This window comes from Streptomyces sp. NPDC127129 (assembly GCF_042671585.1).
Lineage (GTDB): Bacteria > Actinomycetota > Actinomycetes > Streptomycetales > Streptomycetaceae > Streptomyces.
The window spans coordinates 1-57,671 of record NZ_JBHXTV010000023.1 but is presented as its reverse complement, the minus strand read 5'-3'; the positions used below and the strand labels follow the sequence as shown (position 1 = coordinate 57,671).

Annotated in this window: 40 protein-coding genes, 6 tRNA genes, 1 pseudogene and 1 riboswitch; of the genes and pseudogenes, 31 read left to right on the top strand and 16 right to left on the bottom strand. The window is 72.6% G+C overall.

Annotation, left to right across the window (positions count from 1 at the left end):
• The first annotated feature begins 147 nt into the window (after nt 1-147).
• Nucleotides 148-354 carry a developmental transcriptional regulator BldC gene (gene bldC / locus ACFVGW_RS33160; RefSeq protein WP_003949541.1) on the top strand — a complete coding sequence of 69 codons (207 nt, stop codon included), beginning with the start codon at nt 148-150 and terminating at the stop codon, nt 352-354.
• Nucleotides 355-687: 333 nt separating this feature from the next.
• Here bldC and ACFVGW_RS33155 read toward each other — a convergent pair.
• The 3 genes and pseudogenes from ACFVGW_RS33155 to hrpA all read right to left on the bottom strand — a co-directional run.
• Nucleotides 688-855, bottom strand: a pseudogene (locus ACFVGW_RS33155) (DUF6274 family protein); the annotation flags it as partial.
• A 137-nt stretch (nt 856-992) separates the two neighbouring features.
• Nucleotides 993-1,066, bottom strand: a tRNA-Asp gene (locus ACFVGW_RS33150).
• Nucleotides 1,067-1,152: 86 nt separating this feature from the next.
• Nucleotides 1,153-5,091, bottom strand: a complete 3,939-nt coding sequence (gene hrpA, locus ACFVGW_RS33145; protein WP_385854561.1) for an ATP-dependent RNA helicase HrpA — start codon at nt 5,089-5,091, stop codon at nt 1,153-1,155.
• Nucleotides 5,092-5,191: 100 nt separating this feature from the next.
• Here hrpA and ACFVGW_RS33140 point away from each other — a divergent pair, with 100 nt between their 5' ends.
• Genes ACFVGW_RS33140 through ACFVGW_RS33130 form a run of 3 tightly spaced genes read left to right on the top strand, consistent with a single transcriptional unit; the run spans nt 5,192 to nt 7,255 of the window.
• On the top strand, nt 5,192-5,629 hold the full coding sequence (locus ACFVGW_RS33140) for a hypothetical protein (RefSeq protein ID WP_385854560.1): 438 nt from the start codon (nt 5,192-5,194) through the stop codon (nt 5,627-5,629).
• A gap of 58 nt (nt 5,630-5,687) precedes the next feature.
• On the top strand, nt 5,688-6,428 hold the full coding sequence (locus tag ACFVGW_RS33135) for a DsbA family protein (RefSeq protein ID WP_385854559.1): 741 nt from the start codon (nt 5,688-5,690) through the stop codon (nt 6,426-6,428).
• On the top strand, nt 6,425-7,255 hold the full coding sequence (locus ACFVGW_RS33130; RefSeq protein ID WP_383226522.1) for a cytochrome c biogenesis CcdA family protein: 831 nt from the start codon (nt 6,425-6,427) through the stop codon (nt 7,253-7,255). Before ACFVGW_RS33135 ends, ACFVGW_RS33130 begins: the two co-directional genes overlap by 4 nt.
• 108 nt (nt 7,256-7,363) lie before the next feature.
• Here ACFVGW_RS33130 and ACFVGW_RS33125 read toward each other — a convergent pair.
• The 3 genes from ACFVGW_RS33125 to ACFVGW_RS33115 form a co-directional block, all read right to left on the bottom strand.
• Nucleotides 7,364-7,437, bottom strand: a tRNA-Phe gene (locus ACFVGW_RS33125).
• A 22-nt stretch (nt 7,438-7,459) separates the two neighbouring features.
• A tRNA-Asp gene (locus ACFVGW_RS33120) sits at nt 7,460-7,533 on the bottom strand.
• Between the two features lie 39 nt (nt 7,534-7,572).
• Nucleotides 7,573-7,645 (bottom strand) — tRNA-Glu (locus ACFVGW_RS33115).
• Between the two features lie 104 nt (nt 7,646-7,749).
• Here ACFVGW_RS33115 and ACFVGW_RS33110 point away from each other — a divergent pair.
• From ACFVGW_RS33110 to ACFVGW_RS33100, 3 genes are all read left to right on the top strand, one after another.
• Nucleotides 7,750-8,100, top strand: coding sequence for a metallopeptidase family protein (locus ACFVGW_RS33110; protein WP_352189716.1), 351 nt, complete (start codon nt 7,750-7,752; stop codon nt 8,098-8,100).
• A gap of 297 nt (nt 8,101-8,397) precedes the next feature.
• Nucleotides 8,398-8,931 carry a hypothetical protein gene (locus tag ACFVGW_RS33105; protein WP_383226524.1) on the top strand — a complete coding sequence of 178 codons (534 nt, stop codon included), beginning with the start codon at nt 8,398-8,400 and terminating at the stop codon, nt 8,929-8,931.
• Nucleotides 8,932-9,131: 200 nt separating this feature from the next.
• Nucleotides 9,132-11,363: a DEAD/DEAH box helicase gene (locus ACFVGW_RS33100; protein WP_385854558.1), complete on the top strand. Its 2,232-nt coding sequence runs from the start codon at nt 9,132-9,134 to the stop codon at nt 11,361-11,363.
• 122 nt (nt 11,364-11,485) lie between these two features.
• Here the strand turns inward: ACFVGW_RS33100 and ACFVGW_RS33095 are convergent, their stop codons facing one another.
• Nucleotides 11,486-13,384, bottom strand: coding sequence for a VWA domain-containing protein (locus tag ACFVGW_RS33095; protein WP_385854557.1), 1,899 nt, complete (start codon nt 13,382-13,384; stop codon nt 11,486-11,488).
• Nucleotides 13,385-13,971: 587 nt separating this feature from the next.
• On the opposite strand from ACFVGW_RS33095, the gene ACFVGW_RS33090 reads away from it, so the two are divergent.
• The 11 genes from ACFVGW_RS33090 (at nt 13,972) to ACFVGW_RS33040 (ending at nt 28,056) form a co-directional block, all read left to right on the top strand.
• Nucleotides 13,972-17,139, top strand: coding sequence for an FG-GAP-like repeat-containing protein (locus tag ACFVGW_RS33090; RefSeq protein WP_385854556.1), 3,168 nt, complete (start codon nt 13,972-13,974; stop codon nt 17,137-17,139).
• Nucleotides 17,140-17,254: 115 nt separating this feature from the next.
• Nucleotides 17,255-17,327 (top strand) — tRNA-Lys (locus tag ACFVGW_RS33085).
• Between the two features lie 720 nt (nt 17,328-18,047).
• On the top strand, nt 18,048-19,418 hold the full coding sequence (locus tag ACFVGW_RS33080; protein ID WP_385854555.1) for a nitroreductase family protein: 1,371 nt from the start codon (nt 18,048-18,050) through the stop codon (nt 19,416-19,418).
• A 5-nt stretch (nt 19,419-19,423) separates the two neighbouring features.
• On the top strand, nt 19,424-20,914 hold the full coding sequence (locus tag ACFVGW_RS33075) for a class I adenylate-forming enzyme family protein (RefSeq protein ID WP_385854554.1): 1,491 nt from the start codon (nt 19,424-19,426) through the stop codon (nt 20,912-20,914).
• 27 nt (nt 20,915-20,941) lie between these two features.
• Nucleotides 20,942-21,205: a phosphopantetheine-binding protein gene (locus ACFVGW_RS33070; protein WP_385854553.1), complete on the top strand. Its 264-nt coding sequence runs from the start codon at nt 20,942-20,944 to the stop codon at nt 21,203-21,205.
• Nucleotides 21,198-21,914, top strand: coding sequence for a dihydrodipicolinate reductase C-terminal domain-containing protein (locus ACFVGW_RS33065; protein WP_385854552.1), 717 nt, complete (start codon nt 21,198-21,200; stop codon nt 21,912-21,914). The genes ACFVGW_RS33070 and ACFVGW_RS33065 overlap by 8 nt, the downstream gene beginning before the upstream one ends.
• Complete coding sequence (locus tag ACFVGW_RS33060) at nt 21,911-22,660, top strand: class II aldolase/adducin family protein (protein WP_385854551.1); 750 nt, start codon at nt 21,911-21,913, stop codon at nt 22,658-22,660. The genes ACFVGW_RS33065 and ACFVGW_RS33060 overlap by 4 nt, the downstream gene beginning before the upstream one ends.
• A gap of 197 nt (nt 22,661-22,857) precedes the next feature.
• Nucleotides 22,858-23,997 carry an acyl-CoA dehydrogenase family protein gene (locus ACFVGW_RS33055; RefSeq protein ID WP_385854550.1) on the top strand — a complete coding sequence of 380 codons (1,140 nt, stop codon included), beginning with the start codon at nt 22,858-22,860 and terminating at the stop codon, nt 23,995-23,997.
• A gap of 70 nt (nt 23,998-24,067) precedes the next feature.
• Entirely contained in the window at nt 24,068-25,579 is a 1,512-nt protein-coding gene (locus ACFVGW_RS33050) for a condensation domain-containing protein (protein ID WP_385854549.1), read from the top strand.
• Nucleotides 25,576-26,631: a polysaccharide deacetylase family protein gene (locus tag ACFVGW_RS33045; protein WP_385854548.1), complete on the top strand. Its 1,056-nt coding sequence runs from the start codon at nt 25,576-25,578 to the stop codon at nt 26,629-26,631. The genes ACFVGW_RS33050 and ACFVGW_RS33045 overlap by 4 nt, the downstream gene beginning before the upstream one ends.
• A gap of 135 nt (nt 26,632-26,766) precedes the next feature.
• The gene (locus ACFVGW_RS33040; protein WP_383226544.1) at nt 26,767-28,056 is read left to right on the top strand and encodes an MFS transporter; all 1,290 of its coding nucleotides are present in this window, start codon (nt 26,767-26,769) and stop codon (nt 28,054-28,056) included.
• 98 nt (nt 28,057-28,154) lie between these two features.
• Here ACFVGW_RS33040 and ACFVGW_RS33035 read toward each other — a convergent pair whose 3' ends face one another.
• Nucleotides 28,155-28,820: a 4'-phosphopantetheinyl transferase gene (locus tag ACFVGW_RS33035; protein WP_385854547.1), complete on the bottom strand. Its 666-nt coding sequence runs from the start codon at nt 28,818-28,820 to the stop codon at nt 28,155-28,157.
• A 37-nt stretch (nt 28,821-28,857) separates the two neighbouring features.
• Nucleotides 28,858-29,748: an RNA polymerase sigma factor SigJ gene (gene sigJ / locus ACFVGW_RS33030; RefSeq protein WP_385854546.1), complete on the bottom strand. Its 891-nt coding sequence runs from the start codon at nt 29,746-29,748 to the stop codon at nt 28,858-28,860.
• Nucleotides 29,749-29,947: 199 nt separating this feature from the next.
• On the opposite strand from sigJ, the gene ACFVGW_RS33025 reads away from it, so the two are divergent.
• The 8 genes from ACFVGW_RS33025 to ACFVGW_RS32990 all read left to right on the top strand — a co-directional run bounded on the left by ACFVGW_RS33025 (nt 29,948) and on the right by ACFVGW_RS32990 (nt 37,348).
• A complete protein-coding gene (locus ACFVGW_RS33025; protein ID WP_385854545.1) occupies nt 29,948-30,427 on the top strand; it encodes a rhodanese-like domain-containing protein in 480 nt (159 codons plus the stop codon).
• Nucleotides 30,428-30,490: 63 nt separating this feature from the next.
• Nucleotides 30,491-30,564, top strand: a tRNA-Met gene (locus ACFVGW_RS33020).
• Between the two features lie 160 nt (nt 30,565-30,724).
• Nucleotides 30,725-31,465 carry a MerR family transcriptional regulator gene (locus ACFVGW_RS33015; RefSeq protein WP_383226551.1) on the top strand — a complete coding sequence of 247 codons (741 nt, stop codon included), beginning with the start codon at nt 30,725-30,727 and terminating at the stop codon, nt 31,463-31,465.
• 132 nt (nt 31,466-31,597) lie between these two features.
• Nucleotides 31,598-31,990 carry a hypothetical protein gene (locus ACFVGW_RS33010; protein WP_385854544.1) on the top strand — a complete coding sequence of 131 codons (393 nt, stop codon included), beginning with the start codon at nt 31,598-31,600 and terminating at the stop codon, nt 31,988-31,990.
• A 119-nt stretch (nt 31,991-32,109) separates the two neighbouring features.
• The gene (locus ACFVGW_RS33005; protein ID WP_385854615.1) at nt 32,110-33,204 is read left to right on the top strand and encodes a PLP-dependent cysteine synthase family protein; all 1,095 of its coding nucleotides are present in this window, start codon (nt 32,110-32,112) and stop codon (nt 33,202-33,204) included.
• Nucleotides 33,201-34,445, top strand: a complete 1,245-nt coding sequence (locus ACFVGW_RS33000) for an MFS transporter (RefSeq protein WP_385854543.1) — start codon at nt 33,201-33,203, stop codon at nt 34,443-34,445. The genes ACFVGW_RS33005 and ACFVGW_RS33000 overlap by 4 nt, the downstream gene beginning before the upstream one ends.
• A gap of 327 nt (nt 34,446-34,772) precedes the next feature.
• Nucleotides 34,773-35,891: a PP2C family protein-serine/threonine phosphatase gene (locus ACFVGW_RS32995; protein ID WP_385854614.1), complete on the top strand. Its 1,119-nt coding sequence runs from the start codon at nt 34,773-34,775 to the stop codon at nt 35,889-35,891.
• A gap of 212 nt (nt 35,892-36,103) precedes the next feature.
• A riboswitch (cyclic di-AMP (ydaO/yuaA leader) is annotated at nt 36,104-36,251 on the top strand.
• A gap of 11 nt (nt 36,252-36,262) precedes the next feature.
• Nucleotides 36,263-37,348: a M23 family metallopeptidase gene (locus ACFVGW_RS32990; protein WP_383226554.1), complete on the top strand. Its 1,086-nt coding sequence runs from the start codon at nt 36,263-36,265 to the stop codon at nt 37,346-37,348.
• A gap of 19 nt (nt 37,349-37,367) precedes the next feature.
• Here ACFVGW_RS32990 and ACFVGW_RS32985 read toward each other — a convergent pair whose 3' ends face one another.
• From ACFVGW_RS32985 to ACFVGW_RS32970, 4 genes are all read right to left on the bottom strand, one after another.
• Nucleotides 37,368-38,684, bottom strand: a complete 1,317-nt coding sequence (locus ACFVGW_RS32985) for a PrsW family intramembrane metalloprotease (RefSeq protein WP_385854542.1) — start codon at nt 38,682-38,684, stop codon at nt 37,368-37,370.
• A gap of 145 nt (nt 38,685-38,829) precedes the next feature.
• Nucleotides 38,830-39,612, bottom strand: a complete 783-nt coding sequence (gene trmB / locus ACFVGW_RS32980; RefSeq protein WP_385854541.1) for a tRNA (guanosine(46)-N7)-methyltransferase TrmB — start codon at nt 39,610-39,612, stop codon at nt 38,830-38,832.
• A 43-nt stretch (nt 39,613-39,655) separates the two neighbouring features.
• On the bottom strand, nt 39,656-40,852 hold the full coding sequence (lhgO, locus tag ACFVGW_RS32975; RefSeq protein WP_383226557.1) for an L-2-hydroxyglutarate oxidase: 1,197 nt from the start codon (nt 40,850-40,852) through the stop codon (nt 39,656-39,658).
• Nucleotides 40,853-40,921: 69 nt separating this feature from the next.
• Complete coding sequence (locus ACFVGW_RS32970; RefSeq protein ID WP_352192307.1) at nt 40,922-42,367, bottom strand: MFS transporter; 1,446 nt, start codon at nt 42,365-42,367, stop codon at nt 40,922-40,924.
• Between the two features lie 589 nt (nt 42,368-42,956).
• On the opposite strand from ACFVGW_RS32970, the gene ACFVGW_RS32965 reads away from it, so the two are divergent.
• Together ACFVGW_RS32965 and ACFVGW_RS32960 are read left to right on the top strand one after the other, a co-directional pair.
• Entirely contained in the window at nt 42,957-45,083 is a 2,127-nt protein-coding gene (locus ACFVGW_RS32965) for an asparagine synthase-related protein (RefSeq protein ID WP_385854540.1), read from the top strand.
• Between the two features lie 205 nt (nt 45,084-45,288).
• The gene (locus tag ACFVGW_RS32960) at nt 45,289-48,717 is read left to right on the top strand and encodes an ATP-binding protein (RefSeq protein WP_385854539.1); all 3,429 of its coding nucleotides are present in this window, start codon (nt 45,289-45,291) and stop codon (nt 48,715-48,717) included.
• Nucleotides 48,718-48,830: 113 nt separating this feature from the next.
• Here the strand turns inward: ACFVGW_RS32960 and ACFVGW_RS32955 are convergent, their stop codons facing one another.
• Nucleotides 48,831-50,861 (bottom strand): sigma-70 family RNA polymerase sigma factor, encoded by a 2,031-nt coding sequence (locus tag ACFVGW_RS32955; protein ID WP_385854538.1) that lies wholly within the window; start codon nt 50,859-50,861, stop codon nt 48,831-48,833.
• Nucleotides 50,862-51,087: 226 nt separating this feature from the next.
• Complete coding sequence (locus tag ACFVGW_RS32950; protein ID WP_385854613.1) at nt 51,088-51,891, bottom strand: TetR/AcrR family transcriptional regulator; 804 nt, start codon at nt 51,889-51,891, stop codon at nt 51,088-51,090.
• Between the two features lie 357 nt (nt 51,892-52,248).
• Here ACFVGW_RS32950 and ACFVGW_RS32945 point away from each other — a divergent pair, with 357 nt between their 5' ends.
• Nucleotides 52,249-53,613 (top strand): NAD(P)/FAD-dependent oxidoreductase, encoded by a 1,365-nt coding sequence (locus tag ACFVGW_RS32945; RefSeq protein WP_383291725.1) that lies wholly within the window; start codon nt 52,249-52,251, stop codon nt 53,611-53,613.
• 106 nt (nt 53,614-53,719) lie between these two features.
• Nucleotides 53,720-55,345 (top strand): SpoIIE family protein phosphatase, encoded by a 1,626-nt coding sequence (locus ACFVGW_RS32940; RefSeq protein WP_383226569.1) that lies wholly within the window; start codon nt 53,720-53,722, stop codon nt 55,343-55,345.
• Nucleotides 55,346-55,358: 13 nt separating this feature from the next.
• Here the strand turns inward: ACFVGW_RS32940 and ACFVGW_RS32935 are convergent, their stop codons facing one another.
• Nucleotides 55,359-56,636: an MFS transporter gene (locus ACFVGW_RS32935; RefSeq protein WP_385854612.1), complete on the bottom strand. Its 1,278-nt coding sequence runs from the start codon at nt 56,634-56,636 to the stop codon at nt 55,359-55,361.
• 150 nt (nt 56,637-56,786) lie between these two features.
• Between ACFVGW_RS32935 and ACFVGW_RS32930 the strand changes: the two genes are divergently transcribed.
• The gene (locus ACFVGW_RS32930) at nt 56,787-57,353 is read left to right on the top strand and encodes a MarR family winged helix-turn-helix transcriptional regulator (protein WP_385854537.1); all 567 of its coding nucleotides are present in this window, start codon (nt 56,787-56,789) and stop codon (nt 57,351-57,353) included.
• The last annotated feature ends 318 nt before the right edge of the window (nt 57,354-57,671 follow it).

Sequence of the window (57,671 nt, the reverse complement as noted above, 5' to 3'; positions counted from 1 at the left end):
GACGGATGGTGTAGTTGTAGTGCCGAGGACAAGCCGTTCGTCCTATAACCGACTCGGCCCGCTTCTGCCATTTCGGGCAACGCGGGTCAAGGTGCAGAATTTAGAGGAAAGAACCGAGAAGGTTCGGTTCTCCCGAGGAGGCCGCTCATGACCGCTCGCACCCCTGATGCCGAGCCGCTGCTGACCCCCGCCGAGGTTGCCACGATGTTCCGTGTCGACCCGAAGACGGTGACCCGTTGGGCGAAGGCAGGCAAGCTCACGTCCATCCGCACGCTGGGTGGACACCGCCGCTACCGCGAGGCTGAGGTCCGCGCCCTGCTCGCGGGCATTCCGCAGCAGCGCAGCGAGGCCTGAGGTACGCGCAACACCCAGTAACACCGGGCAATTCCGGGTCCCCCAACCTGGACCGCCCACCCAAGCTCTGCCGACGGGCGCCTGCCCCAACAGGCTCTTCGTCATCGATCGCGCTGGACTCCGCCGGGTCCAGCGCGATCTTTTTTGTGCCGGCTCACAGGCCTCGAAGAGTGGTGCAATTGCACATATTAAATGGGGCCGGTGTAGGGAGGGTGTAAAAGCGGGGAGTGATGAAACTCTTTCGGTGACTCCCGTCACACCGGCGAAGTCTTGCCAAGGAACAGCCTGCCACTCCCTCGGAAGCCCTCAACCCGCCGTTGGTCATGGGCCGGTGGGACTTTCGTCCTCCTCGCGCTCCAGCTCGATGGCGAGCGCCAGGAGGCGATGACAGACCGAACAGTGCCGGGTGAGGTGCCCGAAGCGCGACGCGGCCGCCAGATGGGCGCGCAGCAGGGCTCGTATCGCGTGTCTCGACTCACGTGCTGCGGATGCCGCGGCCATGCGCGACCACCTCCTGTGGGCCCCCGATTCCCTGATGTCTGGGGTACCGGCGGCCGGTGGGCGGCGTCAATACACCGGACCGCAACGACGGAGACACGCGAAAGGCCCGCACCGAGCGGTGCGGGCCTTTCTGAAAGCGATCCTGACGGGACTTGAACCCGCGACCTCCACCTTGACAGGGTGGCGAGCTAACCAACTGCTCCACAGGACCTTGCTGCAGCCGTTCGTGGGGCTGCGAGGAAGACTGTACAGCAGGTCAGACGGTCTGGTCGAACCGGCGCAAGGCGACACCCCCCGTCAGGGCGCGAGAGCGTCGATCGCCTTCACGATCCGCTTGTCCGAGACCGGGTACGCCGTGCCCAGCGCGTGCGCGAAGTAGCTGACCCGGAGCTCCTCGATCATCCAGCGGACGTCCGTGACCTCCTTCGGCACGGGCCGCCCCTTCGGGAGCTGTTCGAGCAGCCAGGCGTACTCGTCCTGCATCTCGTGGACCTTCTGCATACGGGTGGTGTCCCGCTGCACGCCCGTCGGCATCTGCTGGAGCCGGCGGTCCACGGCCACCAGGTAGCGCATCAGGTCCGGCAGTCGCCGCAGGCCCGTCCTGGTGACGAAGCCCGCCGGCATCAGCCACGCCAGCTGCTCGCGCACGTCCGTGAGGTTCTCGATGAGCGCCAGGCTGTTCGTGGCCTTCAGGCGGCGCTCACAGGCCTGCCAGGCGGCCAGGATCTGCTGGACCTGGCCCACCGTGCGGACGGTCGTGTCGACGAGGTCGGCGCGGACCTTGTCGTACAGCTTCCGGAAGGACTCCTCGTCCCAGACCGGCCCGCCGTGGTCGGCGATCAGCTTGTCCGCGGCGGCGGTCGCGCAGTCGTCGAAGAGGGCCTGGATCGATCCGTGCGGGTTACGGGAGAGGGCGAGCTTCTGCTGGTTGGTCAGCTTGTCCGAGGCGAACTTCGCCGGGTTCACCGGGATGTTCAGCAGGATCAGCTTCCGCGTTCCCTGCCACATCGCCTGCGCCTGCTCGGCCTCCGTGTCGAAGAGCCGTACGGAGACGGTGTCGCCCGCGTCCACGAGCGCCGGGTACGCCTTGACCGGCTGGCCCGCCCGCCGGGTCTCGAAGACCTTCGTGAGCGTGCCGATCGTCCACTGCGTGAGCCCCGCGCGCTCCAGGGACTGCCCGGAGCCGTCAGGGCCGCTCGTGGCGGCCGCGGCGGCCTTGGAGAGGGCCTGGCGGGCCTTGGGGCGCAGCTTCAGCTTCAGCGCCTCCAGGTCCTTGTCCTCGGCCAGCTTGCGGCGCCGCTCGTCGACGATCCGGAAGGTGATCTTCAGGTGGTCGGCGATCCGGGACAGGTCGAAGTCGTCCGGCGACACCGGGACGCCGACCATCCGGTGCAGCTCGCGGGCGAGCGTCACCGTCAGCGGCTCCTGGAGGGGAACGGCCGAGTCCAGGAAGCGGGTCGCGAAGTTCGGCGCCGGCACGTAGTTGCGGCGGATCGGCTTCGGCAGCGAACGGATCAGCTCGGTGACGATCTCCTCGCGCAGGCCCGGGATCTGCCAGTCGAAGCCCTCGTCCGTGACCTGGTTGAGCACCTGCAGCGGGATGTGGACGGTGACACCGTCGGCGTCCGCGCCCGGCTCGAACTGGTACGTCACCCGGAACTTCAGCGGCCCCTGCCGCCAGGAGTCCGGGTAGTCGTCCTTCGTGACCCCGGCGGCCTTCTCGTTGATGAGCATCTCGCGCTCGAAGTCGAGGAACTCCGGTTCCTCGTGCCGCTTGTGCTTCCACCAGGAGTCGAAGTGCGCGCCGGAGACGACGTGTTCGGGGACTCGCTTGTCGTAGAAGTCGAAGAGCGTCTCGTCGTCGACGAGGATGTCCCGGCGCCGGGCACGGTGCTCCAGCTCCTCGACCTCGGTGAGCAGCTTGCGGTTGTCGGCGAAGAACTTGTGGTGCGTGCGCCAGTCGCCCTCGACGAGCGCGTTGCGGATGAACAGGTCGCGGGAGGCCTCGGGGTCGATCCGCCCGTAGTTCACCTTGCGGTCGGTGACGATCGGCACGCCGTAGAGCGTCACCTTCTCGATCGCCATGACGGCCGCCTGGTCCTTCTCCCAGTGCGGCTCGCTGTACGTCTTCTTGATCAGGTGCTGGGCGAGGGGCTCGATCCACTCCGGCTCGATCTTCGCGTTGACCCGGGCCCACAGCCGCGAGGTCTCCACCAGCTCGGCCGACATGACGAAGCGCGGGGGCTTCTTGAAGAGCGCCGAGCCGGGGAAGACCGCGAACTTGGCGCTGCGGGCGCCCAGGTACTCGTTCTTCGCGCCCTCCTTCACGTCCTTCATGCCGATGTGGCTCAGCAGGCCCGCGAGGAGCGAGGTGTGCACGGACTGCTCGGGGGCGTCCTCCTCGTTGAGGTGGATGCCCATCTGCTTGGCGACCGTACGCAGCTGGGCGTAGATGTCCTGCCACTCGCGGATGCGCAGGAAGTTCAGGTACTCCTGCTTGCACATCCGGCGGAACGAGCTGGACCCGCGCTCCTTCTGCTGCTCGCGGACGTAGCGCCAGAGGTTGAGGAAGGCGAGGAAGTCGCTGGTCTCGTCCTTGAAGCGGGCGTGCTGCTGGTCGGCCTGGGCCTGCTTCTCGGCGGGCCGCTCACGCGGGTCCTGGATGGAGAGCGCGGCCGCGATCACCATGACTTCCCGTACACAGCCGTTCCTGTCGGCCTCCAGGACCATCCGGGCCAGCCGGGGGTCGACGGGGAGCTGGGACAGCTTCCGGCCCTGCTGCGTGAGCCGCTTCTTCGGATCCTTCTCCGCGGGATCGAGGGCCCCCAGCTCCTGCAGGAGCTGCACGCCGTCGCGGATGTTGCGGTGGTCCGGCGGGTCGATGAAGGGGAACTTCTCGATCTCGCCGAGGCCGGCCGCGGTCATCTGGAGGATGACGGAGGCCAGGTTCGTCCGGAGGATCTCGGCGTCCGTGAACTCCGGGCGGGTGAGGAAGTCGTCCTCGGAGTAGAGCCGGATGCAGATGCCGTCGGACGTACGGCCGCAGCGGCCCTTGCGCTGGTTGGCGCTGGCCTGGCTGATCCGCTCGATCGGCAGGCGCTGCACCTTGGTCCGGTGGGAGTAGCGGGAGATGCGGGCGTTGCCCGGATCGATCACGTACTTGATGCCGGGGACGGTCAGCGAGGTCTCGGCCACGTTGGTGGCGAGGACGATCCGCCGGCCGCTGTGCGCCTGGAAGACGCGGTGCTGCTCGGCGTGGGAGAGGCGGGCGTAGAGGGGGAGCACCTCGGTGTTGCGGAGCTGCTTCTTCAGCAGCGCGTCCGCGGTGTCGCGGATCTCCCGCTCGCCGGAGAGGAAGACGAGGACGTCGCCCGGGCCCTCGGACTGGAGCTCGTCGACGGCGTCGCAGATCGCGGTGATCTGGTCCCGGTCGCTCTCCTCCGAGTCCTCTTCGAGGAGGGGCCGGTAGCGGACCTCCACCGGGTACGTCCGTCCGCTGACCTCGACGATCGGCGCGTCGCCGAAGTGGCGGGAGAAGCGCTCGGGGTCGATGGTCGCGGAGGTGATGACGACCTTGAGGTCGGGGCGCTTGGGCAGCAGCTGGGCCAGATAGCCGAGCAGGAAGTCGATGTTGAGGGACCGCTCGTGGGCCTCGTCGATGATGATCGTGTCGTACGCGCGCAGCTCGCGGTCCGTCTGGATCTCGGCGAGCAGGATGCCGTCGGTCATCAGCTTCACGAAGGTCGCGTCGGGGTTCACCTGGTCGGTGAAGCGGACCTTCCAGCCGACCGCCTCGCCCAGCGGGGTCTTCAGCTCGTCCGCGACGCGCTCGGCGACCGTGCGGGCGGCGATCCGCCGGGGCTGGGTGTGGCCGATCATGCCGCGGACGCCCCGGCCGAGCTCCAGACAGATCTTGGGGATCTGCGTCGTCTTGCCGGAGCCGGTCTCACCGGCGACGATCACGACCTGGTGGTCGCGTATCGCCTCCAGGATCACGTCCTTCTTCTGCGAGACGGGCAGCTGCTCGGGGTACGTGACCGCGGGCACGCGGGCGGCCCGCCCGTCGACGCGCTCCTTGGCCTTGCCGGCCTCGGCGGCGATCTCGTCCAGGACGGCCTCACGGGCCTCGGGCTTGCGGATGCGGCGGGCGCCCTCGAGGCGGCGGCCGAGCCGGTGGGCGTCCCGCAGCGAGACCTCGGCCAGGACGGACTGGAGGGCGGCGAAGGAAGTAGACATACGGAATCCAGGATCGCACCCCGGGCCGAGTACGGGCGAACCGATTTCCGCGCGGATGCGGCCCGTAATATTTCGGGCACGTCGAGCCGAGAGGTAGCCCGTGTCCAGCACAGCCCGCACCGTCCGCGCGCTCGCGGCGCTCGCCGCGCTGATGGGTGTGGTGTTCGGGCTCCTGGTGTGCGGGGCGGGCACGGCGAGCGCGTCGGCGGGTCCGGTGGCGGGCGCCTCGGAAGCGGCCCTCGCTGATGCCGCCGCGGCCGGGGCCGTGGAGGCCGGTGCTGCTGTGGCCGGGGCCGCGGAGGCGGGGGCCGGCCGGGTGCCCGGATGCGGCGAGGGCCACACCGCCGACGGGGCCGCCCGGCCCGCCACGCCTCCCCGCCCGAACGGCTTCGGGGAGCTGCTCCCCACGCTCGCCGGAGAGCGGGCGGCCGGCGGGCTCTGCGGCGCCGACCAGGTGATCCGCGAGCTGCTGCCGGGGCCCGAGCCGCCGGAGCTCGTACCGCCGTCTCCGGTGGAGCTGTCGATCCTGCGCGTGTAGAGGGCCGGACCGTCCCGTCGTCCGTCCCCTTCTCCCGCACGTCCAGGAGCCTTTCCGCATGTCCAAGTCCAAGCCGATCATGATCGTCTCCGGGGTGGCCCTCGCCGCCGCGCTCCTCGGGGTCGTCTCGTACACCGCCACCAGGCCCGCGTCCGAGGGCGCCGGGGGATCGTCGGCCGTCGCCGATGTCACCGCCGCCCCGGGCAACGGCGTCTACCCCGAGCTGGAGGCCTACGCCCGCCGCGACGCCTCCGACAAGCTGGCCCAGGGGCGGGCAGACGCGCCCGTGGTGCTGATCGAGTACGCCGACTTCAAGTGCGGCTACTGCGGGAAGTTCGCCCGCGACACCGAGCCCGAGCTGGTGAGGAAGTACGTCGAGAACGGCACCCTGCGCATCGAGTGGCGGAACTTCCCGATCTTCGGCGAGGAGTCGGAGGCGGCCGCCCGCGCGTCGTGGGCGGCGGGGCAGCAGGGCCGGTTCTGGGAGTTCCACAAGGCGGCGTACGCCGAAGGGGCCAAGGAGAAGGGCTTCGGCACCGAGCGGCTGAACGCCCTCGCGAAGGAGGCCGGCGTCCCGGACCTGGCGCGGTTCGCGAAGGACACGGACGGCGCGGAGGCCCGGTCGGCGGTGAGCAGGGACCAGGAGCAGGCGTACTCGCTGGGCGCGACCTCGACCCCGTCCTTCCTCGTCAACGGCCGTCCGATCGCGGGCGCGCAGCCGAGGGAGACCTTCACGGAGGCGATCGAAGCCGCGGCGAAGGCGGCGAGGACGCCGAAGGCTTCGCAGGGGAGCCGATGACCTCCGACATCGGCTATCTGGCCGCGTTCCTCGGTGGTCTCCTCGCCCTGCTGAGCCCGTGCAGCGCGCTGCTGCTCCCGGCCTTCTTCGCGTACTCGATCGACTCGACGAGCCGGCTCCTCGCCCGTACCGGAATCTTCTACGCCGGTCTGGCCACCACACTCGTCCCGCTCGGCGCGGCCGGGTCGTTCGCCGGGCGGCTCTTCTACGGCAACCGGGATCTTCTCGTGGCGCTCGGCGGCTGGACGATCATCGTCCTCGGCGTCCTGCAGATCCTCGGGATGGGGTTCGCCTCGCGCCGTATCGCCGAGGTCGGCGGCCGGATCCGCCCCACGACGGCGGTCTCCGTCTACGCCCTCGGCCTGGTCTACGGGCTCGCCGGCTTCTGCGCGGGCCCGATCCTCGGCAGCGTGCTGACGGTCGCGGCGCTGAGCGGCAGCCCGGCGTACGGCGGTCTGCTGCTCGCGGTGTACGCGCTGGGGATGGCGGTGCCGCTCTTCCTGCTGGCGCTGCTCTGGGACCGGTACGAGCTGGGCCGGCGCCGCTGGCTGCGCGGGCGCACGGTCCGGGCGGGCCGCTTCGAGCTGCACACGACGTCGCTGCTCTCGGGGCTGTTCTTCGTGCTGCTCGGCACGCTCTTCCTGGCCTTCGACGGCACGACGGCGCTGCCGGGGCTCCTCTCGGTGGACGAGTCGTTCGCGGTGGAGGAGCGGGTGGCGTCGCTGGGCCGTTCGGTGCCCGACTGGGCGCTTCTGGTGGTCGTCGTCGCGGTGGTGGCGGTGGTGCTCGCGGTACGGGGGTGGCGCGGCAGGCGCAGCGCGGCCTGAGGGGCGGGGGTGCCCGGTGCCCGGTCGAGGGGCCGGGCACCCCCGTGCCGCCCCTGCCTCCCGGGACACGAAGAAGGCCCCGTTCTTTCGAACGGGGCCTTCTCTTTGTGGCTGGGGCCGGGGTCGAACCGGCGACCTATCGCTTTTCAGGCGATCGCTCGTACCAACTGAGCTACCCAGCCACGAGACTGTTTCCAGCCTCAGCGATCCTGACGGGACTTGAACCCGCGACCTCCACCTTGACAGGGTGGCGAGCTAACCAACTGCTCCACAGGACCTTGCGATGTGCGAGCACTAGTCTCGCACAGGATGTTGCGTGCCCCCAACGGGATTCGAACCCGTGCTACCGCCTTGAAAGGGCGGCGTCCTGGGCCACTAGACGATGAGGGCTAGGGGCTCACCTGCGCGCTTCTCAGCGCGTCGGGGACGTGAGAAGCATATGGGATACCGGCCGCTATCGCCAAAACGGTTTCGCCTGGGGGGACAATGGCCGAGTGCTGGAGATGACGCGTGAGGAGTTCGAGGAGCTTGTCGCCGAAGCCCTGGACCGGATCCCGCCGGAGCTGACGCGGCTGATGGACAACGTCGCGGTGTTCGTCGAGGACGAGCCCGCGCCGGACGACCCGGAGCTGCTCGGGCTGTACGAGGGGACTCCGCTGACGGACCGGGGTGAGTGGTACGCGGGGGTGCTGCCGGACCGGATCACGATCTACCGGGGGCCGACGCTGCGGATGTGCGAGTCGCGCGAGGACGTGGTCGAGGAGACCGAGATCACCGTCGTGCACGAGATCGCCCACCACTTCGGCATCGACGACGAGCGGCTGCACGCGCTGGGCTACGGCTGACGGCGGGAGGCTGACGGCGGGCGCTGACGGCCTGGGGCCCCGGAGCCCCCTGGGGCCCGGGGCCTTGGGGTCCTTGGGGCCCGGGTCATGGGTCGGCGGCGGGCAGGTGGTTGCCGTGCGGGCGTGTCCCTTGCGGCGCAAAGGGAGTTGGGAAGGCAGGCACGTTCCACCGCCTGCCCTTCCCCGCCGTTCCCGCCCTGTGTCCTGGAGGTGCCCTCCGTGCGCCAAATGCCCCACCGCGTGAGATGGGCCGCCACCGCGTTGGCGGTCGCCGCCTGTGCCGGTCTGAGCGGCTGCATGAGTGTGAGTGACGAGGGCGCGAAGCCGGCGCCGAGCAAGTCCGCCGGGAAGCAGGACGGTGTGGCGGCCGAGACCGGCGGCGGCCTCGGGGTCTCCTCGGGCGGGCGTGGCGGGACCGGCCGGGCCGCGGCCGGGGTGAGCGGCCCCGACGCGGACGGTGAGGGCGAGGAGTCGCCGGTGCCGAGCGGCTCGCCGTCGGTCTCCGGGAAGCCGCCCGCCGACCCGCCGACGGGCGGGGGCGGCGGGACCGTGCCGAAGCCGGGCGGCCAGATGCCCGGCGAGGCGGGCGGGGGCGCGGGCTGGCCGAGCGAGCCCGCCGGCGAGCCCAGCCCGCCGGTGGACCCGCCGGATCCCTCGCCCACGCCGACCGAGGAGCCGAGCCCGGAGCCGAGCCCGGAGCCCACGCCCGGCCCCTCCGACTCGCCGACCGCGAGCCCCGGGGCCGACACCCACATGGGTGCGATGAGGGCGGCGGACGGGCCGGGAGGCCCGGTGGAGCCGGAGGCATCGCCGCAGGTCGGACCGGTGTGACGGAGTCCGGTTTGCCATAGGTGGGGGAGGGTGCGTATGGTGGTAGATCGTTTGATCCCATTGCCCGGCGCCGACACAGAAGAGCGCCGCGTGGCGCGTACTCTCCCTAGCCGTGGCTGGACCGCATTGAGGCGGTCGATTTGCGAATTTCACGGAGTTGACGGGCGCGTGCCGAGACTCCGGAAGGTTTCGCATTTCGCATGTCCATTTTCAGTTCTGACCACGCCGTCATGCCCGAGAACGACGAGATCGTCGAGGCCGTCGAGGCCACCGAGATCGTCGAGACCGAGGCGTCCGACGTCACCGAGGCCGCCGAGGCCGAGTCCTCCGAGCCCACCATCACCTTCGCCGACCTGGGCCTGCCCGAGGGCGTCGTGCGCAAGCTCGCGCAGAACGGCGTGACCACCCCCTTCCCGATCCAGGCGGCGACCATCCCGGACGCCCTGGCCGGCAAGGACATCCTCGGCCGTGGCCGTACCGGCTCCGGCAAGACTCTCTCCTTCGGCCTGCCGACGCTGGCCCAGCTGGCCGGCGGCCACACCGAGAAGAAGAAGCCCCGCGCGGTCATCCTCACCCCGACCCGTGAGCTCGCGATGCAGGTCGCGGACGCCCTCCAGCCGTACGGCGACGTGCTCGGCCTGAAGATCAAGGTCGTCTGCGGCGGTACGTCCATGGGCAACCAGATCTACGCCCTGGAGCGCGGCGTCGACATCCTCGTCGCCACCCCGGGCCGTCTGCGCGACATCATCAACCGCGGCGCCTGCTCCCTGGAGAACGTCCAGGTGGCGGTCCTCGACGAGGCCGACCAGATGTCCGACCTGGGCTTCCTGCCCGAGGTCACCGAGCTGCTCGACCAGGTCCCCGAGGGCGGCCAGCGCATGCTCTTCTCCGCGACCATGGAGAACGAGATCGGCACGCTGGTCAAGCGCTACCTGAACAACCCGGTCAGCCACGAGGTCGACAGCGCCCAGGGCAACGTCACGACCATGTCGCACCACGTCCTCGTCGTGAAGCCGAAGGACAAGGCGCCGGTCACGGCCGCCATCGCCGCCCGCAAGGGCCGCACGATCATCTTCGTCCGCACCCAGCTGGGCGCCGACCGCATCGCCGAGCAGCTCGTCGAGGCCGGCGTGAAGGCCGACGCGCTGCACGGCGGCATGACGCAGGGTGCCCGTACCCGCGTCCTCGCGGACTTCAAGGACGGCTACGTCAACGCGCTGGTCGCCACCGACGTCGCCGCCCGCGGTATCCACGTCGACGGCATCGACCTGGTCCTGAACGTGGACCCGGCGGGCGACCACAAGGACTACCTGCACCGCTCTGGCCGTACCGCCCGTGCCGGCCGTTCGGGCGTCGTGGTCTCCCTGGCCCTGCCGCACCAGCGCCGTCAGATCTTCCGCCTGATGGAGGACGCGGGCGTCGACGCCTCGCGTCACATCGTGGGCGGCGCGGGCGCGTTCGACCCGGAGGTCGCCGAGATCACCGGTGCGCGTTCGCTCACGGAGGTCCAGGCCGACTCCGCGAACAACGCCGCCAAGCAGGCGGAGCGCGAGGTCGCCGATCTCACCAAGCAGCTGGAGCGTCTGACGCGCCGCGCCGCCGAGCTCCGCGAGGAGGCTGACCGTCTGGTCGCCCGTTCCGCGCGTGAGCGGGGCGAGGACCCGGAGGCCGCTGTCGCCGAGGTGACGGAGGCCGCCGAGGCCGAGGTCGCCGCGGCCGTGGTCGCGTCCGAGCCGGTCCAGGAGCGCCGCGAGGAGCAGCGCCCGGCGTTCCGCGACGAGCGGGGCAACTACGAGCGCCGTGACCGTGGTGGCGACCGCGGCGACCGTGGCGGTTTCCGTCGCGACGACCGCCGTGACGACCGCGGTGGCTTCCGTCGTGACGACCGTGGCGGCCGTTCCTTCGAGCGTCGCGACAACGACCGTCCGTCGGGTGGCTTCCGCCGGGACAACGACCGTCGTGACGACCGTGGCGGCTTCCGCCGTGACGACCGTCCCTCGGGCGGCTTCAACCGTGACGACCGTGGCGGCCGTTCCTTCGAGCGTCGCGACAACGACCGTCCCTCCGGCGGCTTCCGCCGTGACGACCGTCCGTCGGGCGGCTTCAACCGTGACGACCGTGGCGGCCGTTCCTTCGAGCGCCGCGACAACGACCGTCCGTCGGGTGGCTTCCGCCGTGACAACGACCGTCGTGACGACCGTGGCGGCTTCCGTCGCGACGACCGCCCCTCCGGCGGCCACCGCGGCAGCGACCGTCCGTTCAACCGCGACCGCCGCGACGACCGTCCCTCGGGCGGCTTCCGCTCGGGTGGCGGCGACCGCCCCTACGGCCGTCGTGACGACCACCGCGGCGGCGACCACCGCGGCACCGGCTCGACGGGCGGCTCCTTCGGCCGCCGCGACGACAAGCCGCGCTGGAAGCGCAACGGCTGACCTGGCCTAACACGCTGAGCAAGCCTTGAGCAGGGCCCGTACGACACCTCGGTGTCGTACGGGCCCTGTCGCGTTCTGCGAACCCGTCCGGACGCGTTCGCAGAACGCGTCCGGACCTGGTGTCAGGCCGCTCCGCGGCGCCTCAGTGCGTAGAAGGTGATGCCGCCGAGCAGGAGGACTCCGGCGCCGATGCCGAGCGGCAGCGCGAGCCTGCCCACGAGCGACTCGTCGTCCTTCGCGGCGGCCGTCGTGCCGTCGGTCCCGCCCTTCTCGTCCGTTCCGCCGGTCCCCTCCTGGCCGCCCCTCCCGTTCGTGCCGGGCGGCGAGGCGCCCTGGGCGGTGTCGTCACCGAAGGAGAACACCGGGGTGTCCGAGGAGCGCGGCGTGCCGGAGACGTCCACGGTCAGCGAGATCGGTACGACGATGCCCTTCGCCTCGTCGCTCGGCTCGGCGACCTGTGCCTGGATGTAGTACGTGCCGGGCACGTCGTATCCCTTGGAGTCGGAGCTGCTCCCGTCGCCAGGGTCGGTGATCTCCCCGGGCCCGCAGACCCGCTCGATGTGCCCGCGCCTGCCCGTCAGGAGCTCGGTGGAGTCGTGCTTCTCGTTGCACTGCGTCACATCGCGCTTGGCGTTGTAGATGTCGAGGTTCCACCCGGTGGTGCCGGAGTTGGGGAAGTCGGTCGGGATGTCCACGCCGGCCTTGACCGTCAGTTTCTGACCCGCCTTCACCTCCACCCGCCAGAAAGGGGCCTCGCCGACGGCGATGGACTGCCGGTGGGTGCCCGGTCCGATCGGGGTGGCGCTGTTGAAGGAGAAGCCGCCTTCGGCGTCGGCCCCGGTGCGCGGCTCGGGAGTCCGCGCGCCGGCTTCCTGGGTCGCCTTGTCGGCGATGCCGACGAGGAGTTCGACGGGCATCGGCTTGTCGCCGGACCGGGTCACGTCGTTCTCGACCATGATGCAGCCGATGTCGTTCGGCGCGGGCTTCTCGTTGCCCGCTCCGGGCTTGCTGCGGCCGCCGGTGGTGATGATGTTCGCCCACCCCATCGACTGGTCGAACTCCCGCAGCCACTCGCGGGGTTCGCCGTCTCCCGGAGGGCCGGCGGCGACGGTGATGATGGAGCCGCGCCCGTACCCCTCCTCGGCGACGGCGGTGGCGCTCACCTGGAGCCGCTGGTCCGGCCGCTTCTTGACCTTGTAGTAGAGGTCGCGTCCGCCGGTGAACTTGTCCAGGTACTGGCCGGGCGTGACCAGCGGAGCGTCCTGGCAGCCGTTGAGGGAGCCGTCGACGGGCTTGCCGGTGGCGTGGTAGGTCCGCCACCCCTTGCGGAACAGGGTGCCGAGATTGGCGGTCAGCGAGTCGGCGTCCTCGGCGTCCGCGTACGACCCGTCGGTCACGTCGGCGATGCACTTCAGCTGCGCACGTGCCGAGGAGGGGGTCCGGAACCCGACCACGTCCACGGCGAGGTCGACGCCCTGCGCCTTGAGTTCGCGGGCCACCTCGCACGGAGGCGGCGGCGCGCAGGTGTCCTCACCGTCCGAGACCAGGACGATGCGGCGCTTGCCGCTGGTGCCGAGGTCCTTGGCGGCTTCGCGGAGCGAGACGCCGATCGGTGTGAACCCGACCGCCTTGAAGCCCGCGACCTGCTTCTTGGCGTCGGCACGCGCCGGCTGGTCCATCGGCGTGACCGGCAGGACCTGCTGGGTGTCGGCGCAGCCCTTCTTCTTGTCCTTTCCGGGGTACGTGGCGCCGTAGACGCGCAGTCCCAGCGGGGCCTGTTCGGGGGCGGTGTCGATGATCCGGGTGACCGCCTGCTTGGCGGCGGCGAGCCGGGTCTGACCGCCGGCGTCGTTCGCGTTCATCGACCCGGACAGGTCGAGCACCAGGTCGATCCGGGCAGGCTCGGGAGTCTCGGGTGCCGCGGGAGAGGCGCTCGCGGTCGCCACCGGCGACAGGAGCGCGCCGAGCGTCAGCACGGCAACAGCGGCGAGCACGCGTCGTCGGCGTGGTCTCGGATGCATGAAGGTGATCTCCAGGGGTGGTGGCTGCCGGGCGCCTTGGCAGGTGCCGGTCAGGTACAGGCGCTCGGGGGACGGTGGAACGTGTGCGTGGGCCGGCACCGGCGGAGCGGCCGTCGCGCCGGCCGGACCTTCGGGCCCTGTGGGGTCCCGTCGGTCCGAACCGCTGTGCCGGGCAACGGATTTGTGTGCGTGCCGAACTCGATTCAATCGACGATGAGCAGATGCGAATGGTTCCGCGAACCCGAAAGTTGGCGTAGAACTGGCCTCTTTGTCGAGGCGGAGGAGGCGATTCGTTCCGATCGCAACCGCGATCGGGTCGTCTGTCGGCACCTGGGCGGGCGGAAATCGCCGACGTGCGGCCGGTCGTGTTCGGATCCCGTGCAGGTCCCGTTCGCGTCCCGTACCCCGGATGGCCGGCGACCGGGCACCGGGCCGTTGAACGGGTTCGAATCGAGCTGCCGGGCCGGCGTGGCTGCTGTTAATGTCGGTGCTGGTGACATGGGTGGGGAGCGTCGGCCAGGGGGCCCGGCGCCGTGATAGTCCGCCCTGTTCTCTCATCTTTCAGGATTCCCGGGGAGGGACCCTTCTTGCCACGCTCTTCACGCGCGCGTGACCGCCGCGCGGGTATGGCCGTCCTGGCCGCAGCACTCGTCGCCTCGGTGATCGGCGCGACACCGGCCACCGCCGTACCGACCGCCGTACCGAACGCCGTGCCCGCCGCCGTCGCGCCCGGTGACCAGCTCGACATCACGCCCAACTGGCGGACCGTGCCCCGGCAGGCGACGGTGAGCGCCGTCAGCGCCGGCGGGTACGTGCACGAGACCGAGGACTCCGACGAGCACTTCGGCGGTGAGCGCCACTGGACCGACTTCGCGACCGGGGAGACCGTGTCCCTCGGGTACGGCTCCGGCAACCCGTCCTTCGCCGAGGCCGGTGTCGGCGGGCGGTACGCCTACGTCGAGCGCGGCGCCGGCAACCACTACCTCCGCGACCTCGCGACCGGCACCGAGCAGTCGCTGGCGATGCCGCGCGACGCGAGCTACCGGGGTCTGCTCGGCGACACCCTGCTCTTCCAGCAGTACGAGTCCGAGGAGTCGTCGCAGACGACCACCGGCTACTACCTGCGGCGCGCCGGGGACGCGACGGGGACCAGGATCCCCGTGACCGGCTTCCCCGAGGGCGCCAACCTGCACATGGCGCGGCTCGTCGCGGGCGACGACACCGCGGCGGTGCTCCGCTTCGGCCGGTCCGCCGACTCGTACGACCTCACCGACCTCGGCGTCGTCGACCTGCGGACCGGGCAGATGACGGTGATCGAGGCGCCGACCTCCGCCGGGGCGAGCATCCTCGTCGCGCCGGTGGCCCTGAGCGCCGACCGGATCGCGTGGGTCGACCGCGACCGCACGGTGCACCTGCGTGAGCGGTCCGCCCTGAACGGCGCCGAGCGGACCTTCGCCCTGCCCGAGGGCCTCGGCACCGCCCGTATCGGACTGGTCGGCGACTGGGTCCTCGCCGTCGGCGAGGCCACCGGCACCGGCGCCTCGCTCACACGGCCCCTGGTCGCGCTGGCTCCCGACGGCCGCTCGCAGACGCTCCTGGAGAAGGCCGAGCCCGAGCTCAACCAGATCGTCGGCGGGGTCGGTGCGGCCGTCGTCGGCGGCACCTCGGCCACGGACTGGTCGCTGCTGAAGGCCGTTCCCGGCAAGGGTGACGGCGCACCGGTCCTGGAGAAGCTGCACCGCGTCGCGCCGCTCGCGCGCGAGGTGCAGTCGCTCGCCCTCGGCGCCGGCCGCCTCTCCACCCTGGAGCGGGACGGACAGCTGGGCCGCGGCTTCTTCGCCCGGACGCTGCCGGTCGGCCCGCTGCACACCGGCCAGTCCGAGCCCGTCGCCGCCGGGTCCGAGGAGCGGCTGGAGAGCACGACGCCGCTGTTCGACTCCGGTGACGGCCGCACGGTCCACCTGGCCCGCGGCACGTCCGGCATGGAGGTGGTCGGGCGGCGCTCCGCGAAGGAGACGACGCGGGCCGCCACGGGCAAGAACTCCGGCCGGCTGGCCGACGCGTCCGGCCGGTGGGCGGTCTTCCAGGGTGGGCGGCCGAGCATCCCCGGCGACCTGGTCGCGGGCGAGGAGACCCTCGTCGTGGACCTGGACGCGGCCCCCGGGCAGGCGTCCGTCGTCCGGAGGCAGCCGCAGACGGCGGCCGCCCTGCGGGGCGACACGCTCTTCACCGGTACGGACACGGCGGGCCAGGTGTCCCGTACGGACCTGTCCACGGGCAAGGATCTCGGGACGATCGCGACCGGCGCCACCTGCAAGGCGACGGAGCTTCAGGTGGCGGGCCGCTGGCTGTACTGGTCCTGCGCCCAGTTCACCGCCCAGGGCGTCGTCGACCTCCAGAAGGGCACGAAGGTCGCGCTGCCCAGGGGCTCGTACAGCGGTGGCCTGCTGGGTGACGGTTTCGTCGTGGACCAGGGCCCCGGCTCGTACCTCCGGCTGACCGACTTCCACACCGGTACCGCCGCCGCGCCCCGCACACTGGTGGACTCGGCCCCCGTCCAGGGCGCGCGCCGTGAGGCGTGGACCGTGGACCGCTTCGGCGGCGCGGTGGCGTACAAGGACGCCCAGAACCTCGTCCACGCCGTGTGGACCGGTGTCCCCGCCTCCGACCTGACGGCCGTCTCGGCGAAGGCGCCGGCGACCGCGCGGGCGACGGACGGCTGGACGGCGGCCTGGTCGCTGTCGAAGCCGGCGTCGTACTGGGAGCTGACGCTGCGCCGGAAGGTGTCGGGCGCGGTGGTCCGCACGTACGGCGGCCAGGAGACGCGCGGCCGGATCGCCGTCGCCTGGGACGGCAAGGACTCCGCGGGCCGGCTCGTCACCGACGGCACCTTCACCTGGACGCTGACCGCCAACACGGCCGACGGCGAGGGCCAGGACCTGACCGCCACGGGCGCGCTCTCCGTGACCGGCGGCCGGGTGCTGGGGTGGCGGGACATGGCCGGGGACGACGGCTTCGGCGATCTGCTGGTGATGGACCCGGCGGGTCTCGTGTCGCTCTACAAGGGCAACGGCTCGGGCGGTCTGGCCGCGCGGACCAACGGCACCGGTGCCGCGTTCCCGACCACGGCGCTCCTGGTGCCGGCCGGGGACATGACCGGTGACGGCTGCAACGACGTGTACGGGCGGGTCGGCGACGAACTGCGCATGTACCGGCCGGGCTGCGGGGCGGTCGTCGCGGACTCCTCGCCGTACACGGTGGTCGGCAGGGGCTGGGGCCAGTACGACGTGCTGACGTCGTCCGGTGATGTGAACGGCGACGGCCGGGTCGATCTGATCGCCCGCCAGAAGTCGACCGGTGACATGTACTTCTACCCGGGCACGGAGGGCAGTGCTCTGGGTTCCCGGGTCAAGATCGGTACGAACTGGAAGCTGTACGGGAAGATCACGGGTGCCGGTGACCTGAACGGGGATGGGCGGGGCGATCTGCTCGGCCTGGACGCGTCGGGTGTGCTGTGGCGGTACTACGGGACCGCTTCGGGTGGCGTGACGGCGCGGGTGAAGGTCGGCGCCGGCTGGGGCGCGTACACCTCCCTCGTCGGTGTCGGCGACCTCACCGGCGACAAGCGCGCGGAGCTGCTCGCGCGCGACACCTCGGGCAGGCTCTGGCGCTACACGAACCAGGGCAACGGCCAGTACGCGGCCCGCGCGCTGATCGGGACGGGCGGCTGGTCCGCCTTCAAGGCCCTCTACTGACCCACCCCGTGGGGCCCGCCCGCCGCCCCGGGCGGGCCCCACGCAGACGGGGCCGTGTCGGATACCCGATCGGCTCCGGCGATCGATGCGGCTATGCTCGGGTGTGTTGTGCCGAGGGCCGTTAGCTCAATTGGCAGAGCAGCGGACTTTTAATCCGTTGGTTGTGGGTTCGAGTCCCACACGGCCTACGTACGACAGGGGAGGGGAGACCCTCCGCCCTGCGGGAAGCGCCCCGCCCGGTTTCGACCGGGCGGGGCGCTTCGTCGTGTGCGGGGGCGGCCGGGCCGGCACCGCGGCACCCGAAGGTGTGAGGCGACCTCCTGGGGCGGTGTCCGCGGTGTCCGCGGTGCGTACCGGCGCTGCGGATCGGTGTCCGATTTATTGTGTTCGCCGGGGCGTTCGGACTTATTCAACAGCCTTGCTTTTCTAATGGTCTTGACCAATACCCGAGGGGCTTGGCAGGCTGGAATGGCCGTAACCGATCATGCGTTCTCGTGCGCGAGGCGTTCCATCGGATACGTGTCATATTCCGAGACAGGGGGCCGGATGGGAAAGCGCTCGCCGTGGTCGGCGCAGCAGTGTGGGTGCCAGTAGGTCGCATCACCCTTCTCGCGATCCGAGAACGCATCAGTGCCTGGTCGGAGGCGCTTTAAGTCCTGCAGGGGTTCCGTGGGGGATCGTTGCGCGCCCGTATGGGGGTGCGCCCCTGCATTTCTTCGTCATGCATGAGATTCGCAAGAATTCGTTGCGGGCTGTGCTGCCTTGCCATGCATTTTTTCCGTGGCCTGTCAGAGAATAGGAGGCTTGCGTCAGACGTGCAAGGAAAACAGATCACACACAAAGCCGTCTCCGTCGCATACGCACCCGAGCCCGAATCCTCGGGCCGTATCAATGATCTATGGGCACGGGTGGCCCTTCCGGCGGCCGCGCCCGAGCCGGCCGCCGAGCCCGTGGTGGCACCCGGTCTGCGCCTTGCCCTGTCGCTGCTGGAGGAGGGCGTGCTGACCAGCCGCGCCAACCGTTCCTGCGGTTCGTACGTGGCGCGGGCGGTTCCGTCCGCCGGGGCGGTGTACCCGTACGAGTTCGCCGTCCTCGTCATGGAGAACGGTGCGCCGGCCGCCTTCCGGATCGACACCGACCGTCGTACCTGCGCCCGGCTGGCCGTCGGCGCGCGCGTCACCGCCGCGCTGGACGACTCCGTGCTGGCCGTTCCGGAGGACGGCGGCGCTCTGGTGGTCACGCTCACCCGGCCCTGGCTCTCCATGCGCAAGTACGGGGACCGCGGCTACCTCTACACCCAGCTCGACGCGGGGCACGCGGCCGGGAACCTCTTACTCGCCGCTGCCGGCCGTGGCGCCACGGGGGCGCTTCGGCTGCGCTTCCCGAGGGAGTCCCTCTCGGAGTTGCTGGAGGCGGACGAGAACTGCCGTGAGATCCACTCCGCGACCCTGGTGCCCGCCGGCGCGGCGGGCGAGGTGTGGACCCGCTGGACCGTGCACGACGAGACCGACCGGGAGCTGCGCGGTTCCACCTGGCGGTCGTGGCTGGAGACCACCTGCTGGGACTCCGTCGCCGCGTGGCCCGAACACTCCGGCTCCCCGAGCCTCCACTCCGTACCCGCACCGCTCACCCGGATCCGCACCGACCGGCGACTGTCCGACGGACAGCACGGATTGGGTGACCCGTCCGGATGGCCGGAACTGATCGCGACCCGCTCCTCCAGCAAGGCGTTCACGGGCGAACCCGTCGCCGCCGACGCCGTCTGGCAGGCCGTCTCCGCACTCTCGACGCCGCTGGCGACCGACCTCCCCGAGACCTCCCCGCTCTCCGCGACCCTGGTCCTGCGGTCCACCACGGACCCCGAGCGGGACGCCGTGTACCGGCTGCGGACCGGCGAGCGACAGCCGGAACGGCTCCCGTCCACCGACGAGGTGGCCCGTGCCTGCATGCAGCAGCGCGCCCTCGCCGGGGCCTCCGCCGTCCTCCTGCTCCATGTGCCGCGTACCTCGCTCGCCGGGGCCGACTCGGCCGCCGGTGCCGAGAACCTGCGCGAACTCGGCTTCCGCTGCGGCGCCTTGGGGCAGCTTCTCTACCTCGGGGCGAACGGCGCGAAGGTCGGGGTGACCGCGATCGGCGGCTTCGACACACCGCTCTGGCGCACGCTGACCGGGCTGCCGGAGGACGACGAGATCCTGTACGCCCTGCTGCTCGGCTCCCCGGACGACTCGGGCATCAAGTTCGACCGGCTCGCCATGGCGCACGCGCAGAACGAGCGGTGAGCCCGATGACCGCCGTACTTCCCGGCCTCTTCACCGACGTCCTCGCCCGCCACGGCGAGCGCGTCGCGGTCACCGACGCCGACGGTTCGCTCGGATACGCCGAACTCGCCGACCGGGCCCGTGCCGCCGCGGACCGGCTCGCCCGGTACGCGGTGCCGGGCGAGCGGCTGCGCGTGGGGCTCTACGCCACCAACTCCGCCGACTACGTGGTCGGTCTGCTGGGCACGCTGTTCGCCGGCGGGGTGCCCTTCCTGGCCGACTCTGCCTTCGGCCCGTACGACCTGCAGCGGATCGCCGAGGACTGCGGCCTCGATCTGCTGGTCCACGCCCCGGGCGCCGACGTCTCCACCGTCGTGGCGGAGACCCTCGACGGCGACGGCGACGGCGACGGCGACGGCGACGGCGATGGCGACGGCGACTGCGCGTTCGGCGGCCTCGCGGTCGGCCGGGTGCGCCGCTCCGAGGTTCCCCGGCCCCGGCTCCTCGACGACACCGAGGTGTGCCGCTTCACGTCCGGCTCCACCGGCCGGCCCAACTGCATCGAGTTCTCCGGCGCGGCCGTGTCCGCGGCCGCGGCCAACTGGGTGAAGGGAACCGGCCTTTCGGCCGACGACCGGATCGCCTGCTTCGCCGCGCTCTCCAACGGCCTGGCGTTCAACACCTCCCTGCTGGCCGCCTTCCTGCCGGGTGCCTCCCTGCACCTGTCGACCGGTCTGCCGACCGCCTCCCGGGTCGTACGGCTCCTGGAGAGCACCGAGGCGACGCGACTGGTGGCGTTCCCGGCCCTGTACGAGTCGATCGTGCGCCGCTCCCCGAGGGAGGGCTTCGGGGCCGTCCGTACCGCGATCTCCTCCGGCGCCCCGCTGCGCGAGACCGTGCGCCAGGAGTTCACACGGCTCACCGGCGTCCCGATCCACAACTACTACGGCGTCGCCGAGACCGGTCCGCTGACCTACGCCCCCGACGGGGCGGGCAGCGGGCTCGGGGCTCCGCTGCCCGGTGTGCGGCTGCTCGCGGAGGAGCAGGGCATCCGGGTCAGGAGCGAGTCGATGGGGTCGCGGTACCTCAACGCTCCCGGCGTCTTCGAGGAGCGTGTCGATGCCGAGGGGTATTACCGGACCGGCGACCAGGGCCATCTGCTGGACGGCGCGCTGCACCTGACCGGCCGCACGAGCCGGATGGTCAACGTGGGCGGCCGCAAGATCGACCCGATCGAGGTCGCCGACGTCCTGCGCACGGCCGCCGGGGTGCTGGACGCGGTCGCCTTCGAGGCCGAGAACCAGCACGGTGAACCGACCCTGGCGGCCGTCGTCGCCGTCGCCGCCGTCGAACCCGGTGTGACCGCCCAGTCCCTGCGCGCCCACTGCGCGGCGACGCTCCCCTCGTTCAAGGTGCCCGGAATCCTCCGGCTGGTGGACCGCATTCCGGCGAACTCGATCGGCAAGCCGTCCGTCGAGCGCCTGCGGCGCCTGCTCGCCGAGCCCCAGAGCAACTGAATCCCTCCTCGAGACACAGGAACTCCCATGGACAGCACCGCGCTCCGCACCAAGATCCTCGACCTGGCCGTCGCCGCCGGGGACGGCAGCGTCTCCGCCGCCGAACTCGCCGCCGCGAACTACTCGCTGCGCGACGTCGGCTACTCCTCGCTCTCGTACATGCGCCTGATCGACAGCATCGAGAACGAGGTCGGCGTCTATCTGGACCCGGAGGCCGACATCGCGCACTACGAGAGCATCGACTCCGTCACGGCCCTGGTGGTCGCGAGCGGGGTGGGCGCCGATGCCTGACGAGGCGGTGGGCGGCGGTCCCACGATCGGGATCGTCGGGCTCGGGCGGCTCGGATCGGCCCTGCGGGCGGTCTGCGAGGCCGACGGTACGAGGGTCTCGCTCACCGCCTCCCGCCGCGCCGGCTGGTCCGCCGAGGCGGTGCCCGACGTGCTCGTCGACGCCAGCGCCCCCGAGGCGCACGCCGACGTGCTCGACTTCTGCGCCAGCCATCGCGTACCGCTCATCGCCTGCGTCTCCAACCTCACCGACACCCAGTGGAAGGCGCTGGAGGAGCTGGCGGACGTGGTGCCGGTGGTCCGGGCCACCAACCTCTCCTTCGCCCACTACCTCCAGGTCCGCATCGCCGAGTTCACCGCCGGCCTCGCCACGGGCCGGTTCGGCACGACCACCACCGTCCGGGAGCGGCACCCGCTCGGCAAGGCGCACCGTCCGAGCGCCACCGCGCTGGCGCTCGCGGACACCTGGGCGGGGGCGAGCGGCCGGGCGGTGGCCGACATCGCCGACGAACGGGCGGGACTGCCCGTGAGCGAACACGAGGTGACCCACACCTGGGACGGCGAGGCGCTGCACGTCCGGCACCACGTCGGCAGCTGGACCGTGCCGGCCCGGGGCGCGCTGGCGGCCGCCGACTGGGCCCGCGCCGCGACTCCCGGCCTGGTCACCATGCGCAACGTCTACGACGACCTGACAGCGAGGAACACGACATGAGCACCGATGAACCGCGGCCGCTGAACCCGGCCGAGAGCCGGCTCGTCCTCCAGGTGGCGATCGGCGCCCGGATGCTGTCCCTCGACGGGCACGACGACTTCAACCAGGGCCAGATCTCCGCCCGGATACCGGGCCGGGACGAGTTCTTCATCAAGGGCGCGCTGGTCGGCTTCGACGAGGCCGCGCCGGCGGACGTGATCCGCTGCCCGGTGGACCACACCCTGCCCGCGCCACCGCTGGCACCGCCGGAGCTGCCGCTGCACCAGGCCATCTACCGGGCCCGCCCGGACGTCAACGGCATCGTCCACAGCCACGCGCCGTACACCCTGCTGTTCGGTGCGACGGATCTGCCGATGCGGCCGGTCTCGCACGACGGCGCCTACTTCCGCGACCGGATCGGCCTCTTCACCGAGACCAGCAACACGGTCCTGGACATCGAGACCGGTGAGCACATCGCGAAGGACCTCGACGGGCACCCGGCGGTCCTGCTGCGCAACCACGGCGGAGTGATCGTCGGCAAGAGCGTGCGGCACGCGTCCGTCTTCGCGCAGGTGCTGGAACGGGCCTGCCGCCTCCAGCTGACCGCCGAGAGCACCGGCGTTCCCTACACCTGGTCCACCGAGCAGGACGTGGCCGCCAAGCAGGACTTCATCTACGCCGACCTCTCCGTCCGCTCGTACTGGGACTACGCCGTCCGCCGGGTCGGCCGGCACTGGCCGGAGACCCTCGACTGGGGCCGTCTCTGACCGCGGGCCGTCTCTGACCGCGGGCCGTCTCTGACCCGCAGGCGGCTGCCGACCGCCCGGCGTCACCGGCCCGCACGCCGTCACGGGCCCGCACGCCGTCACGGGCCCGCACGCCGTCACGGGCCCGCACCATCCGAACGGTCTCCACAGGTGGAAGATCCGTCGCTCACCACACCCGACATCACGGAGGTCGTCCGATGAAGGTCCAGCGCATCCTGCCCACGGAGGAGGCGGCCGATCTGCTCGGTCTGGTCCGGGAGATCGCAACCGCCGAACTCGCGCCCCGTGTGGCGGAGTTCGAGGCCGGCCACGAGTTCCCCCGGGAGATCGTGCGCACCCTGGGCAAGGCCGGGCTGCTGAGCCTGCCGTACCCCGAGGAGTACGGCGGCGGCGGACAGCCGTACGAGGTCTACCTCCAGGCGCTGGAGGAGATCGCGTACCACTGGTTCGGGGTGGCCGAGGCGGTCAACGTGCACAACCTCGCCTGCTTCGGCACCGCCACGTACGGCACCCAGGTCCAGCGCGACGAGCTGCTGCCGGACATGCTGAGCGGCGAACTGCTCGGCGCGTACTGCCTGTCGGAGGCGGAGGCCGGTTCGGACGCGGCCTCGCTCACCACCCGTGCGGTACGGGAGGACGACGCGTACCGCATCACCGGCACCAAGGCCTGGGTCACCCACGCCGGTCACGCGGACTTCTACAACGTGTTCAGCCGCACCGGCGGGCCGGGGGCCCGCGGGCTGTCCTGTCTGGTGGTCCCCGGGGACACGCCGGGCATGGTCGTGCACGAGCCGGAGCGGAAGCTGGGCGTCTGGTCCAACCCCACGGCCCAGGTCGGCTTCGAGGGCGTGCGGGTGCCGGCCGGGCGCCTGATCGGACGCGAGGGCAAGGGCTTCCTGATCGCCATGGGCGCGCTGGACTGCGGTCGCCTGGGCATCGCGGCCTGCGCGGTCGGCATCGCCCAGGCCGCCGCCGACTACGCCGTGCGGTACGCGAAGGAGCGGCGCCAGTTCGGGCAGCGGATCGCCTCCTTCCAGGGCGTCGGTTTCCTGCTGGCCGACATGGCCACCCAGATCGCGGCGGCCCGCGCGCTGACCCTGGCGGCCGCCCGTCTCAAGGACGCCGGTCTGCCGTACTCGCTGGAGGCGGCGAAGGCCAAGCTCTTCGCCACCGACATGGCGATGAAGGTGACGACGGACGCGGTGCAGGTGCTCGGCGGCGCCGGTTACGTCTCCGACCATCCCGTGGAGCGCTGGATGCGCGAGGCCAAGCTGCTGCAGATCGTCGAGGGCACCAACCAGATCCAGCGCATGGTCATTTCGCAGGGCCTGGACTAGGGGACGTCCGGTGGAGCAGACCGGAGCAGGGACCGATACGAGTCAACCGAAGGGAAGGTCGGGAAACACGGTGACCACGGCGACCACAAGCAGCACGGGCGGTACGGGCGGCACGGGCGGTACGGGCGGCGGGCAGAGCACGGGCGGCGGGCAGAGCACGGCCGGCGGGAAGAGCACGGGCCGTACCGCGGAGGAACGGACCATCAGGCTGGACTCCGCGCGAGCCGGCACCGGCCCGGCCACCTGGGGACAGCGGGCGATCTGGGGTGTCGTGACCCGGCTCGGCGACGACGCCCCCCGGTACAACCTGCGGCTGGACCTTCCGCTTGCCCCGCCCCGCCCCGCCGCCCGCGTACTCGCGGACCTGACGGAGCTGCTCCGGATGCACGACAGCCTGCGCACCAGGCTCCTGCCGAACGGCGTGGACGGCGTGGACGGCGCGGACGGCGTGGACGGTCTGGAGCAGGTCGTGGACGGGTCCGGCGAGCTTCCGGTGGAGGTCAGGGAGTGCTCCGAGGCGGACGCCCCCGCGGTCGGCGCATCCCTGATGGAGGAGCTGGCGGGGCGTTCCTTCGACCACGCGCGGGAGTGGCCCTTCCGGGTCGGTCTGGTGGAGTGCGGGGGCCTGGTCCACCGGCTGGTCCTCGCGGCCTCGCACACCGCGATGGACCTCTGGGGCGAGGGCCGGATGCTCCGCGACCTGGCGCTGATCGAGGAGGGGGAGTCCGCCGAGGCCCTGCTCCGTGCCCGCCCCGCGCTCCAGCCCCTGGAGGCCGCGGAGATCCAGGCCTCGCCGCTCGGCCGCCGCCGGGACGAGGGGGCCCGGCGCTACTGGTGCGAGCGCCTCACCGCCGGCCCGAAGCGGATCTTCCTGAACCCGGCGGATCCGGAGCGCGCGGCGACCGATCCGGGCCGCATGTTCCCCAACGCGCTGCTGCACTCGCCCGCGCTCGCGGTCGCCGTCGAGCGGGTGGCCGAGAAGCTGGGGGTGAGCGACGCCGCGGTGCTGCTCGGCGCGGCCTCCCACCAGCTGGCCCGTATGTCGGGGAGCAGCGACGTGCTGTTCCAGGTGGTGGTGAGCAATCGCTTCCAGCCGGCCGCCGCCGAGTCGGTGAGCACGATGGCGCAGGAGGCGGTGTTCCTCCTCACGGACGCGGACAAGGACTTCGAGGACGCGGTACGGCGGACACGGTCCGTCTCCTTCAGCGCGTTCCGCCACGCGGGGTACGACAAGTGGGCGCTGGAGCGGGAGGTGGCGCGGCTGGTCGAGCGTGGCGAGGCGGCCGACCACTCCTGCTGGTGGAACGACACCCGGGACCCGGCGGACGGGCCGTTCGACACCGCCCCGCGCCCCGGTGCCCCGCTGGGCGAGCTGGCCGGCCGGACCGTGTTCAGCTGGCCCACGGAGTTCCTGCCGCGGGTCAACGTCTCGGTGGCGGTGGATGTGTTGACGGCCCCGGGCGCCCTGGAGCTCTGCATGACGGCCGACCCGGCGGTGCTCTCCCGTGAGGGGATGGAGCGCTTCCTGCGCGGGGTCGAGGAATCGGTGATCGCCGAGGCGACCGCTCTGGGGGACGAATGAGCAAGCGTTACGCGGGAATCGCCTGGACCGGCGCGGGCTACGAGGTCGAGGTCCTCGACACGGCCGGACGCCGGGTGACCGAACCGAGCCGCTGGGGCGCCGACCAGGTGGCCGCACTCGTCGAGCGGCTGCGGGAGCTGGGCGAGGAGCAGCCGCTGGCCGCGGTGTTCGAGAGCACCAACGGTCTGCTCGACGGGCCGATGACGGCGGCCGGCCTTGAGGTCTACCGCGCAGATCCGTGGCTGCTGCCGGCCCGGCCGGGGTTCGGCTCGGTCCCGGCCGCCCGGCTGGCGGAGCAGGCGCGGAGCGAGCCGGGCGCGCTGGCCCGGGTGACGGCCGAAGGGGGAAGCCTGTCCGGCCGCGCCGACGAGTACTTCGACGGCGTACGGCGCAGCGAGCCGATCCAGGCCGCGCTGACGGCCGCGGGGCGCTGCATCGAGCACGGCAGCCGGGACACGCCCCGGGTGGCGCTCACCTTCGACGACGGCCCGGATCCGGTGCACACCCGCAGGATCGTGGAGATCCTCGACCGCTACCGCGTGCGGGCCACGTTCTTCTGCGTCGGCCACCATGTCGCGGCGCTGCCCGACGAGGTGCGCCGGATCGCCGCGGCCGGCCACGAGATCGGCAACCACTCGTGGTCGCACCCCTTCCTGCCGGACCTGACACCGGTTCAGCTGCATGAGCAGATCGACCGGACGACGGAGGCGGTGGCCCGGCTGACCGGCGAGGCACCGACGCTCTTCCGGCCGCCGTACGGCGCGCTGACCCCGGAGGTGCTGGCCGCCCTGGCGGACCATCCCACCACCATGACGATGTGGGACGTCGACTCCCGCGACTGGTCGCGGCCGGGGCCCGAGCAGATCGCCGGGACCGTCCTCGACGCCGCGGGGCCGGGCTCGGTGGTGCTGATGCACGAGGGCGCCGGCGACCGGGGCCAGACCGTGCGGGCGCTTCCCGCGATCATCGAGGGCCTGCTCGGACAGGGTCTGGAGCCGGTCACCGTGGGGGAGTTGAGCCCGGCGTCCGTCCCGGCCGAGACCGGCCGCTGACCGCCCCCGCTCGCTTACCCGCGCCCTCCCGCCCGCCGACCGCACCCGCCCGCCGACCGCACCCGCCCGCCCGTCCGACCCGGACCGTACGTACGACCGCAAGCCCACCATCACGGCTGGAGTAGTGAAGAAGACATGAACGATCACTCGGCAGAGCCCTCTGCGGCGGTGACGTCCGCACGGATCGAGGACCGGCCCGCCGAGGCGCCGTCGGCGGCGGCCGGGGAACCGGCGATCTGGACCCGCAACTTCCAGTACTACTTCACCGCCCGGAGCGCGGGACTGCTCGGCTGGGCCATGCTGCCCGTCGCGGTCTCGGCCGGTCTGCTCAGCGCCGGGTACGGCCTGAGCACCGCCGGGTACGCGATGGCCTTCCTGGTGGGCCCGTTCGCGGGGCTCGTGCTGTTCGGCGGGGTGCTCGCCGACCGGTTCACCGCCCGCCGGATGATGATCATGGCCGACCTGGCCAACCTCACCGCCCATGTGCTGCTCGCCTTCCTCTTCATTCGGGGCATCGATCAGCTCTGGCACCTGTACGCGGTGCTGATGGTGGTCGGCACCGCCAACGCGATGTTCCAGCCGGGCGTCTCCTCGACCGTCCCGCTGGTGGCCCGGGACGTGCAGGGCGCCAACGGGGTGCTGCGCATATCCGAGGCGTTCACCGCGCTGGGCGGCCCGGCGCTGGCCGGTGTGCTCGTCGGTCTCGGCGCCACCGGCTGGGTGATGGTGATCTCCGCCGTCGCCTACGGGACCAGCGCGGTCTGCCTGTTCGCGCTCCGGCTCGGGGTGGTGCCCGCCCCGCCGGCCGGCGAGAGCCTGGTGCGCAACCTGGTGGTGGGCTGGCACGAGTTCCGCTCCCGGAGCTGGCTCTGGGGTGTGATCGTGATCTGGATGTTCTTCGCGATGCTCTCCTGGGGGCCGCAGCTGACGCTCGCCGCCGGCGTGATCGTGCCCACGCACGGTGCCACCGCCTTCGGCCTGCTCAACTGCGCGTTCGGAGCGGGCACGGTGGCCGGCGGGGTGCTGGCGATGCGCTACAAGCCCGCACGGCCGCTGGCCGCGGGGGCGGTGGCACTGCTGGCCTTCCCGCTCTACCCGCTCGGCATCGTCCTCGACTGGCCGGTCTGGCTGCTCGCCGTCGCCCAGGTCGTCGTCGGCGTCGGCATCACGTTCTGGGGCGTCATGTGGGCCACCAGCGTGCAGACCCAGGTGCCGGGCGAGGTCCTCAACCGCGTCCACGCCTACGAGGTCGCCGGCTCCGTCGGCATGTTCCCGATCGGCAGCGCGCTGGCCGGTCCCGCGGTCGGTGCGTTCGGCACGGACAAGGTGCTCCTGGTGGGCGTCCTGATCGCGCTCCTCACCGCCGTCGCCCTGCTGTCGGCCCGGCCCATCCGTACCCTGGGCCGCGTCCCGGACCGCGCCTGACCGGCCCTTCCGCCGCGCCCGACCGGAACGTGTGCCGCGCCCGACCGGGCCTCCGCGCCGCGCAGGCCCGGCCCTTCGCGCCGCGCCCGACCGGCCTCCTAGGGGGTGGCCCGGGCGACGGTGACGGCCGAGAAGACCAGGCCGCCGTGGACGTACCAGCGTCCGGTCATCCGGGTGAGCGGATGCCCCGCCTCCGCCGGTCCCGGCCGGCGCAGCGCGGCGGTGAACCCTTCGGAGCCGGGATCGAAGTCCAGTTCCGTCTCCTGGAAGGAAAGCGTGCCGCCGGCCAGCGGGTACCAGGCCTTGTAGACGGCCTCCTTGGCGCTGAAGAGCAGGGTGTCCCAGTGCACCTCGGGGTACGCGGCGGTGAGTTCCGCCAGCCGCGGCACCTCGGCGGGGTGGGCGATCTTGGCCAGCACGCCCCGGGGGAGCGGGGCGTGCCGCTCGGCGTCGATGCCGAGCGAGGCGTGCCGGTCGTCGAGGCTCAGCGCGGCGGCCCGGTACCCGAGGGTGTGGGTCATGCTCCCCACCACCCCCGACGGCCAGAGCGGCTCGTGCCGGGCACCGGACAGGACGGCGACGGCCGGCAGCCCCAGATCCGCCATCGCGCGCCGGGCCAGGTGCCGCACGGTGGTGTACTCGCGACGGCGTTCGTCGACGGCGTTGCGGACCGCCGTCTCCTCCCCCGGAAACAGCCGGGCGTCCGGGAGATCGCCGAAGGCCTCGGCGACGGCGACCCCCTCCGGCATGAGCGCAGCGATCATGCGCCCAGCCTAGGGGCCGCGCCTCGTCCGCGACGGCTCAGTCGTCCAGGGCCGGCACGCCCAGGGCCGCCATGCGGTCCGGGTCCGCGATGATCTGCATCTGCACGATGCGCTCGTCCACGACCGTGAAGGCCATGAGCCCGAACAGCCGGCCGTCCACGTACGAGACGATGCCCGGCGCGCCGTTGACCAGCACCTTGCGGTAGTCGCGGCGGAAGCGGGCGTACATCAGCGCCTGGTTGACGACCGCCTCGGCGCCACGGACGAGGCCGGAGGCCGCCGCGAGCGCCTTGCCGCCGTCCACCCGCAGGACCACGTCCGGGTCGAGGACGGCGAGCAGCCCCTCGAAGTCGCCGCCGTGCGAGGCCGCCATGAAGGCGTCGACGACCTGGCGCTGCCGGGCGATGTCGGGCGCCGGGGCCGGAGCGGCGCCCTGGACGCGGCGGCGGGCGCGGCTCGCGAGCTGGCGGGCCGCGGCCGGGGTGCGGTCCACGATCGGGGCGATCTCGTCGAAGGAGACGGCGAACATGTCGTGCAGGACGAAGGCGAGCCGCTCGGCCGGGCCCAGCGTCTCCAGGACCACGAGCAGCGCCAGCCCCACCGAGTCGGTGAGCAGCGCCTCCTCCTCGGGGTCGCGCGTGGTGCCCTCCGCGCCCCGGACCAGCGGATCGGGGACGAAGTACTCCAGCGGGTCCTCCCGACGGGAGGCGCGCGAGCGCAGCATGTCGAGGCAGACCCGTCCGACGACCGTCGTCAGCCAGCCGCTCAGGTTCCGCACGTCGTCGATGTCCGAGCGGCTGAGCTTGATCCATGCTTCCTGGACGGCGTCCTCGGCCTCGCTCAGCGACCCCAGCATCCGGTACGCGACCGCCTTCAGGTGCGTACGGTCGGCCTGGAAGCGCTCGGCCAGGAGGTCCTTCTCGTCCATCGGTGTCTCCCTCGTTGATGACCGTCATCGAGATGACGGACGGCATCGGCGAAACGTGACGGGTCCGCGCCCTCGAACCGTCCGCTGCGTGAGATCCCCTGTCGTCCCCCGCCGAACGCCCGGAAATCCCCGGCCGATCGGCCTCGGCGCCGGGGATCGCCACTTCAGTGTCGTGATCTTCGACCGTAGATTTTCATGCATGACGACAACCGCGCAGGTCAACGCCGTACTTCGTACCCCGCCCGCCTCTCCCGAGGCCGCGGCCGCGTACTTCTCCGCCAGCCTCGCCTTCCACGCCGACGTCTCCGACGTCGTGGGCGCCATCGCCGCCGACGGCGACCCGGGCTTCGTGGTCGTCGACTCCCGCTCCACCGCCTCGTGGGACCAGGGCCACGTCCCCGGCGCGCTCCACCTGCCGACCGCGCTCATCCCCGGGCAGGCCGAGCAGCTGCTCGACAAGGCCGTGCCCGTGGTCACGTACTGCTGGGGGCCCGGCTGCAACGGCGCCACGCGCGCCGCGCTCGCCCTGGCGCAGCTGGGCTACCAGGTGAAGGAGATGCTCGGCGGTTTCGAGTACTGGGTCCGCGAGGGCTTCCCGTACGAGACGTGGGAGGGGCCCGGGAAGAAGGACGCGGACCCGCTGACGGCCCCGGTCGACGCCGAGGACTGCGGCTGCTGAGACCGCTGCCGGGAAAAGCGATTAGGGGATCGGCGCACCATGCCGTAAGGTCGTATTCACCGACGCGGGGTGGAGCAGCTCGGTAGCTCGCTGGGCTCATAACCCAGAGGTCGCAGGTTCAAATCCTGTCCCCGCTACTCAGTAGCAACGAAGGCCCGGATCCAGTCACTGGATCCGGGCCTTCGTCGTGTCCACGGGCAACGTGTCCACGGGCCACGCTTCCTGGGCAACGTGTCCCCGGGTCACGTGCGAGCCGGGCTTGACCTTTACGCGACGTCAAGATTTAGCGTTTTCCCCATGGAGTGGTCGATCCAGGAGATCGCCAAGAAGGCCGGCACCACCAGCCGCACCCTCCGGCACTACGGGGAGCGCGGACTGCTGGAGCCGAGCCGGATCGGCGCCAACGGTTACCGGTACTACGACCAGGCGGCGCTCGTGCGGCTGCAGCGCATCCTGCTGCTGCGCGAGCTCGGGCTCTCCCTGCCCGCGATCGCCGAGGTCCTGGGGGGTCAGCGGGACACGCCCGCCGCCCTGCGCACCCATCTGCTGCTTCTCGAACAGGAGCGGGAGCGGATCGGGCGGCAGATCGAGGCGGTGCGGACCACTCTCCGGAAGACGGAGAACGGAGAAGAACTCATGGCGGAAGAAGTGTTCGACGGATTCGACCACACGCAGTACGAGGCGGAGGTCACCGAGCGCTGGGGTCGCGACGCGTACGAGAAGGGCGACCGCTGGTGGCGCTCCCTCGGCGCCGAGGAGAAGCAGGCCTTCATGGACGAGCAGGCCGGCATCGCCCGCGACTTCGGGAAGGCGGCCCGGGACGGCCTCGCCGCCGACAGCGACGAGGTCCAGGCGATCGCCCGGCGCCACGTCGCGTGGCTGTCGACGACCACGACGCCGACGAAGGAGTACGTGATCGGCCTCGGCCAGATGTACGTCGACGATCCGCGCTTCGGCCGGAACTACGACAAGCACGGCGAGGGCACCGTCCTCCTCGTCCGCGACGCGATGACGGTCTACGCGGAGCGCAACCTCTAGGGGCGGGACCTCCAGGAGCGCGGCCTCCAAGGGTGCGGCCTCCACGGCCGAACCGCCCGAAGTAAACGGTGTCCAAAAGCGGGCATGCCTCTTTGCGGCGGTGCACTGCTGCAACGTAGCGTCACGCGCACCATGCGTGACGAGACGGTGATCGACGTACGACGGCGGGCGCCCGCCGTCCTCGTCCTGTTCGCTCTTCTCGCCCTGCTCATGAGCGTCTGCCACGGCTCGCACGGGCATCACCCGCTCACCGCCCCCGCCACCACGGCCACCGTGGCCGCCCCCGCCCACGCCGGCGAACTGCCGCACGGCTGCGGACGGTCCGGGGAGACGTGGTCCTTCGACGTCCATCTGCCCGCCCAGACGGTGCCGCAGCCCGCGGCGCCCGACGCCGGCGGAGCCGTACCCCTCGCAGCCGACGAGGCCTTCCCCGCGGATCCGCACGCCCACCGCGCCCGCGACCGGGCGGGACCCGGCCCCGAGCCGGGCAGGCTGCTGATCGCCCTCGGAGTGAACCGGAACTGAGCCGGTCGTACGACACGACCAGGCTCCCTTTCGGCGTACCCACTTCGAGGACGTACTTTCTGATGACCGATCTGCTGTCCGGCGCCCCCATGCCCGGCACCCCGTTGCCCGGCGCCCCCATGCCCGGCCTGCCCCTTCACGGCACACCCCTCCCCGGCACACCCCTCCCCGGCACACCCCTCCCCAGTACACCCCTGCCCGGCGCCTCCCTCTCCGTCGCCGCCCAGACCGTCGGCAACACGCCCGTGCTGTGGATGGACGACGGCTACTGGGCCAAGCTCGAAGGCTTCAACTTCGGCGGCATCAAGGACCGCGCCGCCCTCCACATGGTCGGAGAGGCTCGCCGCCGCGGAGACCTGCAGCCCGGCGCGCCCGTCGTCGAGTCGACCTCCGGCACGCTCGGCCTCGGCCTCGCGCTCGCCGGCGTGCTCCACGGCCACCCCGTCCACGTCGTCACCGACCCCGGTCTCGAACCGATCGTCGAGCGGATGCTCGTCGCCCACGGCGCCACGGTCCACGTCGTGCGCGAGCCGAGCCCGCGCGGCGGCTGGCAGCAGGCCCGGATGGACCGGGTGGCGGAGCTGCTGGGCGGCCTCGACGGGGCCTGGTGGCCCGATCAGTACGGCAACCCCGACAACCCCGAGGCGTACGGCGGACTCGCGGCCGAGCTCTCCGCGCAGCTCGACCGGATCGACGTCCTGGTCTGCGCGGTGGGGACCGGCGGGCACTCCGCCGGGATCTCCCGTGCCCTGCGGGCCACGTCCAGCCCCGCCCTGGAGCTGGTCGGCGTCGACAGCGTCCACTCCACCGTCTTCGGCCTCCCGGCCGGGGAGCGGCTGATGCGCGGGCTCGGCTCCTCCATCCACCCCGGCAACGTCGACCACGCCGCCTTCGACGAGATCCACTGGGTCGGCCCGGCGGACGCCGTCCGGGCCGCCCGGCGCCTGGCCTCGCGTCAGTTCGCCACGGGCGGCTGGAGCGTGGGCGCGGTCGCGCTCGTTGCCGGGTGGCTGGCCCGCACCCGGCCGCGCGGCACGAGGATCGCGGCCGTCTTCCCGGACGGGCCGCAGCGGTACTTCGACACGGTCTTCAGCGACGCGTACTGCGCGACCCACGGACTGCTCGACGCCCCGCCGCGCGAGGAGCCGGCGGTGTACGAGGACGGTGCGCCGGTCGACGTCTGGACCCGCCGGGTCCTGGAGCGGGTCCGATGAGCGCCCAGGTCTCGGCCTCCGCCAAGGGCGGGATCTGGCGGCAGAGCCGCACCTTCGAACCGGCGGTACGGCTGCTCTTCCTCAACCAGCTGACCATCAACCTCGGCTTCTACATGCTGATGCCGTACCTCGCCGCCCACCTCGCGGACGGGCTGGGGATGGCGGCCTGGGCCGTGGGACTCGTCCTCGGCGTACGGAACCTCTCCCAGCAGGGCATGTTCCTGGTCGGCGGGGCGCTCGCCGACCGGCTCGGCTTCAAGCCGCTGATCGTCGCGGGCTGCGCGCTGCGGACGGCGGGGTTCGGGGCGCTCGCGTTCGCGCAGTCGCTGCCGGTGCTGATCGGCGCCTCGGTGGCGACGGGCCTGGCGGGGGCGCTGTTCAACCCGGCCGTGCGGGCGTACCTCGCGGCGGAGGCGGGGGAGCGGCGCGTGGAGGCGTTCGCGCTCTTCAACACGTACTACCAGGCGGGCATCCTGCTCGGGCCGCTGGTGGGGGTGGCGCTGACGGGGGTGTCGTTCCGGCTGACGTGCGTGGTGGCGGCGGTGCTGTTCGCCGTACTGACGCTGGTGCAGCTGAGGCACCTGCCGGTGCGGGTGAAGGAGGAGGCGGAGGCGGGTGCCGTCGAGGGGGAGGTGGCGGCCGAGCAGCGGGGGCAGTTCCGCACGGTGCTGACCAACCGCACCTTCTGGCTCTTCTCGCTGGCGATGACCGGCTCGTACGTCCTGTCCTTCCAGGTCTATCTGGCGCTGCCACTCGCGGCGGACGGCACGGCGGCGACGACCGCCCTCTTCGTCGTCTCCGCGCTCGTGACGCTCGCCGGGCAGCTGCGGATCACGGCCTGGTGCGGCCGGCGGCTGAACCGTGAGCGGTGTCTGGTCCTCGGGCTGGTGCTGATGGGCGGCGCGTTCCTGCTGCCGCCCTCGGTGCCCGGGCTCGGGGGCCTGCTGCTGTGCGCGGCGGTCCTCGCGGTGGCGAACGCGGTGCTGTACCCGTACGAGATGGACACGGTCGTCGCGCTCTCGGGCGGACGGTGGGTGGCCACGCACTACGGGCTCTACAACACCGTCTGCGGGATCGGGATCACCCTCGGGAACCTGGGGACGGGCGCGCTGCTCGACCTGACCGGATGGTCGGTGACGCCGTGGCTGGTGCTGTGCGGGATCGGGCTGATGTGCGCGGGCGCGGTAGGGGCGCTCGGACGGGGCGGGCGGCTGGGCGCGGGCGCGGGGGTGGTGAGTTGAGGTAACCCACTTGGCCGAGCGGAGCTCGCCGCGCGGCGCGGCGCCCGGCACCCTGGGGAGGGCGCGGTACCGTCCGTCGCCGTGTACGGACCGGGCAGGAGACCACAGGTGGGGCAGGGGCAGGGGAACGGGACCGACGGAAAAGGGACCGGGAGCGGAGGCGGGACCGGGCGCGGACGCGGGAACGGTGACGGGCGCGGACACGGCAACGGGAACAGGGCCGGACACGGCAACGGGAACGGGGCCGGGAACGGGAACGGGGCCGGATACGGGAACGGGGCCGGATACGGGACAGGCAGCGGGAACGGGAACGGCAACGGGCGGCCTCTGCCGCGGGCCGAGCGGGCCCGCCGGTTCCTCCGCGCCCTGCCTCCGCTGCTGATCCTCGGCGGTGTCGTCTTCGACCTCTCCACCCCGCCCGCCTACACGGCCGCCCCGATGTTCTCGGCCGCGCCGCTCCTCGCCGCCCCGTTCTTCTCCGTGCTCACGACGCTGCTCACGGGTATCGCCGCCGTCCTCGCCAGCGTCGGGCTGCACCTCTACAACGGAACCGCCGGCGAGGTCCCCTCCCTCACGGAGACGCTGACGGTCGTCACCGTCTCCGCCCTCGCCCTGCTGGTGAACCGGGTCGTGCTGCGCAGCGGCGAGCGGCTCGCCTCGGCTCGGGTGATCGCGGAGACCGCGCAGAAGGCCGTCCTGCCGACGCCCGCCGAGCGGATCGGCGGGCTCCAGGTCGCCGCCCGGTACGAGGCGGCGCAGGCGGACGCGTTCATCGGCGGCGACCTGTTCGCCGTGCAGGACACGCCGTACGGGGTGCGGCTCGTGGTCGGTGACGTCCGGGGCAAGGGGCTCGACGCCGTCGAGGCGGTCGCCGTGGTGATCGGGGCCTTCCGGGAGGCGGCCGAGCAGGAGGCCACGCTGGAGGGGGTCGCCCAGCGGCTGGAGAGGGCGCTGGCGCGGGAGGGCACGCGCCGGTCCAGCCTCGACGCCTTCGAGGGGTTCACCACCGCCGTCCTCGCCGAGATCCCGCGCGGCGACGGGCGCGTACGGATGGTGAACCGCGGCCATCCCGAGCCGCTCCTCCTGTACGCGGACGGCGGGCTGGCCCACCTCGAACCGACCGAGCCCGCACTGCCGCTCGGCATGGGCGAGCTGGCCGCCTGGCCGGACCGGGCCGACGAGGCCCCCTACCCGCCGGGCGCCACGCTGCTCCTCTACACCGACGGGCTCTCCGAGGCGCGCGACTCCTCGGGGGCCTTCTACGATCCGGCCGAGCGGCTGGCCGGCCGGATCTTCCCGGGGCCGGACGAACTGCTCGACGCCCTGGTCGACGACGTCCGCCGGTACACCGGCGGCGGCTCCACGGACGACATGGCGCTGCTCGCGGTGAGCCGTCCCGCGGCGGGGCAGCCGGAGCGGCGCAGGACGATGCCCGTGGTGCCGTGACCATCCGTAGTCGTGAGGTACCGCTGAGATAACAATTGACGAACCGTCAGTTCGATGGGCTCCTCATTGGTCCGTACTGAAGCGGGATCAAATCGGTCCCTACCAGATCAATCGCGTTAATGATCAACGGGAACAGCTTGGAATCCGGCCCTCGTGTCTATTAACGTTCGATAACGCAGCGCGGTCGTCCCAGTCGTCGCCAGAGACGGCACCGTGCGCACGCGCCGAATCCTGAAAGGGAACCGGGGAACCATCACTTGGGGTGAATCGGGCACCGTCGCACCCGTGCGGCACCGCCCGTAGGAGACCTTCCTGCTCCGAACCCGTCAGCTAACCCGGTAGGCGAGAAGGAAGGAAAGGAGTACGCCTCCGTGGCGTCCAACACCCCTGCTCCCGAGGGTCTTTCTGACGGGTTCCACGCGTTCGGCGCTTCAAACGCCGCCGGGACGGACGACGACACGGCCACGTGGGGGGAGTGGAACCCCACCGAGGACTCCCTTCGCCAGCAGGCCCGTTCGGGCGGACGTCACCGTGTCGTGAAGCAGCGCTCCGGCTTCGCCCGCTCCTCCACCGTCCTCGGTGTCGGTGTCATCGCGGCCGTCGGCGCGGGTGGCATGGCGACCGCCAAGGACAAGCCCCCGGTCTCGATCTCCCTCCCCGACCTCAACCTGCCGGACGCCTCCGAGCTGCCCGGTGTCGGGCAGCTCATCTCCGACGAGGACGGCACGGACTCCGGGACGAACAACCCGCAGCCGCTCACGGCCACCCTCGCCCTCCCGGCCGACAGCGCCGAGAAGGCCGCGGGCTCCCCGGCCGCCTCGACGGCGGACGCCGGCGAGGCTCTGCGCGCCCGCATCATGCAGCAGGCCGAGCAGCAGCAGGCCTCCGCCGACGCCGACAAGAAGGCCGCGGCGGAGAAGGCGGCGGCCGAGAAGGCCGCGGCCGAGGCGGCGGCGAAGGCGGACGCGGCGGAGAAGGCCGCGGCCGAGGAGAAGCGGAAGGCCGAGGCGGCCGCCGCGGCGAAGGCCGAGGCGGAGCGCCTGGCCAAGCTCGCCGCGAGCTACGCCCTGCCCACGTCCTCGTACACCCTCACCTCCACGTACGGCCAGTCCGGCTCCATGTGGTCCTCCGGCTACCACACCGGCCTCGACTTCGCGGCGCCCACCGGCACCCCGGTCAAGGCGGTGCACGGCGGCACGGTCAAGTCGGCGGGCTGGTCCGGCTCCTACGGCTACCGGATCGTCCTGGAGCTGGAGGACGGTACGGAGGTCTGGTACGCGCACCTGTCCTCGATGACGGCGAGCGCCGGCCAGACCGTGGGCACCGGCGACACCATCGGCCGCGTGGGCGCCACCGGCAACGTGACCGGACCGCACCTCCACCTGGAGGTCCACACCCCGGGCGGCGCGGGCGTCGACCCGGCGGCCTGGCTGGCGGGCAAGGGCATCTCGGTCTAGTCGGCCCAGAGGTGTCCGGCTAGCTCCGGTACGGGTTGTAGCCGCCGTAGTCGAGGTACTGCGGCGGCGCCCACACGCGGCCCGTCGCCCGCGCCGCGTACGTCAGGGCGGGGGAGGCGACCGCCTTGCGCTGCCAGAGGTGGTGGAGCAGCTCCTGCTCGCGCGCGCTGAACTCCGGCCCCGCCGCACCGCGCTGCGCGTGATGGCGGAGGAAGGCGAGGGTCGTCGCGAACGCCTCGTACTCCCCGACGGCCGCCGCGGCCGGCTTGCCGTACGTACGGCGGGCGAAGTCACGGGCCACGGAGCGGGCCCGCATCGAGGAGAGCGCGAGCGGCTCCGCGGGCGAGAGCCACCCGGCCGCCGCGTACGCCGGGAGCTGCCCGGATATCGTGCGCAGCTCGCGCTGCCTGCTCCATATCGCGAGCCAGGTGAGCAGGGCGAGCGTGGGCACCATGAACATGCCGTAGACCAGGATGAAGCCCAGCGGCCCGAGGATGGTCGCGGAGCCGTTCCACAGGGCGTGCATGCCCATGGCGAGGACGAGCCCCGCGAGCGGCAGCAGGATCCGGCGCAGCCGCAGGAACCTGTGCCGGGAGGTGGCGAGGGCGGCGAACGCGAAGCCGAGGCCGGTGAAGACCGTGAAGAGCGGATGCGCGAACGGCGACATCACGACCCGTACGAAGAACGTGCCCGCGGTCGTGGCGCCGAGGCCGCCGGAGCCGATGTCCTGGTCCTCGCCGAAGGCGTTGCCGAGATAGAGGATGTTCTCGGTGAAGGCGAAGCCGGTGGCGGTGAATCCGGCGACCACCACGCCGTCGACGAGACCGGTGAAGTGCCGCCTGCGGAAGAGGAAGATCAGCAGGATCGCCGCCGCCTTGGCGCTCTCCTCGACGACGGGCGCGACGACCGTCGCGCCGAGGGACTCGGCGGAGGCGGGGTCGGCGGTGGCGGTCGCGATCCAGCGGACCGCGAAGGAGTTGGCGAGGATCGCGACGAGCGTCGCGGCGAAGGCGCCCCAGACGAAGGCGAAGATCAGATTGCGCCAGGGGCCCGGTTCGACCCGGTCCAGCCAGCGGAACGCGGCCAGCAGCAGCGGAACGGGCAGGACGGCCAGCGCGAGCCCGACGAGGAAGCCCTCCGTCCCGGTCTGCTCCCGCACGATGGCCAGGATCACCAGCGCGCAGAGCGCGAGCACGGTGATCACGGCGACCGCCCGGACCACCCTGCTGCGCCAGAAGGCGCGACGAGGCCTGTAGCGCCACTGGGCGCGGTCCGGGACGGCCGGGAAGTCCGGCTCTTCGGTGTCCCGTGTGGGGACGGGGACGCGGTTCGACACGTCAGCGACCCTAACCAGCGGGACCGACACTCGCGACGGGGTTCTCCGTCTTCGGCCGCTTCCTGTGGAAAAGCGCCGCTCCTTCCTGTGGAGGAGCGGCACCATTTCCTGTGGAAGAGCGGCACCCCTTCCTGTGGAAAGCGCCCTACTTCCTGCGGAAGAGCAGGTCGTGCACGACGTGGCCCTTGTCCAGGCCCTGTCCCTCGAAGCGGGTGAGGGGGCGGAAGGCCGGGCGGGGCGCGTAGCCGCCGTCCGGCTGGGTGTTCTCGAAGCCGGGGTGGGCGGAGAGCACCTCGAGCATCTGCTCGGCGTACTCCTCCCAGTCCGTCGCGCAGTGCAGGACGGCGCCGGGCTTCATCCGCGTCGCGAGCAGCGTCAGGAACTCGGGCTGGATCAGCCGCCGCTTGTGGTGACGCTTCTTGGGCCAGGGGTCCGGGAAGTAGACGCGGCAGCCGTCGAGGGCGTCGGCGTCGAGCATCTCGCGGAGCAGGATGATCGCGTCGCCGTTGGCGACCCGGACGTTCTCCATGCCGCCCCGGTCGGCGAGACCGAGGAGGTTGCCCTGGCCGGGGGTGTGGACGTCCACGGCGAGGATGCCGGTGCCGGGGTCGGCGGCCGCCATCTTCGCCGTCGCCTCGCCCATGCCGAAGCCGATCTCCAGGACGACGGGAAGGCCGCCGAACATGTCGTTCAGGTCGAGGATCCGCTTGCCGTCGATGTCGAGACCCCAGTCGGGCCAGCGCTTGAGCAGCGCCTCGGCCTGACCGGCGGTGACGCGGCTGCGGCGGGGCTGGAAGCTGCGGATCCGCCGCTCGTGGTGCGACCCGGCGGGATCGGGCAGCGGCCCTTCGCCGGCGGCGAACCTCTGACTGCCCCGCTGGAAGACGACGGGCTCGGTACGGGTGGCGGTTTCACGGGTCTCAGACACAATGCGCCCAATTCTACGGGGCGCGTCCCGGAAGGCCGGCCGGCTACAGCAGGGCCAGGGCCCGGCGGGCCACCTCGCGGCCGATCGGCAGGGACGCCGTCGCCGCGGGCGACGGCGCGTTCAGGACGTGGACCGTCCGCGGCGCCTCGCGGATCAGGAAGTCGTCCACCAGCGTCCCGTCCCGCAGCACCGCCTGCGCCCGCACCCCCGCCGGAGCCCGGCGCAGATCCGTTTCCTCCACCGAGGGGAGCAGCCTGCGCACCGCTTCCGTGAAGGCCCGCTTCGACAGCGACCGGCGCAGCTCACCCGCTCCGTACCGCCAGTGGTCCCGCGCGATCTGCCACGACCCGGGCCACGCCAGCGTCCCCGCCAGGTCACCGGGGCGTACGACCGACCAGTCGTATCCCTCCCGGGCGAGCGCCGGCACCGCGTTCGGCCCCACGTGCACACCGCCGTCGACACCGCGGGTCAGATGCACCCCGAGGAAGGGGAAGGCCGGATCGGGGACCGGATAGACCAGGCCGCGGATCAAGGAGGGATCCGCCAGCTCGTAGTACTCGCCCCTGAAGGGCACGATCCGCATGCCCGGCTCGTCCCCGGCGAGCAGCGCCACCCGGTCGCAGTGCAGCCCCGCGCAGTTCACCAGGACCCGTCCGCGCACGACCGTCCCGGCCGCCGTGCGGACGGCGACGCCCCAGGGCCGCCGGTCGACGGCGGTGACCTCGGAGCCGTACAGGATCCGGGCGCCGGAGGCCTCGGCGAGCTGGGCCGCCACCGCCCCGTAGTCACAGATGCCGGTCGTGCCGACATGGATCGCGGCGAGGCCCCGCACGCTCGGTTCGTACGCGGTGATCTGCGCGGGCCCCAGCTCCCGCACCGGGATGCCGTTCTCCCGGCCGCGCTGCACGAGCGCGTGGAGGCGGGGCAGCTCGTCCCGCCCGGTGGCGACGATCAGCTTCCCCGTGACCTCGTGGGGCAGGCCGTACTCCGCGCAGAACTTGACCATCTCGGCTGCGCCCGCGACGGCGAACCGCGCCTTCAGGGAGCCCGGCCGGTAGTAGATCCCGCTGTGGATCACTCCGCTGTTCCGCCCGGTCTGGTGGCGGGCCGGGCCGTGCTCCTTCTCCAGGACCGTGACGCGGGTGCCCGGCGCGGCGCGGGTCAGGGCGTACGCCGTCGACAGACCGACGATCCCGCCGCCGATCACGAGCACGTCGCAGTCGACGTCGTGCGTGGACACCTGCACCACCTCCCACCCCGATAGTGCACTGGCCCACTGACAAAGCCGCTAAACCCCGTGGGACACGCCTCACGCCGGGGCCATCAGAAGGGGCCGGGCCCGCTCGCGCAGCTCCATGACCCTCGGCTCGTCCCCGTACGGTTCGAGGCGGTGGAGCAGATCCCGTACGTACTCGGTGGTGCGGGCGGACGAGATACGGCCCGCGACCTCCACCGCGCGCGTGCCGGCCGCGCAGGCCGCGTCCAGATTGCCCGACTCCAGCTCCGCGACGGCCGAGACCACGAGCCGCAGCCCGTGCGAGCGGACGAACTCCTCCGTCGGCCGGGACAGCGCCTGCTCGGTGAAGCGGCGCACCTCGCGCGGCGCCTTCAGGTCCCGGTAGCACTCGGCGGCGTCCGCGCAGAACCGGTCGTACGAGTAGAAGCCCAGCCACGACGGGTCGGCGTCGCCCTCCCGCGAGCGCTCCAGCCAGCCCTCGGCCGCCTTGAGCGCGGCCGCGGCTGCCGTCCCGTCGTTGGCCTTCGCGTGGGCCCGGGCCTCGACCAGCCGGAAGAAGGACATGGTGCGGGCGGTGGCGAGTCCGCGGTTGCGCTCCAGGGCGGCCTGGGCGAGGTCCACGCCCTCGTCGGCGAAGCCCCGGTAGGTGGCCTGGAGCGACATGGAGGCGAGGACGTAGCCGCCCAGGGGCACGTCGGCGGCGGCGCGGGCGAGGCGCAGCGCCTGGATGTAGTAGCGCTGGGCGGCCTCCTGCTGGCCGGTGTCGAAGGCCATCCAGCCGGCCAGCCGGGTGAGCTCGGCGGTCGCGCCGAACAGGGCCCGGCCGACCTCGTCCGAGTACGAGCCGAGCAGCAGCGGTGCCGCGTCGACGCGTAAGCACTCGGGCACCATCGAGGAACGCCAGTCCCCGCCGCCGTACTTGGAGTCCCAGCGGCGCGCGTCCTCGGCCGCCTCGCGGAGCTTGGCGACGTCGCTGTGGCCCACGCGCGCGTGGGGGCCGGTCTCGGGCCCCTCGGCCGCCGGTCCTTCGACGGGTCCGACCATCCGCTCCACGGAGGAGTCGGCGGGCGTGATGAGCCAGCGCGAGGCCGGCGTCGCGTAGGCGCTCACCGCGAACGAGCCGGCCAGGGACTGCCAGATGCCGCCTCCGCCGGCCCGGCGGCCGGCGAGATCCAGTCGGTAGAGCTCGGTCGCCGAGCGGACCGCCTCACCCACGTCACGGGGGAAGGCGAGACCCACCTCGGGCGCGGGATCGGCGTCCGCGAGCCCGATCTCGTGCAGCGGCACGGGACGGCCGAGCTTCTGGCCGATCGCGGCGGCGATCAGATGCGGCGCCGCCCCCTGCGGCACCATGCCCTTCGACACCCACCGGGCCACCGACGTCTTGTCGTAGCGAAGCGTCAGACCGCGCTGTGCGCCGAGGTCGTTGACACGCCGGGCGAGGCCGGCGTTGCTGATTCCCGCGAGGGCGAGAACCGTGCCGAGCTTTTCGTTCGGCCCGCGTTGCTCCCTGGACATGACGCCACCCCTCGACCCCAGACGGCCGCCACGACGCCGGGCATAGGCGTGCGGCATTCGTAAACACAGCGTAGTTCGCCGCATCCCTACCGTTAAGGGGCGGAGTTCCGTATGGCGGGATTGTTGTGGGAACAGACGGATGGCCGACAGATGGCGTAGTGGCGTCGGCCGGTCCGGCGCCGCCCGGCGGCCGCGGGGGCGCTCGCGGAGCGACCCGGGGCGCGTGCCCCGGTCGTGTGGCCGTGCGCCCGGCCGTGCGCTCTCGCCCGGCCGGGTGGGGGAGCGCTTCCATGAGTCCTGCGTGGGTCGGCCCACTCGGCTGTGGACCGGTGGGCTGGGGGATACCGTCGCCCCATTCCCCGCGGGCGGCGGACGGTTCCGGGAGGCGAAGAGCGCCTCCCGGACTGCCGAAGATCCACGGAGCCGTATCCGCGCCATCGAGAATGGCCGAATGACGACGGTCGGCGAATCGGTCACAACTGGCTCATGCCAGGGGCGCATTCGCGTTTGCGCGCGCGACCCCGGAGCCCCCTCCACGCGCGGTTGTCGTGGCAGCATGTTCCTCCACTGAACCGACGTGGAGGCGCCGATGCGATGGCTGGTGGGCTGGAGCAGTGTCGCCGCGAGCTTCGGACCGACGGGCACGGCCGGCGCCGTGGGCGGGCCGACCGCCGAGGGGCGCACGGTGCACCCGGTGGGCGCACAACTGCTGTGGGGTGACCCCGATCCGCTCTGGGCGGTCGGCGACTGGCGCCCCGACGAGGTCCGCGTGATCGGCATCGACGCGCACACCCGCCTTGCCGTACTGGGGTGTTGCGCCGCCAGCGACGAGGAGCTGAGGGTCGGGCTGCTCACCGCGCGCGGGGGCGCGCTGCGCCATCTCACCGCCTGGGCCGGCAGCTACACGGCCGTGGTGCAGGTCGGCCGCCGGATCACCGTGACCGGCGATCTGGCGGGCGCGCGGCCGGTGTTCCACACCCCGTGGGCGGGCGGCACGGCGTACGCGACGGCCGCCCTGCCCCTCGCGGACCTCATCGAGGCCCAGCTCGACATCGGGCATCTGGCGGCGCTGCTCGCCTGCCCGGAGACCCCCGAGGCACTGCGCGACTCCACACCGTACGAAGGGGTGAAGCGGGTACCGCCCGGGCACGCCCTGATCCTGCGCGAGGGTTCTCGCGAGATCACCGGATACGAAGCGGTGGCCTCGCTGGCCGTCGCCGCGGCTCAGATCGAGCCGCGCCGGGCGGTGGAGGGCGTACGGGACGCGCTGATCGACGCCGTACGGGCCCGGCTCACCGCGCCGCGGCACGCACCGGAGTCGCCCCTTCCGGACCCGGGACCCGTGCCCGGCATGGGACCGGCCGAGCGACGGGCGGCCCGGGGCGGCGGCCCGGCGCCCGGCATCGGGGCGGATCTGTCGGGCGGCAGCGCCTCCGGAACGCTCGCGCTGCTCGCGGCCGGTCTGCCGGGCGTGCCCGGGACGATCCTCGGGCACGGCACGGGCGCGGGCGAGCGGCTGCTCGCCGTCACGTTCAACGACCTCACCGCGCCGGGAGGACCGGACCGCGAGGACGAACTGGAACGGGCCCGGACCATCGCGTCCAACCCGCGGCTGCACCATGTGGTCGTGGCGGCCGGCGAGGAGGCGCTGCCGTACGCCGAGCTGGACGGGCCGCTGACCGACGAGCCCGGCACCTCCCTGGTCGTCGCCGACCGGCACCGGCGGCGGCTCGCGGGCGGCAGCGCGGACCACTTCACGGGCCTGGGAGCCCGTCAGGTCCTGGACGCCCACCCGGCGCGCCTCGCCGATCTGCTGATGGACCGGCGGCGCAGATCGCTGGTCCGCCCGGTGACGGCTCTCGCCAAGGCCACGGGCCCGTCGGCGGGTTCGCTGCTCGTCCCGCTGACGATGTACCGCGCGGCGCGCCGGCTCGCCCGCACCCCGTACCGCGCCGGCATCGAGGAGGCCGCCGCGCGGCTCCTGGAGGCGAACCGGCCGGGGCCGGGGTCCTTCGTCGGCCCGGTGGAGGCGTCCCTGTCCGCGCTGACCTGGTCGCGTCCGGGCCCGGCGGCGCGATGGCTGACCGGCGAGGCGCTGGCCGAAGTATCGGTTCGCCTGACCCGGGCGGCGACACTGCCGACGTCGGTGCAGCGCCCGGGAGAGGCACGCGCGCGTGCGGCGCTCGCCCGGGCGGCGGCCGACCACCGGGTCCTGGAACAGGCGGCCGAGATCCGCGGCCAGCGACTGCACGCCCCGTTCCTCGACAACCAGGTCGTACGGGCCTCCCGCGACCTCCCCGAATCGCTCCGGGTCCAGCCGGGCGCCCGGGCCTCGGTCCTGCGCACGGTCCTCGCGGGCGCGGGCGTCCACGATCTCCCGCCCGGCTGGGGCACACCGAACCCGGCGGTCCCGGCCGCGGCCACCCGCGCGGGCCTGCGCGCCGCGCTCCCGCACCTGATGGCCCTCTTCGACGCCCCGCTCCTCGCCGACGCGGGCCTGATCGAGGCCCGCGTGGTCCGCAAGGCCCTCCACGCAGCCGCCGACGGCGACCCGGTGCCCCTGGACGGCCTCGCCGACCTGGTCTCCACCGAACTCTGGCTCCACCGCCTCCTCGCCCGCCGCGGCACCTGCTGGACGGGCACGGCGGCCCCCCGCCGCCGCCAGGCGGTGGTAGGACCCCTGGTCCCGGAGAGCAGGCGATCACTGCCGGCGTGAGGGGCGGGAGCGGGCGGGGGCGAAACGGTGACAGCACGCTCGCCCGAGTGAACGTCCTCCGGACTCCGCTCTGGCCGGCGACATACGCGGAGATCTTCGTACCGAGCGACGGAGACTGGCAGGGCGATGCTGCGTTCCGACTCCTCGCGCCGCGCCCGGGTAAACCCCGAGGCGCACGGCACCTCCCGCGGGGACAATGGCGCGCGTGCGGTATCTGATCCTCGGCTCCACCCTGGCGCTCGACGCCCACGGCACGCCCCTTCCCCTGGGCGGAGCCCGGCTGCGCGCGCTGCTCGCCGCGCTCGCCTCACGTGCCGGGCGGGCCGTCTCCGTCCCCGAGCTCGTCGACGACGTGTACGGCGACGAACCCCCGCACGACGCCCCCGCCGCCCTCCAGGCCCTCGTCGGACGGCTGCGCCGCGTGCTGGGCAAGGAGGCCGTCGAGTCCCTGCCCGGCCCCGGCTACCGCCTCGCCGCCGGACCGGACGACGTCGACCTGTACGTCTTCGAGCAGCACGTCCGGGACGCCGGCGCCCGCCTCGACGCCGGCGACCCCGAGAGCGCCGCCGAACTCCTCCGTACCGCCCTCGCCCTCTTCCGCGGTCCCGCCCTCGCCGACCTGCCCGCCCACGCGCGCGTGCGCCCCGAGGCGCAGCGGCTCGCCGCCGTACGGCAGCGCGTGGAGGCCGACCTGAGGCGCGGCGCCGTGGAGGGACTCGTACCGGAGCTGTCCGAACTCACCGGCGCGTACCCGTACGACGAGGGCTTCCACGCCCAACTCGTCCGCACCCTGCGGGCCGAGGGCCGGCAGGCCGACGCCCTCGCCGCGTACGAGGACGCCCGCCGCACGCTCGCCGAGGGCCTCGGCGCCGACCCGGGCGCCGAACTCGCCGCGCTCCACCGGGAGCTGCTCCGGTCGGCCGCACCCCCGCCCCCGCCGCCGTACGAGACCGGGAACATCCGCCGCCGCCTGACCTCCTTCGTCGGCCGGGAACCCGAACTCGCCGCCCTCCGCGCCGACCTCGCCCGCTCCCGTCTCGTCACGCTCACCGGGCCGGGCGGTTCCGGCAAGACCCGCCTCGCCGAGGAGGTCGCGCTCGCCCTGCAGGACGGCACGCCTCCGCGGCCGCCCGGGGCCGAGGCCCGGACGGCGCCCGGTGCACAGGCCGTGACGGCCCCGGCGGAGGTACCCGACACGCCCCGCGCCGCCTGGCTCGTCGAACTCGCGCCGCTCGACGATCCCAGCGCCGTACCCGGAGCCGTCCTCTCCGCCCTGCGGCTCCGCGAGACCCACCTGATCACCCGCGAGGGACAGCCCCTCCACGACGACCCCACCGACCGTCTCGTCGAACACCTCGCGCCCCGCTCCCTCCTCCTCGTCCTCGACAACTGCGAGCACGTCGTCGACGCCGCGGCCGCCCTCGCCGAGACCCTCCTCACGCACTGCCCCCACCTGCGCGTCCTCGCCACCAGCCGCGAGCCCCTCGGCGTCCCGGGAGAAACGGTCCGGCCCGTCGAACCCCTGCCGCCCGACCCGGCCCACCGCCTCTTCGCCGAACGCGCCCGCGCCGTACGCCCCGACTTCGACCTCACCGCCTCCGGTACTGGCTCCGACACCGCCTCCGACCCCGGCACCGCCTCCGGCACTGGCTCCGACCCCGGCACCCGCACCGGCTCCCGCACCGGCTCCGACCCCGGCACCCGCACCGGCTCCGACCCCGGCGGCGACGGCCCCGGCGCCGTGGACGAGATCTGCCGCCGCCTCGACGGCCTCCCCCTCGCCATCGAACTGGCCGCCGCCCGGCTGCGGCTGCTCACCCCGCGCCAGATCGCCGACCGGCTCGACGACCGCTTCCGGCTCCTCACCTCCGGCAGCCGGACCGTCCTGCCCCGCCAGCAGACCCTCCGCGCCGTCGTCGACTGGTCCTGGGACCTCCTCGACCCGGACGAGCGCACCTTGCTGCGCCAGGTCTCCGTCTTCGCCGGCGGCTGGGATCTCGCCGCGGCCGAGGCCGTCGCCGTGGCCCTCGCCCCGAACGCCGCCGACGTGCTCGGCGCGCTCGTCGACAAGTCCCTCGTCGTCGCCACCCCCACCGACGAGGGGGAGATGCGCTACCGGCTCCTGGAGACCATCCACGAGTACGCCGCCGAGCGCGCCGCCGAGCGGCCCGACCTGCGCGCCGCCGCCGAGGCGGCCCACACCGCGTACGTCACGGACCTCGCCGAACGGGCCGAACCCCTGCTCCGCTCGGGCGAGCAACTCCCCTGGATCCGGCGGATCGAGACCGACCTCGACAACATCCGCGCCGCCCTCCACCGCACGGTCGTCACGACCCCCGACGAGGCCGCCGCCCACCGTCTCGTCTTCGCCATGGGCTGGTTCTGGTGGCTGCGCAACTACCGCCCCGAGGGCCTGGCCTGGGTCGAGCGCACCCTGCTCCTCGGCGACGACCCGGAGCCCCCGGCCGACCCGGACCGCCCGGACGACCCCCGGTACTGGCCCCGCATGCAGCTGCGCATGCTGTCGTTCTTCCTCGCCGTGGAGAGCCGCAGCGCCGCCGAACTGCGCGACGACCCCGAGGCCACCGCGCTGGTCGAGCGGGTGCGCGCCGCCTTCGGCGACCGGCCCGGACCCCAGTCGGCCCGCTTCCCCGGCCTCATCTGGCCCTTCACCGGCTACCTCACCGAGAACCCCTCCACCATCCGCGCGATGCTCGACGCCGCCGTGGAGACCTGCCGTCGGTACGGCGGCGAGTGGGAGATCGGCGTCACCCTGATGTTCCGTACGCACCTCGTGATCGACATGCCCGGCGACATGCCCGGAGTGGACGAGGACCTCGTCGAGCTGCGCGCCCTGTCACGCCGGGTCGGCGACCGCTGGATGCGGGCCCAGGTCGCGAGCGCGGCGGCCGAGACGCACATGATGCGCGGCCGTCACGAGCAGGCGAGAGAGGCGTACGAGGAGGCACTCGGCCTGGCGCGCGAGGTCGGCGCGCACGCCGAGTCCCCCTTTCTGCTCGCCCGCCTCGCCGAACTCGCCTACCGTGCCGGCGACATGGCGGCCGCCGAGAAGGGCCTGGACGAGGCCACGGCGGAGGCCGCCCGCCACCACGTCAACGACACGGCGACGTTCGTCCTGTTCATGAGGGCGGCGATCGCCCTCCAGCGTGACGAGGTGCGGTCCGCCCGCGCGCACATGGACCAGGCGCGCCGACTGGCCGTCACCGGCACCCCGCCCCCGCACTTCACGGCCGTCCTGATCGGCCTCTCCGCTCGCGTCTCGGCGGCCGAGGGCCGGGGCCCGGCCGCCGTGACGGAGGCGGTCGAGGCCCTGGACCTCGCGCACCACGGCCAGTGCGGCGACTACGTCACGGCCTCGCTCGCGGAGGGCGTGGCGGCCACACTCGGCGCGAGCGGCGCCCTCTCGCTCGCGGTACGGGTCCTGGCCGCCGTCGACACCTGGCGTGCCGAACTCCCGCGCTCGGTCCCCGAACGCCGCGAGTGGGAGGCGCTGATGTCCCGCGCCCGTACGGAACTGGGCGGGGCCGCGAGCGAGAAGGTGTACGCGGAGGGCGCCCGGATGGCCCCGGACGAGGTCATCGCCCTGGCGTCCGCGTACGCGACGGGCGCCTGAGCGGCCTCGCCCGGCAGCCGGGCGGACGGGCGAGACCGGGCCGCCTGGCCGGCGGGCGGCCGGGGCGCCGGACCGTCGTCCGCCCCGCCCCGCCCCGCCCGCACCCGCCCCGCTCACGCGCAGCTGATGCGGGACTGCGCCCAGTCCGCGACCGCGGCCCGGCCGAACGGGGTGTGCTCCTCCACCACCAGTCGGATCGTCCTGAGCCCCGTGAGGTCCACATGGACCGGGACGGCGGGCCCGCCGGGCCGGACGACGTCCGAGCGCCAGAGCCGCTCACCGTCTCCGTACACGGCGAAGCGCACGCCGCCGGCCCGGAGCGGCGCGCTCAGGTCGTCGACGCCCACGAGCGCGTCGTAGGCGGTGCACTGCCGGTTGAGGTCGATCACGAGCGCGGACGGCGCGTGCACGCTCACGCCGTGCGCGTACCGCGTGCCGCCGATCGACAGCCCGTCGCGCTGCCACATCCAGCTGCTGTCACCGATCCGTACCTCGGGCTCGGTGCCGTCGCCGAAGACGCCGTAGTCGAGCTGGTTGACCTGGTAGACGGCCGGTGGTGCGGGCGGCGGCGTGGGCTTGGGCGCCGGTTTCGACGGGGCCGGCTCAGGGGTGGGGCTCGGCTTCGGCGGCGGGGTGGGGCTCGGACTCGGCTCGGCCGTCGGCTTCGGCGCGGGCTTCGGTTTCGGGCTGGGCGGTGGTGTCGGCTCGGGTGATTCGACGGCCGCCGGCGCGGGCGGCGCCGGAGGCTCGGGGGTCGGCTTCGGCGGCGGTGCCGGTGCCGGTTCCGGTGGTACGGCGGGGGCGACGGCCGGCGGCGAGGGTTCGGGCCGCGCGACCGGCTGCGGATCCCCGGAGAGCGCCCACACCAGGCCGGCGGTGGCGGCGACGGCCACCGCTGCCACGAGGCCCGCCTTCGCGGGGGCGCCGAGCCCCTCGGCCGCGGCGGCGGACGACGCCCCGGCCGAGCTCGACGAACCGGCGCCCGTCGCGGCGGCGGCCGCACCGGCACCGGCCGCGCCCGCGACCCCGCCGGCCACCACACCCGCGGCCTTGAGCGAGTACCCGGCGGCGAACCAGCCGATGACGGCGATCGGCAGCAGCGCGGGGATCCCGGCGTTCACATGCTCCAGCTCACCGGCGGCGATCCGGCACTTGGCGCACTCCTCCAGGTGTTTGCGCAGCCCGCGTTCGGCCCGCATCCGCAGACCCCCGCGCGCGTACGCGCCGAGCCGGTCGGCGTAGCGGGCGCAGTCGCCGCCCGCGGTGAGCGACTGGCTGACGTGCGCCTGGAGATAGGCCTGCTTGAGGCCCTCGCGGGCCCTGCTGGCGAGCACGGCCGTGGCGTTGGCGGTGAGCCCGAAGAGCGGGGCGACGTCGCTCGGCGACTCCTCCTCGACGGTGGTGTGCCACAGCACGGCCTGCCACCGCTCGGGCAGCGAACGGAACGCCTGCATCGCCAGAGACTGTTCGGCCTCGTGCATGGCAAGGACGTCGGCGCCGAGGTCGAGCCCCGCTCCGAAGGACGCCGTGGGGTCGGCGGCCTCGGCCGCGTGCCCCGCCTGTGCCGCGAACACCGCGAAGTCCTCGACCAGATGCTCCCGCCGCTGTGTGCGCGTCCAGTGCGCGGCCACCCGTCGGACCGTGGTCAACAGGTAGGCCCGTACGGCCTGCTCGGGCCCCGCCCCGCCCCGTACCGCCTGGAGCGTGCGGGCGAACACCTCCGCCGTCAGGTCGTCGGCGGTGTGTGCGTCGCGGCAGCACGTCCGGGCGTAGCGGCGCACGGCGTCGGAGTGGCGGCGGAACAGCTCCTCGTACGCGCTGTCGTCGCCGTCCCGCATCAGCTGGATGAGATCGGCGTCCGAGGGCGGCAGTTCGAACGGCGGCGGCAGGACGGTGTCGTGCGCGTCGGCCCCGGCCGGGGCGGGCAACGGCGCCCCGTGCTCCCGCTGCTGAGGCACGCTGGGCTCGGCCGGGCCACCGGGTCCTACGGCGGGTCCTACGGCGGATCCTGCGGCGGGTCCCGGGACGGGCGCGGCGGAGGAACCTCCTGGTCCGCCCTGGTGCGGAACCTGCCGGGGCGGAAGGTTCCCGGTCTCCGTGGTGCCGCCGTTGCCCACCGGCTCGTCGCGACCGTCACCGCTCATCGCGGAAGCCCCCGTCTGCACGCTCAGACCCGAACACCGGCCAAGCGTGCCACAGCGCGATGACGCGCTGAACCTTCGCGTCCACTTACCACTCGTCCGGGGCGACTTCCTGTATCCGGGCGTAACCGCTCATGTGTTCGTGCCATGCTCGAAGGTCCGCCTGGGGGCGGCCGGCCCACCGGCCCGACCGAGACGCCCGGACCGGTTGCTCACCTCAGGACGCGAACTACCGCGAGCGCAGGCCCTCCAGAAGGATGTCCAGCAGTCGCGCCGAGGCCGCCGCCTGCTGCGCCGCGTCCGGCAGCGCGGGCGCCGCCGTGGCGATGACGAGCAGAACGTCCGCCACGGTCACGTCGGCCCGCAGCTCGCCCGCCTCACGGGCCCGGTCCACGAGCTGCCCGACGACCTCCAGGAGCGCCGCCGCACCGGCGTCGTCCTGCTCCCCGCCCGGCACTGCACGCGGCGCGGCCACGCGCGGCTCGGTCTGGTCGGAGAAGCCCCGCTGATGCGGCACCCGGGCCGCGTCGCCCGCGGCCTGCGCGGGCAGCAGCAGGTCCTCGACGTCCACGCCGACCCTCAGGATCTGCGGCGGCAGCAGCCGCCCCGCACCCGAGGCCACCGAGGTCCGCAGGAACCGGGAGAGCGCCGACCAGGGCTCCTCCTCCTGCCCCAGGGCCGTGCGCGCCTGGTCGGTCAGCCGGGCGGTCTCCTCCTCGGCTATCCGGCGCACCAGCACGTCCTTGCTCGGGAAGCGGCGGTAGACCGTGCCCACGCCGACCCGGGCGCGCCGCGCCACATCCTCCATGGGCGCCCCGTAACCGAGTTCGCCGAAGACCTCGCGCGCCGCGCGCAGCACGTGCTCCAGGTTCCGCTGCGCGTCCACGCGCAGCGGTGCCGAGCGGCCTATCGCCGTCGACGGCCCGGGGCCCGTACCCGTCGCTGTACCCGTACCCGCACCCGTACCACGACCGTCGAGCGAGCCGTCCGTGGTCCCGACGACGGCCTGCCACCGCGAATCCTGCATGTGCATAAGCGTTCCCCCGCTCATGATGTCTCCCCCCGGAGACTCCCCGCCCTGACGCGGGGTCCATGAACCTGTCTGCGGCGCTCTGGTCCATGCGCCGCGATCCGATACCCCGTCGAGGTACGAACATAGTTGAGTCGAGGTCAATTCAGAAGGGGGAGTTCCGTACGGTGCGCCCCCCGATCGGAGCAAGGGCCTGAACTCTCCCGATTCCGGTCCGCCACGCCACCCCCCGCGCCCACTCTGACCTGCGTGGTTCCCGCTGTACCCACCCTGTGCGCCACCCCATGCCCCCGCGCACCTCCGGTCACACAATTTGCCGGGGCTGTGGACAAACCCCGAACGGCGTTGCGTCATGGGACAGTGACCGAACCTGCGCGCATTCTCGTTGTCGGCGGTGGCTACGTCGGGATGTACACCGCGCTGCGCCTGCAGCGGCAGCTCAAGGCCGAGCTCAGAGCCGGTTCCGTCGAGATCGTGGTGGTCACGCCCGACCCGTACATGACGTACCAGCCGTTCCTGCCCGAGGCCGCCGCCGGCTCGATCTCCCCGCGCCATGTCGTCGTCCCGCTCCGCCGCGTCCTGGACAAGTGCCGGATCACCATCGGCGAGGTCCACGCCGTCGACCACGCCAAGCGGACCGCGACGCTCTCCACCCTCGCCACCGAGGAGGAGGGCAGCGGCAACGTCGAGCTCACCTACGACGAACTGGTCATCGCGCCCGGCTCGATCTCCCGGACCCTCCCCGTCCCCGGCCTCGCCGACTACGCGATCGGCTTCAAGACCGTCGAGGAGGCCATCGGACTGCGCAACCACGTCATCGAGCAGATGGACATCGCCTCCTCCACCCGCGACCCCGGTCTGCGCGACGCCGCCCTCACCTTCGTCTTCGTCGGCGGCGGCTACGCGGGCGTGGAGGCGCTCGCCGAGCTGGAGGACATGGCCCGCTACACCGCGCGGTACTACCACAACATCAAGCCGGAGGACCTGAAGTGGGTCCTGGTGGAGGCGTCGAACCGGATCCTCCCCGAGGTCGGCGAGAAGATGGGCACGTACGCGATCCGCGAGCTGCGCGGCCGCAACATCGACGTACGCCTGGAGACCCGGCTCGACTCCTGCGAGGACCGGGTCGCCGTCCTCAGCGACGGCAGCCGCTTCCCGACCCGGACCGTCGTCTGGACCGCGGGCGTGAAGCCGGCACCGGTCCTCGCCTCCACCGACCTGCCGCTCGACGAACGCGGCCGGATCAAGTGCACTGCCCGGCTGACCGTCGAGGGCGTCGAACACGCCTGGGCGGCCGGAGACGCCGCGTCCGTCCCCGACCAGACGTCGGACGTGGACGGAGCGCTCTGCGCGCCGAACGCACAGCACGCCGTGCGCCAGACCAAGGTGCTGGCCGAGAACGTTGCCGCGTCCCTGCGCGGACAGCCGCTCAAGGAGTACGCGCACTCGTACGCGGGGTCGGTCGCCTCCCTCGGCCTCCACAAGGGCGTGGCACACGTCTACGGGCGCAAGCTCAAGGGCTACCCCGCCTGGTTCATGCACCGCGCCTACCACCTCAGCCGCGTCCCGACCTTCAACCGGAAGGCCCGCGTGCTGGCCGAATGGACCCTCTCCGGACTCTTCAAGCGGGAGATCGTCTCGCTCGGCTCGCTGGAACACCCGCGCGCCGAGTTCGAACTCGCCGCCGCGCCCCCGCCCCCCAAGAACGGCCCGAAGCCCGGCTGACACCGATGTCAGTGCGGTCCGTCACACTGGACGTGTGACCATAGGTGGGCTCACACCTGCACAGAGTGACTCAGCACGGCCAACAGACCACGAGGCATACAGATCCGTGAACTTCACCCGTTGGAGCGCCCGACTCCCCGGCACGCAGCGCCGTACGGCGGCGCGGGGGACCGAAGGCTCCGTGCCCGCGGCCCGCGGTGAGTACGAGCGGCAGCCTGAGCCCCTCCCCGACGAGGTCCCCGCCCTGGAGGACTTCTCCGCACGGGAGATCATCGGCCGCCTTCCCGGCCTCGTCGCGCTCGCGCACGGCCCCGAGCACCGCATCGCGTACGTCAACGACGCCTACGCCGCCGCCTTCGGCCCCCGCCCGGCCGGGGCCACGGTCGCGGACGTCTGCCCCGAGGCCGAGGAGCTGGGGCTGCTGCCGCTGATGGACCAGGTCCTGCGCAGCGGCAAGCCCCGCACGGTCAAGTCCCGCAAGACCCGGGACGGAGGCTCGTACACGGTCACCTGCCTGCCGGTGGAGTCCCCGCGCTTCGAGGGCGGCGGCGTCCTCGTGCACGCCTCCGACGTCACCGACCATGCTGAGGCCGCCGAGCGGCTGCGCGCCAGCGAGCGCCGGCACCGCGAGACCGCCGTCACCCTCCAGCGCTCGCTGCTCCCGCAGGAGCTGGAGCAGCCCGACGACCTGCGCATCGCCGCCACGTACCAGCCCGGCGGCACGGACGCGGCCGTCGGCGGCGACTGGTACGACGTGATCACGCTGGGCGCGGGACGCACCGCGCTGGTCATCGGCGACGTGATGGGCCGCGGCGTGCGCGCCGCCGCCGTCATGGGCCAGCTCCGCACCGCCGTGCGGGCCTACGCCCGGCTCGACCTGCCCCCGCACGAAGTGCTCCAGCTCCTCGACGGCCTCGCCGCCGAGATCGACGCCAGCCAGATCGCCACCTGCGTCTACGCGGTCCACGACCCCAACGAGGGCAAGCTCGTCTACGCCTCCGCCGGCCACCTCCCGATCCTCGTCAGGGACGAGGACGGCACGGTCCGCCGCGCCGAGGACCCCACGGGACCCCCGCTCGGCACCGGCGGCTGGCTCCACACCTCCGGGTCGATCGCCCTGCCGCCCGGCTCGACGGCCGTCCTCTATACGGACGGTCTGGTCGAACGCCGACGCGAGGACATCGACGAGGGCGTAGCCGCCCTGGAGCGCGCGCTCTCCGGTGCCCTCGGCGCCCCCCAGGTCGTCTGCGACCGCCTGCTGCGCTCGCTCGGCGTCACCGCCGAGCACGACGACGACGTCGCCGTCCTGGTCGTCCAGCATCCGTCCCGCAAGGGACCGGACGCGGAGCTGTTCCACAACGCGGCCCTGGAACTGCTCGGGGGAGTGGAGGCGGCCCCACGCGCGCGTGCCTTCGCCTCGGGCGTCCTCTCCAGCTGGCGCTTCCCGGTCGAACTGCGCGACCTCGGGGTCCTCGCCACCAGCGAGCTGGTGGCGAACTCCCTGAAGCACGGCACCCCGCCCATGCGCCTGCGGCTGCGCCGCACGGACCGGCGGCTGATCATCGAGGTCACCGACGGGGACGACCACCTGCCGCGCCGCCGCAGGGCGGAGACGGAGGACGAGGCGGGCCGCGGGATCTCGATCATCGCGACGATCGCCTCGTCCTGGGGAAGCCGCCGTACGCCGGGGGGCGGCAAGGCGGTCTGGTGCGAGTTCGCCCTGCCCGACTAGGACGCGGCCGGGCTCAGGCGGAGACGCTCTCCCTCTCGGGCAGGTGCTGGGCCACCACCCGGGAGGGCTTCGTGGCCAGGTACGGCTGGTCCTGCACCGGCGTGAGCTGCCTGCCGAGACGCAGCGCCAGGTAGGTGATCCCGAGCGAGAAGAGCACGAAGGTCACGATGTACGGGCCGTGCAGCGCGGCTCCCATGGGCCCGCCCACCGCGGGACCGACGGCCAGCGCGAGCTGCTTGACCAGCGCGAACGCCGAGTTGTACTGACCGACCGCCGACTCCGGCGCGAGGTCCGCGACCAGCGGCGCCACGGTCGGCGACAGCATCGCCTCGCCGAGCCCGAAGAGGGCGTACGTCGAGACGAAGGCGGCCGTCGCCATCGCCTGGCTGCCGTGCCCGAGCCCCGCGTACCCGGCGATCACCCACGCCACGGCCCAGATCAGACCGACGGCCGCGATCACGCGGGACCGGCGGCGGCGCTCGACGAAGCGCAGCACCACGAACTGGGCGACGACGATGACGGCCGTGTTGGCGGCCAGCGCGATCCCCAGCGTCGACGGCTGGATGCCCGCGGCCTCGGTGCCGTACGCCGCGAGACCCGACTCGAACTGCCCGTAGCAGGCGAAGAACAGCACGAAGCCCAGGACGCACAGCTGCACCATGGCCTTGTGCCCGAGCAGCGCCCGGACGCCGCCGCCCTTGGAGGCGGCCGGCCGGGTGGACTGCAGGGCGGGGGAGCCCGGCATCCGCACGGTCAGCACGATCCCGGCGAGGACCAGGAACATGACCGCTTCGATCGAGAAGAGAAGGAGGAAGCTGCCCGGCCGGCTCTCGTCGACGAGCTGGCCACCGATCAGACCGCCGACACCGAGTCCGAGGTTCTGCAGGAAGAACTGCATGGCGAAGGACCGGGTCCGGGAGGCCGGGTCGGAGCACCAGACGATCATCGTCGCGAGCGCCGGCTGCATCACGGCCGTACCGGCGCCGAGCAGCGCGGCCGAGCCGACGACGGTGGGCACGCTGCCCGAGAGCCCCATGCCCAGCGCGCCGAGCGACGCGAGGACGGCGGCGACGAGAAGGACGGGGACGGGCCCGCGCCGGTCGATGGCGCGTCCGCTGAAGGGCAGGACGACGAGTGCGGCCATGGCGAAGACGGCAAGCACGATGCCCGCCGTGGTCGCGCCCAGGTCCCGCACCTGAGCCACGTACACATAGAGGTACGGAACGGTGAAGCCGAGTCCGAACGCGCTCAGCGCGCTGCCTGCCTGGATCCGGCGCATCGCTGCACCCATCGCCTTGGTCACACTCACCCACTTCGATCGGAGTCTCAGACCTTCAGACCTGTAGGCCTGAACCCTGAAGACTTCAACACTAAAATTAGATCCTTAACAATACACATGGAAGGACTTCAACGCCAACGGCGAGCGTGGGATACTCCCCGCATGTCCGACACCCCCGAGCCGTCCGGCCCGCGTCCCCCGCAGGAACCGACCCTCGACGAGCAGATCGCGGCCTATCAGCGCGAGTACCGCGACCTGGACCCCCAGGTCGAGAAGGTGGTCTCCGCCCTCGGCCGGCTGAACCGCCGGATGAACGTGGCCTACGGCCGCCAGCTCGCCGACCTGGGCATCAGCAACGCCGAGTGGGAGGTCCTCAAGACCCTCGTGCTCGCCGGCGCTCCCTACCGCCTGGGCCCGGGCGAGCTGGCCAAGCGCCTCGGCCTCACCCCGGCGGCGATGACGCACCGCATCGACCGCATGGCGGGCGAGGGCCTGGTGACCCGCGACCGCGACGAGAACAACCGCGTCCGCGTGATCGTGGAGCTGACCGACGAGGGCCGCTCGAAGTGGCTCGAGGCGATGCGCATGGCGACGGACTTCGAGGAGGAGCTCCTCCAGGACCTGACCGGCGAGGAGCGCACGGGCCTCGGCGACATGCTGATCCGTCTCCTCCGCAGGGTCGAGCACACCCAGCCCGACGCGGGCGGCCGGCTCACGGACCTGGACTGAGGGCATCCGGAGCATCATCGGACCGGGGTTGACACGCCCCCGCCGTATCCGTAGTGTTCTCCGAGTTGTCACGGGGCCGGAACGGTTCTGCGACAGCCACTCCCGCCGCTGATGCGGCACCTCTTCTCAGCACGATCTCCCAGCCGGGACGAATTTCGGCATGCCGAAATTCATTTCGAATGGCTCGATTATGAGTCGCCCGGGAAATCCGCTAGAGTTTGAGCGTCGGAACGGCCCAACAGCCGCGAAGACAACTCCCGCTGACTGGGAATCAGGCCCGAAAGGATCTGATAGAGTCGGAACCGCCGGAAAGGGAAA

Bases quoted from the DNA above. Each gene is read 5' to 3' on its own strand.
- bldC (WP_003949541.1), top strand. From the start codon at position 148: ATGACCGCTCGCACCCCTGATGCCGAGCCGCTGCTGACCCCCGCCGAG.
- hrpA (WP_385854561.1), bottom strand. From the start codon at position 5,091: ATGTCTACTTCCTTCGCCGCCCTCCAGTCCGTCCTGGCCGAGGTCTCG.
- ACFVGW_RS33135 (WP_385854559.1), top strand. From the start codon at position 5,688: ATGTCCAAGTCCAAGCCGATCATGATCGTCTCCGGGGTGGCCCTCGCC.
- ACFVGW_RS33130 (WP_383226522.1), top strand. From the start codon at position 6,425: ATGACCTCCGACATCGGCTATCTGGCCGCGTTCCTCGGTGGTCTCCTC.
- ACFVGW_RS33105 (WP_383226524.1), top strand. From the start codon at position 8,398: ATGAGTGTGAGTGACGAGGGCGCGAAGCCGGCGCCGAGCAAGTCCGCC.
- ACFVGW_RS33100 (WP_385854558.1), top strand. From the start codon at position 9,132: ATGTCCATTTTCAGTTCTGACCACGCCGTCATGCCCGAGAACGACGAG.
- ACFVGW_RS33095 (WP_385854557.1), bottom strand. From the start codon at position 13,384: ATGCATCCGAGACCACGCCGACGACGCGTGCTCGCCGCTGTTGCCGTG.
- ACFVGW_RS33075 (WP_385854554.1), top strand. From the start codon at position 19,424: ATGACCGCCGTACTTCCCGGCCTCTTCACCGACGTCCTCGCCCGCCAC.
- ACFVGW_RS33070 (WP_385854553.1), top strand. From the start codon at position 20,942: ATGGACAGCACCGCGCTCCGCACCAAGATCCTCGACCTGGCCGTCGCC.
- ACFVGW_RS33065 (WP_385854552.1), top strand. From the start codon at position 21,198: ATGCCTGACGAGGCGGTGGGCGGCGGTCCCACGATCGGGATCGTCGGG.
- ACFVGW_RS33060 (WP_385854551.1), top strand. From the start codon at position 21,911: ATGAGCACCGATGAACCGCGGCCGCTGAACCCGGCCGAGAGCCGGCTC.
- ACFVGW_RS33055 (WP_385854550.1), top strand. From the start codon at position 22,858: ATGAAGGTCCAGCGCATCCTGCCCACGGAGGAGGCGGCCGATCTGCTC.
- ACFVGW_RS33045 (WP_385854548.1), top strand. From the start codon at position 25,576: ATGAGCAAGCGTTACGCGGGAATCGCCTGGACCGGCGCGGGCTACGAG.
- ACFVGW_RS33040 (WP_383226544.1), top strand. From the start codon at position 26,767: ATGAACGATCACTCGGCAGAGCCCTCTGCGGCGGTGACGTCCGCACGG.
- ACFVGW_RS33035 (WP_385854547.1), bottom strand. From the start codon at position 28,820: ATGATCGCTGCGCTCATGCCGGAGGGGGTCGCCGTCGCCGAGGCCTTC.
- sigJ (WP_385854546.1), bottom strand. From the start codon at position 29,748: ATGGACGAGAAGGACCTCCTGGCCGAGCGCTTCCAGGCCGACCGTACG.
- ACFVGW_RS33025 (WP_385854545.1), top strand. From the start codon at position 29,948: ATGACGACAACCGCGCAGGTCAACGCCGTACTTCGTACCCCGCCCGCC.
- ACFVGW_RS33015 (WP_383226551.1), top strand. From the start codon at position 30,725: ATGGAGTGGTCGATCCAGGAGATCGCCAAGAAGGCCGGCACCACCAGC.
- ACFVGW_RS33010 (WP_385854544.1), top strand. From the start codon at position 31,598: ATGCGTGACGAGACGGTGATCGACGTACGACGGCGGGCGCCCGCCGTC.
- ACFVGW_RS33005 (WP_385854615.1), top strand. From the start codon at position 32,110: ATGCCCGGCCTGCCCCTTCACGGCACACCCCTCCCCGGCACACCCCTC.
- ACFVGW_RS33000 (WP_385854543.1), top strand. From the start codon at position 33,201: ATGAGCGCCCAGGTCTCGGCCTCCGCCAAGGGCGGGATCTGGCGGCAG.
- ACFVGW_RS32970 (WP_352192307.1), bottom strand. From the start codon at position 42,367: ATGTCCAGGGAGCAACGCGGGCCGAACGAAAAGCTCGGCACGGTTCTC.
- ACFVGW_RS32965 (WP_385854540.1), top strand. From the start codon at position 42,957: ATGCGATGGCTGGTGGGCTGGAGCAGTGTCGCCGCGAGCTTCGGACCG.
- ACFVGW_RS32955 (WP_385854538.1), bottom strand. From the start codon at position 50,861: ATGAGCGGTGACGGTCGCGACGAGCCGGTGGGCAACGGCGGCACCACG.
- ACFVGW_RS32950 (WP_385854613.1), bottom strand. From the start codon at position 51,891: ATGCACATGCAGGATTCGCGGTGGCAGGCCGTCGTCGGGACCACGGAC.
- ACFVGW_RS32935 (WP_385854612.1), bottom strand. From the start codon at position 56,636: ATGGGTGCAGCGATGCGCCGGATCCAGGCAGGCAGCGCGCTGAGCGCG.
- ACFVGW_RS32930 (WP_385854537.1), top strand. From the start codon at position 56,787: ATGTCCGACACCCCCGAGCCGTCCGGCCCGCGTCCCCCGCAGGAACCG.